Source organism: Methyloversatilis sp. XJ19-13, from assembly GCF_024580155.1.
In the GTDB taxonomy this organism is placed as follows: Bacteria; Pseudomonadota; Gammaproteobacteria; order Burkholderiales; family Rhodocyclaceae; genus Methyloversatilis.
Window position 1 is genome coordinate 193368 of sequence record NZ_JANINH010000004.1, and the last position, 57671, is coordinate 251038.

Below are 57671 nucleotides of genomic sequence, written 5' to 3' on the forward strand. Positions count from 1 at the left end.
GCGCCACAACGCCGAGCGGTCGGTCGAGCAGGAGCGTACCCATCTGCGTACGCTGTTTGCCACGCTGCCCGACCTGGTGTGGCTCAAATCTCCGGAAGGTGTCTACCTGTCGTGCAACAGGCAGTTCGAACGCCTGTGCGGCAGGACGGAAGCCGAACTGCTGGGCCGGACCGATTACGAGCTGTTCAGCAAGGAAGAAGCCGATCTGTTCCGCAGCCATGACGAGCTTGCAATGCGTACCGACCAGAACAGCGTCAACGAAGAATGGGTGACCATGCGGGAAACCGGTGAGCGGATGCGGCTGCAGACGATCAAGACGCCGATGCACGATGCCGGCGGCAAGCTGGTCGGCGTGCTCGGCATTGCACGCGACATCACCGAATTCCGTGAAACGCAGGACACCCTGCGCGAGCTCAACCGTGACCTCGAACAGCGCGTCGCCGAGCGCACGCAGGCGCTGTCCGATGCGATGAAGGAGCTGGAATCCTTCTCGTACGCCGTCTCGCATGACCTGAAGGCGCCCTTGCGCGGCATCGACGGCTACAGCAAGATCCTGCTGGAGGATTACGGCGACCGCCTGGACGAACAGGGGCAGCGCTTCCTCGCCAACATTCGCAACGGCACACGCCAGATGCATGCCCTGATCGAGGACCTGCTGGCCTACTCGCGCATGGAGCGTCGTTCGCTTGAAGCGAGCCGGGTCGACCTGGGCGAAGTCATGCGCAATGTGCTGCACCGTCGCAGCGACGAAATCACAGCGGCGTCAGTGCAGATCGTGGGTGAGGTACCGTCCATTACCGTATGTGCCGATCATCAGGGAGTCGAAATGGTGCTTCGCAACCTGCTGGACAATGCGCTGAAGTTCAGTCGTGATGCCAATCCGGCCATCGTTACGCTGCACGCGGCCGTGCGGGACGGGCGTGCCCATCTGAGCATTCGCGACAACGGTATCGGCTTCGACATGAAATACCACGAACGGATATTCGAGATCTTCCAGCGGCTGCACCGCAACGAAGACTTCTCGGGTACCGGCGTGGGGCTTGCGCTGGTGCGCAAGGCCATGCAGCGCATGGACGGCCGTGTCTGGGCAGAAAGCGCGCCGGGCGAGGGCGCCACCTTCCATCTGGAGTTTCCGGCATGAATCCCGCCACCCGCCAGCCGTCAGCGGCCCCGCCCATCCTGCTGGTCGAAGACAATCCGGTCGACATCGATCTGACCTGTCGCGCCTTCGCGCGCGACCCGCTGGCCGGTCCGGTCAGTGTGGCGCGCGACGGCGAAACGGCGCTCGATTTCATGCGACGCTGGGACACGGGCGAGCCGCCACCTGCGCTGATCCTGCTCGACATCAACTTGCCGGGCGTCAATGGTTTCGAGGTGCTGCGCCAGCTGAAGCGCCATCCGGTGCATCGGAGCATTCCGGTGGTGATGCTGAGTTCGTCGGCGGAACATCGTGACCTGCTCGATGCTTATTCGCTGGGCGTCAATTCCTTCATCGTCAAGCCGGTGGATTTTGATCGTTTCGTCGAAGCGACGGGCCAGATCGGACGATACTGGTTCGAACTGAACCAGCCGCCGATCTGATGCGAATCCTCTACGCAGAAGATTCAGAATTTGATGCCGATCTGACGCAGCGCGCACTTCGCCGCAGCGGCAGCGTACTCGACATCGAAATCGTGCCCACCCTCAAGGACGCGCGTCAACGCCTCGCCCGGGCTGGCGTCGACCTGCTGCTCACCGATCTGAAGCTGCCCGATGGCAGCGGACTGGAATTGCTGGCTCACGTCAGGGAACGCGCCCTGCCGGTCGCGGTGGTGGTGCTGACCGGGTCGGGCGACGGCAGTTCGGCCATTGCCGCGCTGAAGGCGGGTGCCGACGATTACCTCATCAAATCCGGCCCCTACCTCGAACGGTTGCCGCGCGTGCTTGACGCTGCCCTGCGGCGGCACCGTTCGATGTCGGCGCGGTGCGACCGGCCGATTCGCGTGCTGTGCGCCGAATCGAGCCTTGAAGATGTGGAACTGATGCGCGGTCACCTCCTCAAGCACGCGCCGCAGATCCGGCTGGAAAGCACCGGTGGCACCGATGCGGTGATCAACCGGCTGCAAGCCGGCCCGGAAGCCGAAGCGACTTTCGACGTATTGCTGATCGACGCGCTGCCCGATGAAACGACCGGGCTCGACCTCGTGAAGCTGATCCGCAGCGAGCGCCAGCTGTCCTTGCCCATCGTCATGCTGGCGGGTCAGGACAGCGAGCAACTGGCATCCAGCGCCTTGCATCTGGGTGTCGACGACTATCTGGTCAAGCATCCCGGCTATCTGTTCGAACTGCCGGCCACGCTGGAGAAAGTCCATCGCCGGGCCGAGCTGGTGCTTGAGAGCGAACGTCTCAACGCCACCAACCAGCGCATGTCGCAACTGCTCGCAGCCAGTCCGACCATCGTCTACAGCCTGCGCCTGCAGGACGGCGAGTACCAGTCGTCGTGGGTCAGCGAAAACGTGACGCGCATCCTTGGCTATACGGTGGCCGAAGTACTGACGCCCGGCTGGTGGCAGGCCGGCTTGCATGCGCAGGACCGCGATACCGCGCTGGCGCGCTCCGAAGGTCTCCTGCTGGACGGGCAGCTCAGCCTCGACTACCGCTTCAAACGGCGTGACGGCAGCGTAATCTGGGTGCGCGACGAACTGCGCCGGGTCGGCCAGAGCGGTGATCCGGGCGCTGAGTTCGTGGGTTCATGGACCGATGTCAGCGCCGACAAGCGCGCCGCACTGATCGGCGAGGCACGTGCCGAAGTGCTTGACCGCATCGTTGCCGCCGAACCGCTGTCCGTCATTCTCGAAGCGATCGCGCTGCGCATGCAGGCGATCGAACCGTCGACGCGCGTATCGATCCAGCTGCTGCATGAAGTGAACGGCCGTCTTGTGAACGGCGCTGCCCCTTCGCTGCCCGAGCGCTATCTGCAAGCGATCGAAGGCGTGCTGCCGGGTCCGGGCGTAGGCTCCTGCGGCACGTCTGCCTGGTCGGGCGAAACCGTTCTGGTCGAGAATGTGTTCGAGCACCCGTACTGGGCGTCTCATGTCGAACTGGCGCGCCTGGGCGGCTTCAGTGCCTGCTGGTCGGTGCCCTACAAGGACAAGGACGGGCGCGTGCTCGGCACCTTTGCGCTTTATCACGACACACCCTGTCTGCCGGATGCCGCCCAGCTGGAACTGATCAACGATTTCAGCCGCATCACCGGCCTGGCCGTGCAGAAAGTGCGCGCAGCCACCGCACTCAGGCAGGCTGGCGCGGTGTTCGAAAGCACGCGTGACGGTATTTTCATCACCGATCTCGACGCGCAGATCGTCGCCGTCAATCGCGCGTTCACCCACATCAGCGGCTACAGCGAATTCGAAGCCATCGGTCAGACACCGCGCATGCTGAAGTCCGGGCGCCACGACGCGCCGTTCTACCAGGCCATGTGGTCGGCGTTGCTGGACAGCGGCAACTGGCAGGGTGAGGTGTGGAACCGGCGCAAGAACGGCGAGCTTTACCAGCAGCTGCTCACCATCAGCACGGTGCGCAACGAAGCTGGCGCGCCCAGCCACTATGTTTCGGTCATGACCGATATCAGCCAGCTCAAGCGCTCCGAAGCCAAGCTCGACTACCTGGCGCACCACGATCCGCTGACCGATCTGCCGAATCGCCTGCTGATGCAGTCGCGCATCCAGCATGCGATCGAACGCGCCGCCCGCAGCCGCTGCCATCTCGCGCTGCTGTTCATCGATCTGGACCGTTTCAAGAACGTGAACGACAGCCTGGGTCATCCAGCTGGCGACGAACTCCTGGCCGCGATTGCGAAGCGGCTGCGCAGCCGGCTGCGCGAGGTCGACACGCTGGCCCGGCTCGGCGGCGATGAATTCGTGTTGCTGATCGAGGAAATGACGGTGCCGGAAGACGCCGCCATCGTCGCGCAGATGCTGATCGATCTGCTGACGGCGCCGTTCAGCCTGAGCCAGGGACGCGAAATCTACATCGGTGCGAGCATCGGCATTTCGGTGTTTCCGGACGATGGCCGCAACGTCACCGAGCTGATCCAGCATTCCGATGTGGCGATGTACCAGGCCAAGGAAGCGGGGCGCGGCGCGTTCCGCTTCTACACCGAAGCCATGAGCCGCGCCGCGCAGGACCGGCTGCATCTGGACACGCGGCTGCGCCGTGCGCTGGAGCGTGGAGAATTCACGCTGCATTTCCAGCCACAGGTCGACATGACCAGCGGCCGGCTGACCGGCGCCGAAGCGCTGGTACGCTGGATCGATCCGGAAGAGGGCGTCATTTCACCGGCGCGCTTCATACCGGTGGCGGAGGAAACCGGTCTGATCGTGCCGATCGGTGAGTGGGTACTGCGCACGGCCTGTGCCCAGGTGCGCGCCTGGCGCGACGCCGGCCACGCCCTGACGGTGGCGGTCAACCTGTCGGCGCGCCAACTGCAGCAGGCCGATCTCGCCCAGCGCGTGGCCGCGTTGATGGAAGAGTTCGGTGTCGGCCCGGACTGGCTCGAATTCGAACTGACCGAATCGATGCTGGCCGGCGAACAGGCCGCGACCGAAATGCGGCTGCGCGAACTCAAGGCGCTCGGCATTGCCTTGTCGATCGATGATTTCGGCACCGGCTATTCGTCACTGGCCTATCTGAAGCGCTTTCCGATCGACGTGCTGAAGATCGACCAGAGCTTCGTGCGCGACATCCCGCACGACCGCAATGACATGGAAATCGCTGCCACCATCATCGCCATGGCGCACACGCTGAAAATGCGCGTGGTGGCCGAAGGTGTCGAAACCCCCGAACAGCTGGCGTTCCTGAAGGAACGCGACTGCGATGCCTGGCAGGGTTATCTGTTCAGCAAACCGCTGCCCGGCGAAGAATTCGCCATGCGTTTCCTGCAGGGCTGATCGCACCGACCTCCAAGCGCAGGCGGCCCTGCCGGGTTGTCACCCGGCGATGTTCTTGTCCCTGAAGCGGCATAGGTCGGTGATGTTGCACTGGCCGCACAGCGGCTTGCGAGCGGTGCAGGTATAGCGGCCGTGCAGGATGAGCCAGTGGTGGGCGTGGTCCATGAATTCCTTCGGGACCACCTTGAGCAGTGCCTGTTCGACCGCGACGACGTCCTTGCCGGGCGCGAGGCCGATGCGGTTCGAAATGCGGAAGATGTGCGTATCGACTGCCATGGTCGGCTCGCCGAACACGATGTTCAGCACCACATTGGCCGTCTTGCGGCCGACGCCGGGCAGCGCTTCGAGCGCGGCGCGGTCGTTCGGTACTTCGCCGCCATGCTTCTCCAGAAGCTGGTGCGACAGTGACACGACGTTCTTCGCCTTGGCGCGGAACAGGCCGATGGTCTTGATGATGTCCTCGACCCCGGCGACACCCAGACTGACCATGGCTTCCGGCGTCGGCGCCAAGGGAAACAGCCGGCGTGTGGCCACATTCACGCCCTTGTCGGTCGCCTGCGCCGACAGCACCACGGCGACCAGCAGCTGGAATGGCGAGCCGTATTCGAGATCGCTTTCCGGATGCGGGTTGGCGGCGCGCCAGCGCTCGAACATCGTCTGGATGTCGGCGCGCGCAAGCTTGCTGGCCCGTGCCCCCATCAGGCAGACGCCGTGTCTGCCGGTGTGTGCGGTGCCGCCGGACGGGCGGCCGCGGCGCGCGCCACCCAGGTATTACGTGCGGCAATCAACAGCCCGAGCAGAATGAAGGCGCCGGGCGGCAGGATGGCGATCAGCAGACCGTGGTAGTCGTCACCCAGCAGCTTGAACGCCTGCGCGCCCGGAATGATCATGTCGATACCCGAAAACAGCGTGCCCGCGCCGATCAGTTCGCGTGCGCCGCCCAGAAGCGCCAGCACCCACAGCAGGCCGACACCCATCGCCGCGCCATCCCACGCGGCGGCCAGTGGCGAATTCTTTGCTGCGAAGGCTTCCACCCGTGCGAGCACGATGCAGTTGGTGACGATCAGCGGAATGAAGATGCCCAGCACCAGATACAGTTCGTGCAGCCAGGCATTGAAGGCGAGGTCGAGGCAGGTGACCAGCGCGGCGATGATCAGGATAAACACCGGGATGCGGATTTCGTAAGGAATCAGCGTGCGCAGCGCCGCCACGGCGCCGCTGGCCAGCGCCATCACCAGCACGGTAGCCAGCGCGAGGCTGACCGCATTGACCAGCGTGTTGCTGACGGCCAGCAGCGGACACAGGCCGAGCAGCTGCACCAGCGCGGTGTTGTTTTCCCACAGGCCCTTGCGACCGATGTCGCCGTAGGCCGTGCGTTCTTCAAGGTTCATCGTGAGCCCGTCCTGTAATTCACCGCGGATTGTCGCGGAAAGAGGGAATGAACGCTGACTGCCGTCGGGTAATGTTCCGGCCCTCACCCCCGGCCCCTCTCCCGCTGATGCGGGAGAGGGGAGTGGTGGCCTGATCCCGCATCAGCGAGCGAGGTGGAGTCGCGATCTGATCCCTCTCCCGCCTCAGCGGGAGAGGGTGGCGCGCAGCGCCGGGTGAGGGCAACGCGGGCGGCGCTGCACGCATCACTTGAACACCTCACCAGCCGATGCGCCGGTCGGCAGGCCGAACAGCGCCTCGCGCGCCGGGGCGATCGCCGCCACGGCGCGCCCCGTGGCACGGATCACGGCGCGCGGCGAAATCGTCGCACCCGTCATGTAAGCGAAGTCGCCACCGTCCTTGCGCACCGTCCAGTTGTGCGCCTGCGCGGTGTCGCGGCCGGCGAACTGGGCGATCCACTTCGGCGTGGCGCGGTCCTTGGCCGGGTCGATGTAGTCGCCCAGACCGGGTGTTTCCTTGTGCGCAACGACCCGCACGCCGCCCAGTGTGCCATCGGCGCGCAGCGCGATCAGCAGGCGGATCGCGCCGCTGTAGCCGTCGGGCGCTTGCGCCTCGAACACCAGCGCGACCGGATCGGCGCCGCGTCGCGCGCGGTGCAGCGTGACCGGCCCGGCAATGCCCAGCGCGGGCAGTGACGGCAACTGCACGATGTCAGTCAGCAGCGCGTTGTCGTAGTCGCCCTGCGGCAGCACCTGGGCGATCAGCTCGAGCCGGCGCGCTTCGACCGATGCGCGGATCGGCTCGCGCGTGGCTTCGAAGGTGAGCGCCATCAGCGCGGTGAAGATGAGCGTGAAGGTGCCGAGCAGCAAGGCCGATCGCGCGGCGGTGCCGGCTGCACTGGCGGGTGGTGTCAGTTCGTGCGCTGTCAGTGCGCTGGGCAACGCCTCGGCCGGTGCCGGATCGGCGGCCGGTGTCACCGCCGGGGTGTCACGCGCCGCGTCGCTCATCGTGCGCCTCCGTCCGGCGGTTCGACCTTGTGGCCGAACACGGGCGGCTGGGTCTTGATGTCGATCAGCGGCACGCAGATGTTCAGCAGCAGCACCGCGAAGGCGATGCCGTCCGGGTAGGCGCCGAAGGCGCGGATCAGCCAGGCGATGAGCGCGATGCCCGCCGCGAAGATCAGTTTCCCGCGCGGCGTCGTGGCGCCCGACACCGGATCGGTCGCAATGAAGAAGGCACCCAGCATGGTGCCGCCGGCCAGCAGGTGGAAGGCCGGGCTGGCGTAGTGCGACGGATCGATCAGCCAGGCCACGCCGGACACCAGCGCCATGGCGCCGAGGAAGGCGACCGGAATGTGCCAGGTGATGATGCGCAGCGCGAGCAGCAGCAGGCCGCCCGCGCCCCAGGCCAGTGCGACCCATTCCCAGCCGGCGCCGCCCACGTGACCGAAAGCCGCTGACTGCATCACGGCGGAGACATCGGCGTTGCCGAGCAGCCCGGTGCGCAGCGCATCCAGCGGTGTGGCGCCGGTGACCGCGTCGAGCGCGCGCTCGCCGCCGAGCACCCAGTGCAGTTGTGTGGCGGCGTCGCTGCCCTGCAGTCCCGGCCACTGTGACATCAGCGCCGGAAAGCTGATGATCAGCACGCAATAGGCCAGCATGGCCGGGTTGAACGGGTTCTGGCCGAGGCCGCCATACAGGTGCTTGCCGATGATGATCGCGAACGACGTGCCGATGACGATCATCCACCAGGGCAGCAGCGGCGGCAGACAGACGGCGATCAGCCAGGCGGTGACCAGTGCGCTGCCATCGCCGAGCGCGCGGGCCACCGGGCGGCGGCGCAGCGACAGCATGGCGGCTTCGCAGGCCAGCGCAGTGGCGCTGGCGATCGCGATCTGCAGCAGCAGGCCGATGCCGAACAGCCACACCTGCAGGGCGATGGCCGGCAGCATGGCGACGAGCACGGTCACCATGACGCGGCGCACGCTGGTGTTCTGGCGGAGATAGGGCGAGTTGTACATCGGAGTCCGTGGTGGTCGGCGGGGCCGTCGGGTGGGTACTGCCCGGGGCAGTCGCGGGTCAGCTCATGGGGTGGCTCGTTGGGGGGGCATGGCCTGGCTCACTCGGCGGGCGCGTCGCTCCCGCTCAGTTCCGACGCGCGCTTGCGGCGTTCCTCTGCCGCGTCGATCTGCGCCTGCTGGGCCGGCGTCAGCGCGTCGGTGTTCTTTGCTGCTACCGCCTCCTTCTGTGCCCTGGCACGCGCCATGGCCGCTTCGATCAGCGCCTTCTTCGGGTCATTGGCGGCCGGTGCGGTGTCGGCGGCCGGGGCTGTGCCGTCAGCCGGCTTGACCGCCGGCTTGGCGGCATTGCGTGCAGCCAGCTTGGCGGCCTTCTCTTCCTTTTCGCGGTCGGCGCGCCAGTTGCGGAATTCGAAACGCTCGCGTGCCGAATCGGCAGCGTCCTTGTCGCGTTCGCGCGCCCAGATTTCACTCTTGGCGTAGCGGTAGTAATCGACCAGCGGGATGTGCGACGGGCACACGTAAGCGCAGCAGCCGCATTCGATGCAGTCGAACAGCTTGTATTCCTGCGCGCGGCCGAAATTGCGCGCCCGCGAATGCCAGTACAGCTCGAACGGTTGCAGGTCGGCCGGACAGGCGCGCGCGCACTCGCCGCAGCGTATGCAGGGCAATTCAGGTTCCGGCGGCGCGAACAGCGTCGGCGACGAGGCGAGCAGGCAATTGGTGGCCTTGACCACCGGCGCGTCGATATCCGGCAGCGGGATGCCCATCATCGGGCCGCCCATGATGAGCTTGTCGGTGTCGGGCTTGAGGCCGGCTGCGGCGAACAGGTACGAAATCGGCGTGCCGATGGCGACGTCGAAATTGCGTGGGCGCTCGACATTTCCGGTCACCGTGACGATGCGCCGGGTCAGTGGTTCTCCGTGCTCCAGCGCGCGCCACACGGCCAGCGCGGTGGCGACGTTGAAGCACTGCACGCCGAAATCGGTCGAACGGCTGCCATGCGGCACCTCGATGCCGGTCAGCACGCGGATCAGCTGCTTGGCGCCGCCGGCCGGGTAGCGCGTCGGTACCACGACGACTTCGAGCGAGGCGTGGCCCAGCGACTGTGCGGCGGCCTTTAGTGCGACAGCGGCTTCCGGCTTGTTGTCCTCCAGCGCCACCAGCACCTGCTTCGCGGCCAGCATGCGCTGCATGATCAGCGCGCCGCGCAGGATGTTTTCGGGCTCGGCTCGCATGAGCATGTCGTCGCAGGTGATGAAGGGCTCGCACTCGGCACCGTTGATCACCAGCGTGTCGGTGTGACCTGATTTGCCGGGGTTGAGCTTCAGGTGGCTCGGAAACACCGCACCGCCCAGACCCACCACGCCCGCATCGCGCAGGAAATCGCGGGTTTCACCCGGCGCGGCGGCGTGCCAGTCGAACGGCTCGCGTTCGATGGCGGTGTCCTGCCCATCGGGTTCGATCACCACGGCCGGTGACGACAGCCCCGACGCGTGCGGCATCGGCCGTGGCTCAATGGCGACCACGAGGCCTGAGGTGGGCGCATGCACCGCGCTCGATACATTGCCGTCGGCCGCACCGATGCGCTGCCCGCGCAACACCGTGTCGCCCACGTTCACCAGCGGTCGCGGCGTGCCGCCGATGTGCTGGTGCAGCGGAATGACGAGCTGCGGCGGCAGCGCCAGGCGGGCGATCGGTTCGCGCGTCGACAGCGACTTGTTCGGGTCGGGCTTGACGCCGCCGTTGAACGAAAAGAGCTTGCTCAGCATGTCAGGCCGCTTCCTTCGCCGGCAGTGTTGCCGGCTGCACCTTCAGCTCGAACACCGGATAGCGCCACTTCCAGTTCTCGACCGTTTCGGCCACCGGCACCATGTCGATGCAGTCGGCCGGGCAGGGCGGCACGCACAGTTCGCAGCCGGTGCACAGGTCGGCGACGATGGTGTGCATCTGCTTGGCCGCGCCGACAATGGCGTCCACCGGGCAGGCCTGGATGCACAGGGTGCAGCCGATGCAGGTCGCCTCGTCGATGACCGCAACAGACTTCGGCTTTTCGATGCCGTGTTCGGCATTCAGCGGCTTGTACTCGCGGCCCAGCAGATCGGCCAGCTTGCGCACGCCCTCGTCGCCGCCCGGCGGGCACTGGTTGATGTCGGCGTCGCCGCCGGCGATCGCGGTGGCGTAAGGCTTGCAGCCGGGGTAGCCGCACTGGCCGCACTGCGTCTGCGGCAGGATGGCATCGATCTTGTCGACCAGCGGGTCGCCCTGTGTCTTGAACAGCACCGATGCTGCGCCCAGCGTCGCACCGAGCACCAGCGCCAGACCGGCCATGACGATCAGTGCCGTGATCACGAATCCAGCCCTGCAAAACCCATGAAGGCGAGGCTCATCAGGCCGGCCGTGATCATGGCGATGGCGTTGCCGCGGAACGGCGCGGGAATGTCGGCACCGTCGAGCCGCTCGCGGATGCTGGCGAACAGCACCAGCGCCAGCACGAAGCCGGCGGCCGACGCGAAGCCGAACAGCAGCGATTCGAGCAGGTCATGCGCCATCGAGGCATTGAGCAGCGGCACGCCGAGCACGGCGCAATTGGTGGTGATCAGCGGCAGGTAGATGCCCAGCACCTGATGCAGCAGCGGGCTGGTTTTCTGTATCACCAGTTCGGTCAGCTGCACGATGGCGGCGATCACCACGATGAAGCTCAACGTCGACAGATAGCCGAGGTCGAAGGGCTTCAGCAGGAAGGTGTCGATCAGATAGCTGGTGCCGCATGCCAGCGTCAGCACGAACATCGTCGCCAGACCCATGCCCACTGCGGTTTCGAGCTTCTTCGACACACCCATGAAGGGGCACAGGCCGAGAATGCGCACGAACACCACGTTATTGACCAGCGCGGCACCCAGCAGCAGATAGAGGTAACTCGTCATGACGGGGCGAAGGTTCGCCAGGGGTTTACTGCACGTCGCGGCACACGGTGCGCCGCGAAACCACTGAATTATCCGTTAGTGCAGCGCAGCACTCAAGCTGCAGGCGCCCTGCGTGGCCGGTTATGGCGGCAAAATCCGCCCCCGAACCGCTTCAGAGAAAGGTCATCAACCCGACGCTCAGCAGCCCGTAGATGGCGATCACGGTCAGGAAGTAATTTTCATCTTCCGCCCGCGTGACCTTGCGGCCCATCACGAAAGAGCGCGCATACACCTCGCCCTTCACGAAGGCATATACGGTGTAGATCGCAACTGCGACGCCGATCAGCTTGAACATGCGTGGCCGCCCGCCCTATTTGAGCAGCCCGCTCAGCATGCCGAGGGCGTTCTGCATGGCGTCGCCTTCCGGTATCCGACCATTCGGTGTGATGCCGTCGATCACCTGCGGCAGCAGCGCGCTCAGCTGGCCCGACACTTCCTGCGGCGACAGCCCGAGCTGCTGCGCAATCTGGCCGATCTGACCGCTGCCGAGTACCGACTGCAGCTGTTCGGGCGAAATCGGCAGGTTCTGTCCGGTACCCACCCAGGACGACACCAGGTCGCCCAGCCCCTTGTCCTGAAAGGCGGCGATCAGCCCCTGCAGGCCGCCAGCCTGCGGATTGTTGATCAGGCCCATCAACAGTTGCAGCAGGCCGGAACCCTGTGCGCCACTCTGGCCGGACAGCGCACCGGCCACCTGACCTGCGATCGAATCGAACAGACCCATGGTGTATCTCCAGAAACAATGTTGAGCATGCGGGTAGCAGTGTAACGCCCTGCGTCCGGACCGCCGATACGGGCGACCGTTCCCGCCGCTTTACCCCATCCGGGCGCCGGCATCGGCCAGCAGCGTGCGCAGCAGAGAGCGGTGGCAGTGCGCCTCGTCGGCGCAGTAGCAACCGACCGAAAAGTCGGTCCGGTGCGACAGCGCCGCCAGCAGCGCGATCGTGTGCCGCGCGTCCGGCGCCGCCATTTCCGCGAGATAGCGCTTCGAGAACGCCGGCCACTGCAGGGGCGACGGATCGGCCTTCCACCGCTTGAGCGTGTCCGCGGAGGGCGCCAGATTCGGAAACCAAAGGTCGTACCAGTCGCGTGCCGCGAGTTCGGTCTTCGGCACGCCGCGTGGCGGCCGCCGCACGGTGCCCAGCCGCAGCCCCTCGCCGGGCCGGCGCGGGCTGCCGAGTTTCACGCTGAACACTGTCATGCCGCTATCATCCGTCCCGTCCGAACTGCGGCTTGCGTCGTGCCACGAAGGCCTGGACGGCTTCGGCAAAGTCGGCGCTGGCGGCGCTGCGCCCGAAGGCTGCCGCCTCTGCCGACAGTTGATCGGCCAGCGGCTGACCGGCTGCGCCGTCGGCGGCGGCGCTCAAAAGGTGCTTGATCTCGGCGTACGCATGGCGCGGGCCGCGGGCGATGCGGGTCACTTCGTCGGCAAGGGCTGCCTCGAAATCGGCTACCGGCACGACGCGTTCGACCAGACCGAGCGCCTTCGCTTCGTGCGCGTCGAAGCGGCGCGCGCTCCACATCAACTCTCGCGCGCGTCGTTCGCCCAGCGCGCGGCTCAGGAAGGCGGACTGCCCGCCGGCCCCCGGCTGCGCCAGCGCGATGCCGGCGGTGCTGAACAGCGCGTCATCGGCGGCCAGGGCAAAGTCGGAGGCCAGCATCAGCGACAGGCCATAGCCGACACAGTCGCCGCGCACCGCCGCGATCACCGGCTGGTGCGCCGCGCGCAACGCAAGGATGACCGGATTGACCTGTTCGGCGACCAGCGCCTCGAACGACGCCTGCCGCGCTGCCGGTTCGAGCGTCAGACCTTGCGCGAATTCATGCACGTCGCCCCCGGCACTGAAACTGGCGCCGTCGCCGCGCAGCACGAGCAGTTCGCAGGCTGGATCGGACAGCACGGCGCCGACTGCCAGCCGCAGCGCGCGCATCATCGCCGTGCTGTAGGCGTTGCGCCGCGCCGGGCGCGACATCGTCACGATGGCAACGCCGCCGTCGAAGTGGTTCAGTATGCGGCCGTCGCCGCCGGATTCAATCTGTTCAGTCAAGTGTCAGGCCTTCGCGCCGGACGGGCCCGGCGGCTCGATGTTCAGGAAGTTGTCGTGGAACACTTCCAGGGTGGTTCGATGCGCCACGCTGACCACGGTACAGCCTGGCAGGCGTTCGACGATCAGCTGGTACATCTGCGCTTCGGTCGCATTGTCGAGCGCGCTCGACGACTCGTCCATGAACAGGATGTCCGGCTGGTACAGCAGCGCCCGGGCAAACGCCAGCCGTTGCTGCTCGCCGGGTGAAAGCTGGTGGCTCCAGCGCGCCGACTCATCGAGACGCGCCACCAGATGAGGCAGGCGACAGTCGATCAGTGCCTGAGCCATGGCCGCGGGGTCAACGCTGTCGGTCGATGCCGGATAGGCCAGTGTGTCTTTCAGCGGACCGTCGGCCAGATAGTTCTTCTGCGGCATGAACATCATGCGAGCCGCGTCCGGCAGCGTGATGCGACCGCTGCCGAAGGGCCACAGCCCGGCGATGGCACGCAGCAGCGTGCTCTTGCCGACGCCGGAAGGTCCGCGAACCAGCCAGCGCTCGCCGGGCGCGAAGGCGAACGCGCGGATGGCCGACAGAAGGCGTCCCGACGGCAGGCCGAGCTCGACCGACTCGCCAGTGATTGTCCGGCTTGCCGGCTCGCGTTCGAGTGCGATGCCCCCGGCAGGTCGTTGCGCCATGACCGCCTCCATGGTGGTCAGGCGACGCACCCGCGCCGACAACTGGAACAGGTCGCGGTAGGACAGCGCGAACCAGGCCACCGCCGAGGTCGTGGCGGCGAATGCGGCGATGTCCTGCATCAGCGTGCCCAGCGACAGCTCACCGGTGAGCACCTTGGGCGATACGGCGATGATGGGCACCAGCACCGCGATGACTGAAAACGTCGTGGTGGTCAGGTTCAGATAGACGTTGTGCCGCATCAGCAGTGCCCAGTTGCGGCGGATTTCGCCGAACAGCTGCTGCAGCCGCGTCTGCTCGACCGCCTGGCCGCGGTACAGCGCGATCTGCTCTGCCGCATCGCGCACCCTGCCCAGCGCAAAGCGGAAATCGGCCTCGCAGGTCTGTTGCGCCACGGTGAGGCCGGCCAGGCGGTGGCCTGCAACATGTGTCACCACGGTCTGCAATATGCCCCAGCCGATGGCCAGCCAGAACAGGTAACCGGGAATGGTCACCGCCGCGCCGCCGACATCGAAAGTCATCGGTCCGGCGCTCTGCCACAGGATCCAGCCCATCGACCCGAGCGTGCCCAGATTGGCGATGAAACCGAGGCCGAGACTGATCATCAGCTTCACATATTCGCTGATGTCCTGCGACAGCCGCTGGTCCGGGTTGTCGCACTGCGCGTCGCGCTCCATGCGATAAAAGGTGTCGTCCCGCAGCCAGCGCCGCATCATGGAATCGGTCAGGCTGCGCCGCCAGCGGATTTCCAGCGCCTGCTCGAGGTAGCCGAGCAGCGTTGTGACCGCCACCAGAATGGCGACGGCGCCGAAAAAAAGCGTGATGCTGCGGTTGAAGCCCGGTGCATCGAGCTTCTGCAGCGCATCGTAGAAGTCCTTCTGCAGCTCGTTCAGCCACACGTTGAGCCCCGTGCTGGCGGCCACCAGTACGATCAGGATCAGCGCGAGCAGCCAGTACCGGTGACGCCCGGGCGAAGCGCGCCAGAAGGGTGCTGCGAGACGGAAGGTGTGTTTCAGGATATCGATCATGAGGACATGACCCAGGGCAATGAATGGAGGCGCGGCGCGCGCGCGATTGTGCGACTCAGCCGGTTGGTGCAGCCGGGTCTCCGGTTTCGATGGCGGGCTGCTCCAGCGTGAATTCGAATACCGCACCGACGCCGACACTGCCGCGTGCCCGGATGTCACCGCCATGGTGGCGAACGATGCGCTGCACGATGCTCAGCCCGACGCCGGAACCGGCGTATTCGCTTGCCAGATGCAGACGGCGGAAGGGCTCGAAAAGATGCCCGGCGTAAGCCATGTCGAATCCGGCGCCGTTGTCGGTCACCCGGTACCACTGACGTCCGTCCTCGACGAAGGCGTCGATGGCCACGCGCGGATCCTCCGCCTTTGCCGAGTATTTGCAGGCGTTGCCGAGCAGGTTCTGCCACACCTGGGCCAGCATTGCTTCGTCGCCGGTCGCGAATGGCAGTTCGCCGATGCGCAGTGTGGTGCTTCCGGTCTCGCCCATATCGGTCAGCAGCGCCCACGCGCGGGCAGCGCTGGCCGCCATGTCTATGCGTACCGGTTCGAGCGGGTGCCGGGCGGCGCCAGCGAGCCGGGTCAGCGCCTCGACGATGTCGTCCATGCGACGCGCGACATTCTCGATGCGTTCGGCATGCTGCAGCACCTTGTCGAAGTTGCCGGCCTGCAGATCGTCACGCAGCATGCGGGAGAAACCGCGGATGATGCGCAGCGGCCCGCGCAGGTCGTGCGAGATCGAGGCGGTCAGCGCTTGCATTTCACTTTGCGTGCCGGCCAGCGCCACCCGGGCCTGGCCCAGCGCTTCGGCCTGACGGTGCGCCGATTCGGTCAGCGCATCGTAGGCAGCACGCAGCGCATCGCTGTCGCGCAGCAGGTCGGTGACGTCGCGGATGATGGAAAACACCGCGCGTACGCCGTCCGACTGAAATTCTTCGGATGACACCAGACAGGCGCGCAGATCGCCGTCGGCGCTGCGCAGGCGCACCGGCGTGCTGCTCACTTCGCCGTCGGCACGCATCAGTTCGCGCAGGGCGCGCAGTCCATCCGGATCGACGAGCGCCGGCAGCGCGTCGATCGGCTGGCCGATGAGCGTGTCCGCCTCGGCGCCCGCCAGCCGGCACAGTGCGTCATTGACATCGAGCACGCGGCCGCTGTGGTACTCGCTGATCAGCATGGCGTCGGGATGATGGGTGAAGGCACATGCCAGCCGGTCTTCGGCCCGCTGCAGCGCCTGTTCCGCTTCGGCGCGACGGATGCGTTCGCGCGCGATCTGCGCCACACGGCGACGCAGCCGCAGCGCCAGCCAGCCCAGTACGACAGCCGCCCCTGCGCCGAGCAGCATCAGCTCCATTCGCTGAGTGACCACACGCCCCTCGAGCACGCTTAGATCGGCTGCTACGCGATGGCTGCTGAGCCACTTCATGCGCATTGCGTCGAGCTGGCCGGAGCGCTCGAGCACCTTCAGCGCATCATTCAACACCTCGCGCAGCGCCTCATTCTCCGGCGCCACCGCGAAGCCGTAGTCCTGCAGCCGCAGCATGAAGTTGCTCGCCATCACCACGTCGTACTGACCGCTCTCGAGCAGCTTGTCGCCATAGGCGCGCGGCATCAGTGCGAACTCGGCCGCGCCGTCGCGCAGTGCCGCGAACGCGGCCGCGTGATCGGAAACGGTCAGGAAGCGGTACTGCTCGCCGGGGAAGAAGTTGGCCCGGGTATCGCGCATCGGTTCGCTGTCGGGCACCGCAATCGTGCCGCGTGCCAGGTCGGCCATCGAAACCGGCGCATCGGTGTCGCGACGGTGATAGATGGACATGGCGGGCGTGGCATGCGCGGTGGAAAACGCCGCCCACTGCTCGCGGCTGCGCGTGCGCGACATTGCAATCAGATCCAGCCGGCCGGCCCGGAAATCGGCCTCGATGGCTGACCAGTCGTCCAGCCGCGGGACGATATGTAGCCCGGTAACGCGCGACAGTTCGGCGAGCAGTTCGATCTGGAAACCTTGCGGCTGGCCGTTCTCGTCGATGAACTCGAAGGGCTGGAAGTTGCGGTCGCCACCGTAGCGCAGCATCTCGGCGAATGCAGCACTGCAGGTGCCGAGACATAGAGTCACGACAAGCAGCGGGCGAAGTGCGAAATGGAAAAGGCCGCTATTGCGCAAACTTGAAGCCGGCAGGCAAATCTTCATCGAGTGCTTTGGGCGGAACCGGTGCGTCATCGCTTGAATCAAGTGGGCTGCAGCGGCTGCGGACTTGTTCGCTTTGTGGTCCGGACACCCTGCGGGGTGCAAGATTACAAGAAATTTACCCAGCGGCGTCGCGCGGTGCGCGTCCGTCACTGCGGGCTGCGGCAGCGACGACCTTTGAATTACATACGAATCGTAAAGTTTTATGCGGGCGCTGGCAGAGCTGCGCGGTGCGCGCACCCTGCCCGCAGCACGCATGAGCCGGATGCGCTCGCTGGTCAAGGTGGGGCAGTAGGTCATGACGGTTCGGGCGGATCCGCTTCGCACGAAAATGGTATTCAAGGCCATGACGGGTGCAAAGACATCATGCTGATGTCAGACATGTCCCGATGCAGAGCTTGAGAGCCAGTCGGTACCCGAACCTTCCGGCATGGTGTTCATCGGGATGGCGCAGATGCGTCATCGCCACCGGCGTGGCGCTGGCGGCCGTGTGTCTCTGCGTTCCGACGCGCCGATCAACACCTGCTTGAACGGCCCCGGGCCGCGCGCTGCTAAAGTGAGCCGACCGTGTTGCCGATACTGATGCACGTCCCGATCAGCACATGAGGACATCGAGGAGACCACACCCAATGCAGGACACCTCCGCAACATGACGGATCACGAGCAATCGGACGCTTCCGCGAACAAGGTCGCCCTGCGCGCGCTGATCGTCGAAGACAACCCTGTTGACCTGTGCGTGCTGCTGGTCCGCCTGAGGGCCGGTGGCTACGACGTCACGTCGGTGTGCGTCGAAACACCGGGCGCGTTGCGCGATGCGCTGGTGCAAGGGGGGTGGGACATCGTCATCAGCGACTACCTGCTGCCGACCTTCAATGGCCTGGACGCGCTGAATATCGTCAAGCGCTTTGACCCCGACCTGCCGTTGATCATCGTGTCGGGCGGCATCGGCGAAGACATCGCAGTCGAGGCAATGCGGGCTGGCGCGCAGGATTACCTGCTGAAGAGGAACCTGCAGCGCCTGCCGCCCGTCATCGATCGGGAGCTGAAGAAGGCGGCAGCGCGACGCGAGCAGCTGGCGGCGACTGCCGTGCTGCGCGAGAGCGAACTGCGCCTGCAGAGCATCCTCGCCACGCTGGAAGACATCATCTGGTCGATCGAGCTCAGAACGCAGCGACTGGTCTATCTCAACCCGGCCGCAGTCAATATCTACGGCGTACCGGCGGAGGCATTCCTTGACGGCCGCATCGACTGGCTCGACATGGTGCACCCGGACGACCGCGAGCGCATGCGCCATTCGTTGAAAGAAGTGTCGAAGGTCGGCAGTCTGGCGAGCGAGTACCGCATCGTGCGACCCGATGGCGAGGTGCGCTGGATACACGACCGCGCGCGCGTGGTGTGCAACGAATCGGGCGCACGCGTGCGCGTCGACGGCATCGCCCGCGACGTGACCGAACACAAGTTCAGCGAAGCCAAGCTCTACCAGGCGGCGAATTTCGACGCCCTGACCGGTCTGCCCAACCGCGCCATGCTGAGCGACCGCCTCAACCGCGCGCTGGTCCGCCAGTCCGACGGCAAATCCATGCTGGCGGTGCTGTTCGTCGACATCGACCGTTTCAAGGTCATCAACGACAGCATGGGCCACGACGCTGGCGACGAACTGCTGCGCCAGATCACCGAGCGCCTGTCGCATGCCCTGCGCGCGAGCGACACGCTGGCCCGCCAGGGCGGCGATGAGTTCGTCATCGTGCTGCCCGACCTGCACTGCGCTGCCGACGCCGAAATGGTATGCCGCAACCTGATGCGCGCCATCGAGCCGCCGGTCGAACTGCTCGGTCATCCGATCTACTGCACCGCCAGCATGGGCGTGGCGCTGTATCCGACCGATGGCGACGACGCGGGTACGTTGCTGAAGCACGCCGACCTCGCGATGTACCGGGCGAAGAAGGAAGGGCGCAATACGCTGCGCTTCTACAACCCGGAAGAGGGGGGCGCGGCCAACAACCGGCTCGAACTGGAGCGCGAGCTGCGCGCCGCGCTGGCCAATGACGAATTTGAACTGCACTACCAGCCGAAAGTCGATCTGACGCAAGATGGACGCATCGCCGGCTTCGAGGCGCTGGTGCGCTGGCGCCACCCGAGCCGCGGCCTGCTGTCGCCGCTGGAATTCATACCGCTGGCCGAAGAGACCGGCCTCATCGTGCCGATCGGTACCTGGGTATTGCGCCAAGCCTGTACCCAGGCGCGCACCTGGGTCAACGAATTCGGCCCGCACCTGCGCATGGCGGTAAACCTGTCAGCCCGCCAGTTTGCCGGCAGCGACCTGGTGGAGACGGTCACGACTGCGCTGCGGGACAGCGGCCTCGATGCGGGCAATCTGGAAGTCGAAATCACCGAATCACTGCTCATGCAGGACGCTGGAAAGTCGGTGCGCGTGCTGCGCCAGATCAAGGATATGGGCGTGTCGATCGCGGTCGACGACTTCGGTACCGGTTATTCCAGCCTTGCCTACCTGAAGCGCTTTCCGCTGGACGTGATCAAGATCGATCGCTCATTCGTGCGCGACATTTCCGACGACCCGGACGATGCCGCCATCTGCGCGTCCATCCTCGCCATGGCCCACGCCCTGCGCATGGAAGTCGTCGCCGAAGGCGTCGAGACGATGCCGCAGCTTGCCTTCCTGCAGGAGCATCGCTGCCAGGTCATGCAGGGCTACCTGTTCAGCCGTCCGCTGCCTGCCCGCGACGCGACCGCACTGCTCACCAGCCGGCGCCGCCAGCCGCTCAGCAGCTCAACCGCTGCGCATTAGCGATCGACTGCCCGGGCGACCCGTAGCCCGCTTCACCGCGACGCCATACGGGAAACTGGCATCGTCGTGCAGCGGCTTCCCCGAGACCAACGGTCGGCTCTTGCTCTCGTTCAATCGCCGCGATCTGTACGACTTCGCACGCCCGTGAAGGAACATCAGCGTGGCCCGCGGGCGGTAGCGCCGGACATGCCGCACTGCGAACTGGCGCCCTGGTCTGCATGGCTCGATAAGTGCTTTGTCGGTGTTGAGGGAGTTCCGCACATGGCGACGGCAGGTCCGGGCAATCTCGTCCGCATCACGTCGATCAACCACTGATTCCATCGCGTCTTGCGTAATGCAGGACCAGCCACGCTCCTTTGCCTGGAGACCTGCTCGAACACGTTTGTCGGGGCAGGCTCTTTTGTCCTTCCACCGCTTTCGCCCGCGAAAGAACTTCCTCGCCATGGCAATCCAGCCAGCTGACGGGATCAACAGGACACGCCATGACTGCCACCACCGAATCTCCCGCGTTTCAGCGTCTTGAAGCTGAAAGTCGCCTGCAGAAGCCTGCACTCAAAGGGCCCACGCACCTTCCCCGCCGTTTCGGCTTCCGCGGTGAAATCACCCTGACGACCGAACCGCTCGTATCGCTCAAGGAGACCATTGCCGTAGCGGACAACGGCGAAGCAACCCTTTCGTTTCTCGCCGGTTCGCTGCCATCCTTCAAAGCACTGCCTGCATTGATCGCGGCTCTGGGCCACACCATCAAGGCGGGCGGGAAGTACTTCATCTATGTGTCCGACCTCGATCGCGCATCGCGCTACCAGATCGAGTTCGACGGCGTATCGGTCTATGTGCTGCCGATCGACGACACTTCGGTCTACAACGAGCTGATCGATTTCCTCTATCTCGACAAGACGAGAATGAAGAAGATGGATACGGCCGAAAAGGTCGACACCATCGCCGACGCCGCGCTCAAGTACGCCCAGGTCTACGAAGTCATTACTTACGGAGAAGGGCTGAAACGACTCTGAACAGTCCGCGCCCGTGTCGGGTTGGCGACGCACGCAATGGCGCCAATCACGACAATCCGGCCTGACCGGGTCCGGCGTTGGCGCCGTGGACGACCCTGCTGCCGATTTCGATATTGGGGCACCGTCGCCCATCGCCTGATCATCGAGTCGAGTGGTACCTGAATATACCAAAGAGATTTTCCGGATGAGAAATGTGGCCCGCCATGCAGGTCAGCGCCGGGGCGTGCTGTACACTTCGGCCACTCTTCTTCCGATCACCTCTTCGTGTCCGACATTCCCACCACCTTTGCTGTCGACGGCCCGCTAGCCCGGGTGATCGAAGGTTTCACTCCGCGCGCGCAGCAGACGGAAATGGCCGAGCGGGTGGCGGCTGCGATCGAACAGCGCGGGGTGCTGGTGGTCGAGGCGGGCACCGGGACGGGCAAGACCTACGCCTATCTCGTGCCGGCGCTGCTGTCCGGCACCAAGGTGATCGTGTCGACCGGCACCAAGACGCTGCAGGACCAGTTGTTCCAGCGCGACCTGCCAACGGTGCGCGGCGCGCTGGGCGTGCCGGTGTCCATTGCGCTGCTGAAGGGGCGCGCCAATTATCTGTGTCATTACCACCTCGAACGTGCCCTGCACGACGGCCGGCTCGGCTCGCGCGAAGAGGCCGGGCATCTGCAGGCCATCGCGCGCTGGGCCAAGGTGACGAGCAGCGGCGACAAGGCGCAGTGCACCGAGGTGCCGGAAGAGTCGGGCGCCTGGCAAATGGCCACTTCGACGCGCGACAACTGTCTGGGCCAGGACTGCCCGAACGCGAAGGAATGCTTCGTCACCGCGGCGCGGCGCGAGGCGATGGAGGCGGACGTGGTGGTGGTGAATCACCATCTGTTCTTCGCCGATCTGATGCTGCGTGACGAGGGCGTGGCCGAACTGCTGCCGGCCTGCAATGCGGTGGTGTTCGACGAAGCGCATCAGCTTGCCGAGACCGCCAGCCTGTTCTTCGGCGAGTCGGTATCGACTTCGCAGATGCTGGAGCTGGCGCGCGACACGCGCGCCGAGGCGGTCATCAACGCCAAGGATTTCAAGCAGTTGCCTGAAACCGCCGAGCGCATGGCCAAGACGGCGCGCGACCTGCGGCTGGTGTTCCGCGAAGAGAACGTGCGGCTGTCGGCGGTGCAGATCGACGAGCGCACCGCGTTCGCGCCAGCGCTGGCCACCGTGCTGGACGCCTTGCACGAGCTGGCCGGCGTGCTCGAAACCCAGGCCGGGCGCAGCGAGGGGCTGGAAAAGTGCTGGCAGCGCTCGCTCGATCTGGTGGCGCGCATCGAACGCTGGCAGAAGCCTGACCAGCCCGACCGCGTGCGCTGGGCCGAGGTGTATACGCAGGCGCTCGCGCTGAACGCCACGCCGCTGTCGGTGGCCGACATTTTCCGGCGCCAGATGGAAGACAACCCGCGGGCGTGGATATTCACGTCGGCCACGCTGGCGGTCGGCGGCGATTTCGGGCATTACTGCGGCGAACTGGGCCTCGCCGGCGCCGAGACGGCGCAATGGGGCAGCCCCTTCAACTACGGCGAGCAGGCGCTGCTGTATGCGCCCGAAAACATGCCGGAGCCGTCGGCGCCCACCTACGCCGAAGCAGTGGCGCGTACCGCGTGGCCGCTGATCAAGGCCTGCCGCGGCGGCGTGTTCGTGTTGTGCACCTCGCTGCGCGCAATGAAGCGCATCCACGAACTGATCGAGGACAAGCTGTCTGCCTACGATCCTGAGCGCCCGCTGCTGATGCAGGGCCAGGCCACGCGCAGCGAGCTGCTCGAGCGGCACCGCGCCGCCGGCAACGCGGTACTGGTCGCCAGCCAGAGCTTCTGGGAAGGTGTGGATGTGCGCGGCGACGCGCTGCAGCTGGTCATCATCGACAAGCTGCCCTTCGCACCGCCGGACGACCCGGTGCTGTCGGCGCGCATCGAACACATGAAGCGCGAAGGCCGCAACGCCTTCATGGATTACCAGCTGCCGCATGCCGTGATCAGCATGAAGCAGGGCGCCGGCCGGTTGATCCGGGACGAGCACGACCACGGTGTGCTTGTGGTGTGCGACCCGCGCCTGATCGACAAGCACTACGGCAAGACCATCTGGCGCAGCCTGCCGCCGATGCGCCGCACGCGCAGCGAAGACGTGGCGGTGCAGTTTCTGGAAAGCCTGGGCGGCTGAGCGCTTCGCGATATTCCTGAGGCGCGGTTGCGCGGATTTCCTGATCCGCGCCGCGCCCCGCGCGCTAGTCTGGACCTGGTCTAAACTCATTGTTCCGAAGTCCGGGAGGTGTCGCCATGTTGCGCGAAGCACTTTTCAGGGGGCCGCCGCAGGACGACGCCCATTCGTCGAAATTCCGCGTGCTGTCCGGGCTGCTCGCCCAGGCCGGCATCGAAGTGGACGGACCGGAACCGTGGGACATGCGCATTCATTCGCCGGACCTGCCGGCGCGCCTGCTCGCGCAGGGCAGCCTAGGGCTGGGCGAAAGCTATATGGATGGCGAATGGGACGCCGACCGTCTCGACGAATTCTTCGCCCGGCTGCTGCGGGCACGTCTGGGCGAGCGCGTGCAGCCGGCGCGCATCGTCATGCACGCGCTCAGCGCGCACCTGTTCAACCGCCAGACGCGGCGCCGTGCCTGGCAGGTCGGCGAGCGTCACTACGATCTGGGCAACGATTTCTACGCGGCCATGCTCGACCCGCGCATGACCTATACCTGCGCCTACTGGAAGGACGCCGATGACCTCGCGGCTGCGCAGGATGCCAAACTCGATCTGGTGTGCCGCAAGCTCAAGCTCCAATCAGGCATGCGTCTGCTCGATATCGGCTGCGGCTGGGGCAGTCTGATCGGCTACGCGGCCGAGCACTACGGGGTGGAATGTGTCGGCGTGACCGTGTCGCGCGAACAAGTAGAGTGGGCGCGCGCACGCTACGCCGGCCTGCCGGTGGAATTCCGGCTGCAGGACTACCGCGAGGTCGATGAAGCGTTCGACCGGGTGGCCAGCATCGGCATGTTCGAGCACGTCGGGCGCAAGAACTTCCGTACCTTCATGCAGGTGGCGCGGCGCTGCCTGCATCCGGACGGCCTGCTGCTGTTGCACACGATAGGCAAGAACACGCAGCGTGGCGCCACCGATCCCTGGATAGACCGCTACATCTTCCCCAACGGCGACCTGCCGGCGGTCGGCCAGATCGGCCATGCACTTGATGATCTGTTCGTGGTGGAAGATCTGCACAACTTCGGCGCCGACTACGACCGCACGCTGATGGCCTGGCATGCCAATTTCGAAGCCGCCTGGCCGCAATGGGCCCACCAGCTCGGCGAGCGCGTTCGCCGCATGTGGCGCTATTACTTGCTGTCGTGCGCCGGTGCGTTCCGCGCACGCGACATCCAGCTCTGGCAGTGGGTGTTGTCGCCGGCCGGCGTGCCCGGCGGCTATCGCCGCATCAGCTGATGCGGCGCTTCGACCTGAAAACCTCGGTTGATCGCTGGAAATGCTGATGGGGGAGCGTGCGCTTGCGAGTTTCGTGCTTCGCCCCGCCGTCACCCTCCGTGTGAGGGCGCTTTGCCGCACACCCTGCCAACCCTGCCCATGGCGTCGATCAACTGAGCTTCTGAGGTTCAACCTGCATTGAAGTACTGGCGGATCGCTTCGTCCGAGGTGTGGGTGTTCAACTCGCTGACGTTGATCGACATGCTGCCGGTAGCCCACAGGTAGTGCTTGCGGAACCACGCATAGAGCTCGTCCGATGCCTTGTCGATCGCGCCCAGGCGGCCCGACTCGATCAGGTATTGCAGCGCGCGGTCCGCCCCCGGGGTCTGCTCGGTCACGGCGCGATGCTTTTCGAGCGGCTGGAACAGGCGGCCCACATCGAGTGCGGTGACCGATTGCGGGCGCTCGGCCAGACGGCGCTCCAGCCTGTCGATTGCGGCCGTCCACGACGGGCTGAGCTTGAAGCGCTTGCGCAGACTTGCGATCCAGTTTTGCAGAAGCGCAACATAGGTTTGTTCGGTGGCCTTTTCGCTCATCATGTTGGCGTTATCCTTGTACGCAGTCGCGGAACCAGTCAGCCGGTGACGCAGACTTGCAGCCGACGTCCTCCAGTCCGCTTTTACGACTGCGCAACGATCCGGCTTGAGCAGCCGGTGAGCAGGTTGGCACGGCGAAACGAATATTTTTTCGCGTGGGGTGCTCCGCCCGCGCTGCATCACGGTCGAGGCCCGATTTCTCGTGAATGATGGCGCCACGAGAAGCGCTTTCTGGTCTGCAGGCACGCATCCGGTCCTCCCCGGACGGGGTATCCGGATTTTCAGGCGTCAATCTACGGGTTACGCACATGGTTTTCGAAGTCTACGGACGATTCGAGGTCGAGGTTTGCGAGGAGTCGGGGGCGTGGGTCGCCTATCGGCTGGGCCCCGGCATGCGTCATCGTGACTATGACGTGTCCCTCCCGCGCGGGCTGGCCGAAGACCGGCTGGCCGAGGTGCTGACCACCAGTTTCCAGGACCTTGCCTCGCCGGGTCTGAACGTGCGGCGCGTCCGCTGAAGGCTGTCGCACCGAGCACACGTCATGTTCGCCTCCCTCGCGCGCCTCCCCGCTACGCTCGGTACCTTCGGTCTGATTTTCTGGGGCGGCGTGCTGCTGGCGCTGCTGATCGCCGTCGGCGTACTGATCGTGATCGAACTGCGCATGTTCCGGGCGCGTGGCAAGGGCGGCGGTGCGCTGTTCGTGCGCCTGTGTTCCTTGCCCATCCTCGCCCTGACCGTGGCCGCCGTACTGTTCGCCGCGCGCGCGGTGTCGGGCATGGAAGGCCTGGCGGTGTTCTACGTCGCGCTGTTCACGCTGGCGCCACTGCTGTGGTTCGGTCTGCACGGGCTGGCCGGGTGGCTCGCCTCGCCTCGGCTGGGTCGGGGTGAAAGTGCATGGCTGGCGGCCAGCGGTCTGCTGATGCTGTTGCTGCCGGTCGGCATCGTCAGCGCGCTGCAGATGCCTTACTTCCATCTGGTGCGCCTGATCGATGGCGCCCGCGTGGCCGCAACCGATCACCGGCCGCTGCCGCATGACGTGCGGCCGGTGCTGCGTTTCCGGCTGGCCGCCGTCGGCGGAGGCGCCGGTGACCTCCTCGTTCAGTCGCTGCGCGCGCCGGCGGGTGTGACGGTCGAGCGCGTCGAAGCGATGTCGGGCGGTCACTGGGCGGACACCGCGACACAGATGCATCCGTACATGTGCCGCAACGGCGCAGATCTGCATTTCGCATGGCGGCCAGGCACCGCGCTGCCGCGGCTCAGGCTGCACTGGCGTGACGCCTCCGGCGCTGCACTGACCGAGTTCCAGCCCGCCGATCCGGTCGCGCTGCCGCCGGCGGCGGACTTCGTGCCGCGCTGGCGTAGCAGCGGCGGTGTCGATCTGCCGGCGCCATTGCCTCGCGACCTCGTCACAGTCAGCAATCAGGCGGGCGCCAGCGGCTATTTCCGCGCGCTGCCGGCAAGCATCGATCGCACACATGACTGCCTGCCCGGCGGAGAACACCTGACGTGGACGACTTCGGGAGACGCAGTGAGCGCGTTGCGGATTTCGATCGACCTCGCCGCGACCGACCGCGGCTTGAGCGCTCAGTATGTGAGGCCGGATACTCGATAACCGTTCTGCGGACACGCTGTGAGCGCTGCAACATGATCTGCCCGCGGTGGTGATGTACCCTTCATTTCATTCATCCTCTGCGCACCGATCACGATGAAAACCCTTTACGAAGCGGCCAGCCTCGTGGAAGCCCATCTGCTGAAGGATCTGCTGGCACAGGAAGGCGTGCCCGCGGTGATCCACGGTGAGTTCCTGCAGGGCGGCATGGGAGAATTGCCGGCTGCGGGCCTGATCCGGTTGATGGTGGATGATCACCACTATGGCGCCGGGCGCGCGGTCATCGAACGCTGGGAAGCCAGCCCGGTCAGCGACATCCCGGACGTGCCACGTCCTCCTGCCCGGGGCGAGGCGTCACCCGCTGGCGGGCAGTCCGTGCATCGGCAGCCACACCCCCCTCCGCAGCGGCGGCGCGACGGCCGCAACCCTTTCGGCATGTGGATCGCCGTGGCCGTGGTCGCCACCGCCTGCTGGCTGTATGCGCGCGCGGTCGAGGCGATTGAAGTGGTCGACGTTGTCGATATCGATGGTCGCATCGACGGACGTGCTAAGAACGCCGACAGGCAGCACCCGGCACCGCCGCCCACGCCTGGAGACGGCGCCGCGCTGCGCTTGCGCTGAGTGTCCGTGCCGGCTGTCACCGATCCGGCGGCGCAACGCGGCGGGCGCCTGCTCACCCGTGTGTTTCTCGCGGCACTGCTTTTGTTTTTTGCGCTGTGGCTGCTGGATCGCTTGTTTCCGCCGTCGCTGCCCGGGCCGGACGACGGTTTCATCGTGCTCGCGCGCGACGGCAGCCCGCTGCGTGCCTGGCCGGGTGCGGATGGCGCATGGCGCTATCCGGTGACACTGGCCGACGTGTCGCCGCGCTATGTCGAGGCGCTGCTGGGCTATGAAGACCGCTGGTTCCGCTGGCATCCGGGCGTCAATCCGGCTGCACTGGCTCGCGCTGCGTGGCAGTGGGCGGGCAGCGGTCGCATCGTGTCCGGCGGCTCCACGCTCACCATGCAGGTCGCACGCATCCTCGAACCGGTGCCGCGCACGCCGCGCGGCAAGCTGCGCCAGATGGCGCGCGCGCTGCAACTCGAATGGCGGCTGTCGAAGGACGACATCCTCACGCTGTATCTGAATCACGCGCCGATGGGTGGCATCGTCGAAGGCGTAGAGATGGCCAGTCGCGCCTACCTGGGCAAGCCGTCGCGCGACCTCAGCCATGCCGAAGCGGCGCTGCTCGCCACCCTGCCGCGTGCGCCCAGCCGTCTGCGTCCGGACCGCGCGCCGCAGGCGGCGCAGGTCGCGCGAGATCGCGTGCTGGCGCGTCTGGCCAACTTCGGCATCTGGACGCCCGAAGTGGTGGCCGACGCGCGCATCGAGCCGGTCATCGCGCAGCGCCTGCAGGGCGGCTGGCTGGCACCGCTGGCGGCCGAACGTCTGCGCGGGCAGGTGCGCCGCTCGGACCGGCGCGGCCTGACCCGCGTTGCCAGCACGCTGGACCGCGAACTGCAGAGCACGGTCGAGCGGCTGCTGGCCGACCGTGCCTCGGTGCTGCCGCCGAAAGTGTCGATCGCCGCGCTGGTGATGGATGTCGACACACTTGAGGTGCGCGCCTATGCCGGTTCGGCCGATTTCACCGACGCCGGACGCAGCGCCCATGTCGACATGGTGCGCGGCGTTCGCTCGCCCGGCTCCACACTGAAGCCCTTTCTTTATGCGATGGCGCTGGACGACGGCCTCATCCATTCCGAAAGCCTGCTGATCGACGCGCCGCAGGCCTTTGGCGGCTATCAGCCGGGTAATTTCCAGGCTGACTTTTCGGGGCCGGTCAGCGCCGCCGAAGCGCTGCAGCGCTCTCTCAACGTGCCGGCCGTCGACCTGCTGGACCAGATCACGCCGTCGCGCTTCGCCGCCCGGCTCGCCACGGGCGGCCTCAAGCTGCGCATCGCGACCGGAGAGCAGCCCAACCTGAGCCTCATCCTGGGCGGCGCCGGGGTCACGCTGGAAGAGCTGGTCGGCGCCTACCGCGCGCTGGCTGCCGGCGGCCTGGCCGGCACGCCGCGCCTCACACCGGATGCACCGCGCGTCGAATCGCGTCTGATGAGTGCGGGCGCGGCGTGGATCGTGCGTGACATTCTGGAAGGCGGCGGTCACCCGGATCGCCCCTTCATCGAAGGCGGTGGCCATGCGCCGCTGGCCTGGAAAACCGGCACCAGCTTCGGCTTTCGCGATGCCTGGGCGGTCGGCGTGTCCGGTCGCCATGCCCTCGGCGTCTGGATAGGCCGGCCGGACGGCACGCCCAATCCCGGGTTCTTCGGCGCCAACGCGGCAGCGCCGCTGCTGAAGGACATCGCCGCGGCGCTGCCGCGCGCAGCGCCCGCGCCGCGTGACCGGCCGATGTCGGTGCAGGCGGTCGACATCTGCTGGCCACTCGGCACCGCGATGGCTGATACACCTGCGCCACTGTGCCATCGCCGTCGCAGCGCCTGGTCACTCGCCGGTGCCGTACCGCCGACGCGACCCGATCGTATCGACGGCAGCAGCCTGCGGCAGACAGCGTGGATCGATCCGACCAGCGGTCTGCGCACGGTGTCGGGCTGTGGCAATGGGCAAATGCAGGAGTTCGCCCGCTGGCCGGTGCTGTTGCAACCGTGGCTCGCAGGCTGGCAGCCGGCCGACCAGCGCCTGCCCGACTGGCAACCGGGCTGCGCGCCGGTCGACACTGCACCGGCCGCCACGCTGCGTATCGTCGGCCTCACCGATGGCTTGCGCCTGCGTCCCGCGCCACATCAGCGCCATGTGTCGCTTCAACTCGCAGCGCGCGGCGCGCATGGCACGGTGTATTGGCTGCTCGATGGCCGGCGGGTGACGCCGGATGGCGGCGGCAAGCTTCTGCTCGACGACCCCGGCGAACACCGGCTAACTGTGATGGACGGCGAGGGACGCCATCACAGCGTGAGGTTCGTGCTCGATCCGGCGCCCGATGCCCGAGCCCTGCGCTGACCCCCGGTGCCGCGATCGGCACCGGCCCTGTGGGAGCGGCTCCCACAGGAACAGCTCCCACCGCCGGCTCCGCTGGCGAACGTCGTCCGCGCCAGGCAGGTCGATTGTCATTGCGCTGCGCGATCGGCGGAATGAAATCCCGACCTGTTCCGTTCGCGGGAATTCGCGCATGGGATGCCCTGTTGCGCCGTAGCGATGTGGTTCGTTTCTGCGATCCGGCCCGGGGCTGCCTTGACACGTGCGGCAGCGGTGGTGACGATGCGTCGCGTACCGATCACGCGGCGTCCGGCTATATCCATTCAGGCGGGCCGCGGATTGTCCGGAAAATTCAGGTTCCCAGAATTTCGATCGAGTGCTTTTTTGCTTTTATTTCAATCACCAACCCGGGAATGACCATGTCTCAAATCATCGTTGAACACAATCCGTCGGAAGACAAGCTCAAGCAACTGGGCGTATCGAGCTGGGAAATCTGGGAGAAGGAAGTGTCGAAGTTTCCGCTCGATTTCGGCATGACCGAAAGCGCCTATCTGCTGGAAGGCGAAATCCATGTCACGCCGCAGGGCGGTGAAAAGGTGGTGATCAAGGCTGGCGATTTCGTGGTGTTCCCGAAAGGCATGAAGTCGATGTGGGAAGTGGTGAAGCCCTTGCGCAAGCACTACAAGCACAGCTGATCCAGGGCTTTGACCCGACAGCGGGTTGAACAGAAAAAAGCCCCGGATTTCCGGGGCTTTTTTCTGTCGCTCGATGCAGGGGCGGCGACATCGAGCCGGGTGTCGGCGGGGCTGCCAACCTGACCGCGATGCCGCCCCTGCACGGGCATCAGGGTGCGCGGTACTCGACGCCGTGGCGCTTGAAGATCTCCTTCAGTTCGCCCTTTTCGGCAATGCTGTTCATCGCGGCCTGCAGCGACTGGGCCAGCTTTTCGTTGCCTGCCTTCACCGCGAGGCCGATGACCCACTGACGGCGATTGACCAGCGGCAGCGGCACGTCGCCAATCGCGTAGCCGCTGGTACCGGCAATGCCTGCTTCCATCTCGCTCTGCATGCCCATCACGGCACTGACTTCGCCGTTCTTCATCGCTGCCAGCGCTTCGCCGGCAGATTTGTAGTGGCCGACGTTGTTGCGGTAGGCGCCGCCGTCCGCCGACAGCAGCACCGTGTCAGGGTAGGTTTCAACTTCGACGCCGATGCGCTGGGTGCGGAAGACATCGAGCGATTCGAGCTTGTCGATCTTCTCGACATTGCGGGCGATGGCAAATTTTTCGCGGTAGTACGGTGCGAAGAACATGGCCTTGTCGTTGCGTGCCGTGTAGGTCGCATCGATGGGCACATGCAGCATGACGTCGGCCGGACCATAGCCGAGCACGGTGCCGCGCCACACCATGTTGCGCAGGTCATCGTCCATGTTTTCATCGGCCGAGAACCACAGTATTTCGAGCTTCACGCCAAGCCGGTCAGCCAGCAGCCTGGCGAGGTCAACGTCGATGCCGCCTGTGCTTACGTCGGAGAACGGGGCGAATTCCTTGTACAACGCAACTTTGATCTGGCCGCTCTTGATAACTTCGTCAAGGTCGCGGCCCTGCGCCCATGCGCCGCCAGCGAAGCCGCCCAGCCACATGACGGCGCACAGCATCAGCGCGGTGAATCTGTTCTTCATTCCTGGTCTCCAGAGGTATTGTGTGTGCGGGGATGTTTTCCCGCGAGCCCGCATTTTTGCACGGCTCACCGAAATCGGTTGCAACAACCGGTCTGCCGCCCGGAGGCGTCAGCGGACTTTGCACAGGGTGCTCTGCCGGGCAACCCGGTCAGCAGGCGCGCCAACAAACCGGACAGGAAAGAAAAAACCGGCGCCAGAAGGCGCCGGTTACGGTCGCCCCAACAACGGGGCGCAAGGAGGAGTCTTCAGATCTTCCTGATCAATCCTTACTTCAACAGCTTGAATACCCACATGGAGCCACCCTGGTTCAGGTACGCAACCTTCTTGGCCACGTCACCACCCCACAGCGGCACTGCGCCGCCCCAGCCGGCCGTCACGGCAACGTACTGTTCGCCGTCCTGATCCCAGGTGATCGGGGGCGCGACGATGCCGGTGCCGACCTGGAAGGACCACACTTCCTTGCCGGTCTTGGCGTCGGCCGCCTTCAGGTAACCCTCGGGCGTGCCCCAGAACACCAGACCGCCGCGGGTCACCATCGCGCCGCCCCACAGCGGAGCGTTGTTGCGCACTTCCCACACGATCTTGCCGGTCTTCGGATCGACGGCACGCAGCGCGCCGATGTAGTCGCCGCCGATATCCTTGGCGTCCAGCGTCTTGATCGTGAAGCCGGCACCCAGGTAGGCCGCACCCTTCTTGTAGGTGATCGGCTCGTTCCAGATTTCCATGCCCCATTCATTGGACGGCACGTAGAACAGGCCGGTGTCCGGGCTGTAGGCCATCGGCATCTGGTTCTTGCCGCCGAGGAAGGACGGTGTCGCGAATACGGCGTTGCCCTTCTTGCCATCGGAACTGGCGGTCGGGTCACCCGGACGGTTTGCCGGGTCGTAGATCGGCCGACCGTTCTCGTCCAGGCCCTTGGCCCAGTTCAGCGCCTTGACGAACGGGAAGCCACGCTCGAACTTGCCGGTGTTGGCGTCCAGTACATAGAAGAAGCCGTTGCGGTCGGCCTTGCCGCCCATGCGCTTGCCGTTCATGTCGAAGGTGACGAATTCGTTCACGCCGTCGTAGTCCCAGCCGTCATTCGGTGTGCCCTGGAAATGCCACTTGATTTCGCCGGTCTTGACGTCGATCGCAACGGTGGAGCACGAGTACAGATTGTCGCCGGGACGCAGGTGGCTGTTCCACGGCGCCGGGTTGCCGGTACCGAAGTAGGCGAGGCCGGTCTTCGCGTCATAGGTGCCGCCGAGCCACGTCGCCGCGCCGCCGACCTTCCACAGGTCGCCCGGCCAGGTTGCATTGGTGGTGCCGCTGATGCCGGCTTCCGTCTTGTTGCCGTCGGCGTCGTACCTGTAACCCATGTGACCTTCGATGGTCGGACGCATCCACACCATCTTGCCGGTCTTCGGGTCACGTGCCTCGACGCGGCCGATGATGCCGAACTCGCCACCCGATACGCCGGTCAGCAGCAGTCCGCCGGCGATGATGGGCGCTGCCGACGACGAATAGCCGGCCTGGTAGTCGTCGATCTTCTCCTTCCACACCACCTTGCCGGTGGCCTGATCCAGCGCGATGAGCTGGGCGTCGAGCGTGGCGTAGATGATCAGGTTGTCGAATGCTGCAGCGCCGCGGTTGATCACGTCGCAGCAGGGCATGATGCCCTCGGGCAGGCGGTGTTCGTAGATCCACAGGCGCTTGCCGGTCTTGGCATCAAGCGCGAACACGCGCGAGTATGAAGCGGTGATGAACATCTTGCCGTCGACGATAAGCGGCTGGGCTTCCTGACCCCGCTGCTTTTCGCCGCCGTACGAGTACGACCACGCGGGCACCAGTCGCTTCACGTTCTTCGGAGTGATCTGCTTGAGCGGGCTGAAACGCTGGCCTTCGGTCCCCATGCCCCACGAAAGAACGTTTCCGGTGGTTTTGGCGTCGTTCACGATGTCGGCGTCCGTTACACCGGCATACGCGATGGTGCTGTGCGCGCAGGCAGTGAGGGCGAGCGCTGCAAGAGCAGTTCTTTTCATCGATGGTCTCCTCGAATTTGGATCAGTCGTCTGACTGTCGGATTTCTCGTCGCAACGAGCGACGCACTGGTGTTGCAAAACGCATGCCATTTATCGGGTTTGCGCCAAAAGCCCGGCTCGGATTCCCTTGGCGGGCGGTCTTTCCGACGGGCGTGGCAAGGCGCTGGAGAAGTGATGTCTTCCCGGAGCCGCGCGGATAAAGGCCCTGCGGAAGGCAGGTCTTCTGTCGGGGTGCAGATGCGGCGTGGGTAACGAAACGAGGTGCGCAGTCGCGATCGCGCCGAACAACCTCCGGTCATGGTTGCACAAGCGGCTGACCCGTCCGGATTTCAACCGATTTCTGCAAATCGTTCGTACAGTTATCGAACGTCCGCCAGAGACTATGTCCCGGGGTGGGCAGGGTGGCGCCCCGCTTTTTTCCGGGATTCCGTCACTGCTGCCACCGGCGCGTCAGCGCGTTCGGGCCGTGTGCGGCGCGAGCGCAATCCCGACGAAGTACTCGTCGGATGATGTCTTCCGGTTCGTGTACTCGTTGGTCTGCCGGGGCATGGCCGCCCCGGTGGTCAGCGCTTGCCGTTGCCGCCCAGCAATGCGGCAACCTGCCGCTTGCCACGCCGGGCGCCGCCTGCGGTGCCGTCAGCCGTTGCGGCCGGGCCATCGCCTGAGGGCAGTGATTCGTAAGGCTTGCTGAAGTCGAAACCGTCCGCCGCAACCTGGCTGGCCGATGAACGCGGACTGCGCGGCGCACGCACGGTGTCGCCGGGCGACGACCGGCCGCGGCGTGCTGCGCCTTCGGGCCGTTCCAGCCGCTCACCGTTGCTGACGGTGCGTTCCCGCGGACGCTCGCTACCACGCCCTTCGCGCGGACTTGATTCGCGCGCTTCGCGCTGTCGGGCGCGGCCGGGGTCGAAGCCTTCCGGCATTGCCGGTTCGATTTCCTTGCGGATCAACTTTTCGATATCGGCCACGCGGCCGCGCTCTTCCGGCGCCATCAGGGAAATGGCCTCGCCACTGCGCCCGGCACGGCCGGTGCGGCCGATCCGGTGTACATAATCTTCCGCGTTATGCGGCAATTCGAAATTGATGACGAAGGGCAGATCCTCGATGTCGAGGCCGCGCGCCGCGACGTCGGTCGCGACCAGTACGCGCACGGCACCGCTCTTGAACGCTTCCAGCGCTTCGGTGCGCTGCTGCTGGCTCTTGTCGCCGTGGATGGCGTCCGCCGCCACACCCTGACGGATCAGGTGTACGGCCAGCCGGCTGGCGCCGAATTTCGTATTGACGAACACCAGCGCCTGACGCGACACGTAGTCGGGCTGCGTCAGCAGGTGCGTCAGCAGCGCACGCTTGTCGTCGGTCGCGCAGGCATGCACCTTGTGCGTGACGGTTTCGGCCGTGGCATTGCGGCGAGCGACTTCGATCAGCTGCGGGTCGCGCAACATGGCCTGCGCAAGCTTCTTGATTTCTTCCGAGAAGGTGGCCGAAAACAGCAGGCTCTGCCGCTGTGCGGGCAGCAGCGCGAGGATGCGCTTGATGTCCGGGATGAAACCCATGTCCAGCATGCGGTCGGCTTCGTCCAGCACCAACATCTGCACCTGGCCGAGCGCGATGCTCTTGCCTTCGACATGATCGAGCAGGCGACCGGGCGTGGCGACGACGATTTCGCGGCCTTCGCGCAATTCCTTCACCTGCGCCTTCATGTCGACGCCGCCATAGATGCAGACGGATCGCAGCGGCAGGTGCTTCGAATAGGTACGCACGCTTTCGTGCACCTGCATCGCCAGTTCGCGCGTCGGGCAGACGATGAGCGCGCGTACCGGGTGACGGGCCGGCGATGGCGAGCTGCTGGCGTGCGGCGCGAGGCGCTGCAGCAGCGGCAGCGTGAAACTGGCGGTCTTGCCCGTGCCCGTCTGGGCGCCACCCATGACGTCGCGGCCCGCCAGCACGATGGGGATGGCCTGGGCCTGAATGGGGGTCGGCACGGTGTAGCCGGTGTCTGCGACAGCGCGCAGCAATTCGGGGATGAGCCCGAGTTCTTCAAACGACATGTATGCGAAGCTCTTTGTGTAAGGACTTCCGCCTGGCATGCCGGTTCAGGCTGGGGAAATCGGTTCCGGAAAACCCGGCGCGAGTGCGCGCCAACTTGAGTTTGGCGCGGGTATCGAGCCCGGGGCGCAGGCGCCTGGGCGGGAGAAGTGGAGAATCGGGCCGGGTAATCCGGCCGGATTGGAAACTCCGGGCCGCGCCATAACCGGCGAGGCGACTGCGCGTGCATTATTGCACAGTGCACGGTCTCGCCTTCGCGTGGCGCGGATTCGAAGTTCAGGAACCCGAACGCGACCTCGTGCGGGCTTTCTGTAAGCGACCCCCTGTGGCAGTGGATCGCCACTCCCACAGCAGGCGCTCCGCTCAGCCGTGCCGGCGACGGGCGGATGCGGACTTGCCCGGTACGCCCAGGTAACCGGTGACTTCCTCGCGGTCGTGATAGAGCTGGCGGAAACGCAGTTCGTGCTTCTTGTCGACCGACTCCAGCGCTTCGGCGATCAGGTCGGAACACAGTTGCAGTTCTTCATAGCGCCGCTTCATCGGCAGCTTGAGATTGAAGATGGCATGCTGGCACAGACCCTGCGCGACCCAGCGCGCGACCAGTGCAGCGACGCGGCGTGGCTGTTCGACCATGTCGCATACCAGCCAGTCGACCGGCTTGCGCGGCACAAAGCGGAAACCGTCTTCCTTCTTGTGCCGTACCTGGCCGGTTTCGAGCAATTCCGGCTTCATCGGCCCATTGTCGACTGCAGTCACTTCGAAATGGCGCGACACGAGGTGCCAGGTCCAGCCTCCCGGTGCGGCACCGAGGTCGACGGCGCTCATGCCGGGCTTGATCAGCCTTTCCTGTTCGTCTTCGGTCAGCAGGCTGTGAAACGCCTCGGCCAGCTTGAGCGTCGAGCGCGACGGCGCCTCGCGCGGCATGCGCAGGCGCGGAATGCCGCCTGGCCACTCGCTGCGCCGGCCGGGCCAGGACAGCGCCACGGTGGCGCGATCGGCTGCAGTGAAGAAGATGTGCAGGCGTGGTGCTTCCCGGTCGTCGCTGAAGGCGTTGGCCGTTTCAAGCGCCTGACTCATGAAGCCTTCCAGCTTGCGGCTGAGGCCGGACAGCGCTTTTACGTTGTCGGAGTCCGGTGTTTCAATCAGGAAGTCGCTGAACTCCGGTGCCAGTTCGAGAGCGGCTTCGACCACCGGCGTGACACGGTCGCGCGGTGTCATGCCTTCGACGGTACGGCCCGCCCACACCAGTTGGCGGGCAAATGTGAGGTCCTGCCAGCTCAGCTTGCGCATCAGGGCGCTCAGCGCGCGCGCATCGGCAAATGCCTCCACGTAGCCACTGCCAGCCTGGGCCTGCGGTTCGATCATCTGGCCGGCGTCGCCGCAGCGGTCCATGATCTCCTGCGCGCATTCGCGCTCGAAGCCGGCACGGCAATACAGCAGCAGGCCGAGGGGATTTGTTTTCAAGGTGTGTCCGTTCAGGGTGAATCCGTGCCGGGCCGACCGGTCTGTGATACATGTCGCGCTTTTGGGAATGCAATCTGGTCCGCCGCATGAATCTTACGAAAGTTACCGGAATGAAGGCTGTCGGCACGAAGGATATCGCGCGCCGGCTTCTCGGCCGCTCTACGCTTGAAGTCCCGGCCATCGGGCTGGGCACGATGACCTTCGGTCAGCAGGTCGACGAGCGCACGGCCCACGCCATCATGGACGAAGCCTTCGAGGCCGGCGTCGACTTTCTCGATGCGGCCGAAATGTACCCGGTCCCGGCGCGCGCGGAAACCTTCGGCGACACCGAACGCATCGTCGGCAACTGGCTTGCGCGCCGGCCGCGCGAATCGGTCATCGTCGCGACCAAAGTGGCCGGCCCGGCACGCGGTATCGAATGGATACGCGGCGGACCGCTGGCGCTCGATGAAAGCAACATCCGTCAGGCGGTCGAAGGATCACTCGCGCGACTGCGCACCGACTACATCGATCTGTACCAGATCCACTGGCCGGCGCGCAATGTGCCGATGTTCGGCCAGTATGAATATGACCCGGGCGGCGAGCGCGAGGCGGAATCGCTGCGCAGCCAGCTCGAGGCGCTCGGCCGGCTGATCGAGGAAGGCAAGATCCGCCATGTCGGTGTGTCGAACGAAACGCCGTGGGGCCTGATGACCTGCCTGCGCCTGGCCGACGAAGGGCTGCCGCGCGTGGTGAGCATCCAGAACGCCTACCACCTGATGAACCGAACCTTCGATGTCGGCCTGTCCGAGGTGTGTACGCGCGAGCAGGTGTCGTTGCTGGCGTACTCGCCGCTCGGCTTCGGCCACCTGACCGGCAAGTACGCCGAACGCGCCGACGCGGCGGGTCGAATCAATGAATTTCCGCAGTTCGGCCAGCGCTACTTCAAGGAAAATGTGGCGCCGGCGTCGCGCGCCTACGCCCTGCTGGCGCACGAACACGGACTTACGCCGACCCAGCTGGCGCTCGCGTTCTGCTATCGGCGCCATGCCGTGGCGAGTACCCTGATCGGTGTGACCACGCGCACCCAGTTGCGGGAAAATATCGATGCGTGGGCCGTGATGCTGTCGAACGCGCTGAACGAAGCCATCGACGCGCTGCACCTGCGCTACACCAACCCGGCGCCTTGACCGGGCGCCCTGCCATGTTGCACAGAGGAGATTTCCGGATGTTCATCAAGCCGTTAGCCGCGTTGATCGCGGCCAGCGTCATGCTCGCGCCGATGTCGGCGGGCGCCAATACGGCCGCCCCGAAGCCGGCGGCCAGCGCCAAGGCAAGCAAACCGGCCGCAAAGGCCAGCGCGAAAGCCGGCGGCAAGGTCGCCGCGTCGAAGGAAGCCACCGAACTTGAACTGGCTCACGGTCTGGACGAAGGCGCGGCAATGGCCCTGCAGGCGCTGGTGGATGACTTCAACGCCAGCGGCAAGGCCAAGCAGAAGATCGTGCTCAGCACGCGCAACTGGGAAGATGCAGACGCTGCTGTGCCCACGCTACCGGCCATGCTGGTGCTCGACGATGGCGCGCGTCAGCGCTTCCTCGATGGCAAGCCGCGCTACATCCCGCTTCATCAGGTGATGACGACCGCGAAGGAGAAATTCACTCACGCAGCCATCCCTGCGCCGATGCCCCCTTACCTGAATGGCGCAAAAGGCCGTTTGAATGCGCTGCCGATCGGGCTCGCGACGCCGGTCATGTTCTACAACCGCGACGCGTTCAGCCGGGTCGGGCTTGACCCGAACGTGCCGCCGACCCACTGGTTCTCGCTGCAGGAAGCGCTCGGCGCGCTGCGCGATGGCGGCTACGCCTGCCCCTACACCAGTGCTCGCCCGACGCAGATCCATGTGGACAACATCAGCGCCTGGCACAACGAGCCGTTCGCGCGCAAGCAGGGCAAGACCGGCGAAGCGCTCGCCATCAATGGTCTCGTGCAGGTGAAGCATCTGGCCATGATGTCTTCCTGGTACAAGAGCCGCTACCTGCACATTTTCGGGCGTGCAGACGAAGCGGTCCCGATGTTCGCCGGCGGCCAGTGTCAGGTGCTGACGGCACGCTCCTCGGCCTGGCCGCAGATCAAGCGTGACGCCAAGTTCGACGTCGGTGTCGCGGCACTGCCCTTCCACGAAGACATCCGCAACGCGCCGCGCCACACGCTGGCCGATGGTGCCAGCCTGTGGGTGAGCGCCGGTCGCGGCGCCGAGGAAACGCGCACCATCGCGCGCTTTGTCACCTTCCTGCTCGATCCGGACCGCCAGGCCCGGTGGTCGCTGGCCACCGGCTTCATTCCGCTGAACCGCGCCGGCATGGTTGCAATCAGTCCGGCCGAAGCGCCGAGTGCCGACAGCGTGGCCCGCGTGGCGCTGCGCCAGCTGGCCGGGCGCGCCGGTGTCAAGGAAGAACAGACCAGCCATGCCGCGAGCAACCCGCGCGTGCGGGCGGTGCTCGACGAGGAACTGGAAGAGCTGTGGGCCGACCGCAAGCCGGCCAAGGCCGTGCTCGACACGGCAGTCCTGAGGGCAGGTCCATGTGTGACGTCGATCAACTCGTCCTGCTGATCCGCTCGGCGCGTGAAGACGCGTCGGTCGGCGAACCGTTGCGCCGGCTGCTCGCGCTCGACGACGCGGCGCGCGTCAAGGCGATCGAGAATTGGGTGCGCGAAGGCGTTGCCGCCGGCACGTCGGTGGACATGCTGACCGCCATCGCCTGGCTGACCGACGACGACATCGCGCGTCAGGCGCGCGAGTTGCTCGATCCCGCCTGAAGCCGACCCGATGACGTCCAGGCGGTCGCCCTGGCCTTATCCGCTGTGGATCGCCCATCGCGGCGGTGGCTCGGCGGCACCGGAAAACACGCTCGCCGCGATCCGTACCGGCGCGGCAGCCGGCTTCGGCATGGTCGAGTTCGACGTCATGCTGAGCCGCGACGGCGTGCCGCTGCTGATTCATGACGAAACGCTGGAGCGCACGACGGACGGCGCCGGCAATGTCAGCGCACACAGCGCCCACGCGCTGCGGCAACTCGATGCCGGGCGCTGGCACGGCCCGACCTTCGCCGGAGAACGCATTCCGACGCTGGATCAGGCGCTCGATTGCCTGCTGGCGCTGGACATCACCGCCAACATCGAAATCAAGCCGGCCATCGGCTTCGAGCGTCGCACCGGCGAAGTCGTCGCGCTCGCGGTCGCGGCGCGCTGGCCGGTCGGCCTGCGGCCGCCGCTGCTGTCCTCGTTCTCGATGGACGCCCTTGAGGCGGCGCGCGAGGCGGCGCCCGATTTGCCGCGCGGTCTGCTGTTCGACGACATTCCTGATGACTGGCCGGCTCGTTTGCACCAACACGCCGCGGTGTCCATCCATTGCAACGAGGCGGCCCTTGACGACGCCCGCTTGCGCCAGGTGTGCGGCGCAGGCACACCACTGCTCTGCTACACGGTCAACAACATGGCGCGCGCGCGCGACCTGATCGCGGCCGGTGTGCGCGGGTTGTTCACCGACTGTATGGCGTTCGGCCGGCCGGGCTGAGCAGCACCGGCATGTGGACGATGTTGGGCACCGCTGCGCTCACCCCAACCTGCGGAACGCGATCTGGCGGCGGCTTGCCGGAGCAGGTTGGGGTGAGCGCAGCGATGCCCAACAACAGCCCCAACCCCATGAACACCCGCCGCCCCATCTGCGGCGGCGGATTCGAGTTCGTTTTCGCTGTCGCGCGGGGCAGGCGGGCGAAGTGCCGGAGCGCTACAGGGGCGCCATCCGTGTCACCGCGTATTTGCCGAATATGCGGTCCAGTGTGCCGTCGCGCGCCATCTCCGCGATGGCGTCCTGCAGCGCTTGCGCCAGTTCCACGTTATCTGCCTCGACCGCGAGGCCGAGCGCCCAGCCGGCCTGCGGCAGGCCGGGCAGCGGCGGTGGCGTGCTGACGACGAATTTCCCGCCGGTCGCCGCCTTGATCGGTTCGACCTGGCTGCGCATGCCGAAGAATCCGGCGATGCGGCCTTCTTCCAGTGCGCGCTGCGCCTCGTACGGCGAATGGAAATGATGGATCTGCTCGCGCAGGCGGCCGGCGTCCGACGACAGCAGGGCGATAGACATGATCGATTCGGTTTCGACCCCCAGTGCCTGGTCGGTGACGTCGGTGATGGCGTCGAGCTTCGGCAACAGTTCGGTGGTGCGGATCACCGCCATCGTTTCGCGGTGGTAGGGCGCGAAAATCTTCACCTGCGGGTTGCGGAAACCCATGCCCGGGTCGACCGGCACATGCACCATGACGTCGGACGGACCCGGCCCGAGACCGAGAAAATTGCCTTTCCAGACGATGTTGCGCAGATCGTCGTCCATGTTTTCGCCGGCGTCGTACGAGCGCACGTCGACCTTGACGCCGAGCCTTTCGGCGAGTGCGCGCCCGAGGTCGACGTCGATGCCGGCACCCTGGTCGGAATAGGGCGGGAAGTCCTTGTAGACACCGACGCGCAGCGTGCCGCTGCTGCGGATCTGCGCCAGGTCGCGGGCCTGGGCGCTATTGTAGGAAAGGGTGCACACGGCGGCGAATGCCGCTGCCAGGAGGCAGGTGAGCGAAATCGGACGCATGAAGTTTTCTCCTGTGGATACGCCGGTTCAGCATAAGGGCCGCCGTGGCGCCGGGGGCCGGTAATATGCCGATCGTCGGGCAGTCAATTTGCCTGCCGCCCCGTGGTTGCGTCCGTCCTATCATGCGGCCCTTGCCGACACCGACCGGCAGGACTGTCCGGGTACGCCCACATGAAACGCGTCGATCTCAAGCGCAGCCTGCTGATGCGCATTACGCTTTTTGCCTTCGCGCTGCTGCTGTGCGCGATCGCAGCCACGCTGCACGAGGCGCGCAGCCGTATCCGCGCCGATCTGCAGCGCACCGGCAGCACCATTCCGCAACTGGTGCAGAACGAGGTGACGGCTGCCACGCAAGGCTTTGATCGCGACCTGCGCGGGCTCGATCTGTCGGGGCTGGCCGGCATCGGCCGCCTCATCCCGTTCTGTGTGCGACTTGACGACCTGTATTCGCGAACGGTGGCGCAGCGCTGCTTCGGTGACGCGTCAGAGCCGCTGTTGCTGCCGGCCTCGCTGATGCGGCGGCTGGTCGGCGACGACGCGGTGTTCGCGGGCTATGTGCGCAAGTTCCCCGGCATCAAGGTGGGTGACCTGACGATCACGCCCAACTACGCCAGCGAGGCGACCGCCGTGTGGCGCGACGTGCGCAACCTGCTCTTCATCACCGGCGGCGTGCTGCTGCTCAACATACTGGTCTATCTGCCGGTGCGCCGCGCGCTGCAGCCGACCGCAGACATCCTGAACCGCCTCGCGCGCATGGAACGCGGCGATCTGGCGGTACGTCTGCCGTCCTTCGAGCTGGTTGAGTTGCAGCGCATCAGCGAAGTGTTCAATCACCTGGCCGAGCGTCTGGAACTGACTGTCGCCGAGCAACGGCAACTGGCCCTGCGATTGCTCGACATCCGCGAGGAAGAGCGTCGTCATCTGGCGCGCGAACTGCACGACGAACTGGGGCAGTGCCTGACGTCCATCCAGGCCGAGGCGGCGTACGTGCATGAGCTGGCCGGCGACCGGCTGCCGGGGCTGCGTCCCAGTGCAGAGGCGATTTCGCGCATCACCGCACACATGATGGAAGTGCTGCAGCTGATCCTGCGCGAACTGCGCCCGGTGGGGCTGGAGGAATTCGGTCTCGCCGCCAGCCTCGAACAGCTCGTTGCCAGCCGCAATCGCAGCAGCCACGGCCGCTGCCTGCATGTGCTGGCGATCGACGGCGCGGTCGACACGCTGGCCGACAACCTGAATGTGAGCCTGTACCGCATCGTCCAGGAAAGCCTGACCAACGCGGTCAGGCACGGCGACGCGCGCCACGTCGAGGTATCGCTGCGACGCGACGGCCCGGAACTGCTGTTGCGCATCGATGACGACGGCCTGTCCGACCCCGGCACGAGTTTCAGCGGCGGGCTGGGAATGCTCGGCATGAGCGAGCGCGTGCACGCGCTCGGCGGCACGCTGGTGCTGGCGCCGCTCGCGGGTCGCGGCTTGCGCGTCGAAGTCAGGCTGCGCGTGCCGGACGGGCGGGCACCGGCACGCCCACCGTCGATGCCGCCGCATCCGGCATTCCCGTCGGCCGCCAGCGGAGCGCCAGCGTGATCCGCCTGCTGCTGGTCGATGATCACGCGGTGGTGCGCGAAGGCTACCGCCGCCTGCTCGAACAGCGCGGCGACCTGCGCATTGACGCCGAAGCGGCGACCGCGGGCGAAGCGCTGGTGGCTTTCCGCAACGTCGGGCCGGATGTCGTCATACTTGATCTGTCGCTGCCCGACATGGGGGGCGTCGAACTGATCCGCCGGCTGCTGCAGCGCGAATCGCGCGCCCGCATCCTGGTGTTCAGCATGCATCGCGATCCGCTGTTCGCGACCCAGGCACTGCGTGCCGGGGCGCTGGGCTACGTGACCAAGAGCTGCGCCCCGGAGGTACTGATCAAGGCGGTGTACCAGGTTGCTGCCCGCCAGCGCGTGTTCAGCCCCGACATCGCGCCCGATATCGCGCTGGCGTTGCTGAGCGACATCGACAACCCTCTTGATGCGCTGTCGCCGCGTGAATTCGAGGTGCTGCGCCTGTTGCTCGATGGCCGTTCGGCCGAAGAGATCGGCCAGTCGCTGCATATCAGCCCGAAGACCGCGCAGAACACGCACTACCAGATCAAGGCGAAGCTCGGCGTGAAGAGCGACATCGACCTGATGCGCCTGGCGATCAAGTGGAAACTGGTGCGCGACGACAACGCCGAAGCTTGAGCGGCCGCGCGCGGCCGGGCTTCATTGCCTGGCGGCGGTGACTGCGGCGGCCCGCACGCGCAAGAGGTAGTCGTCGGCCGCCGGATCGGCCGCGGTGCCGCGCCCTTCGAACAGCGCGACGCCATAGTGGTAGCGCGTCAGGCTGTGGTAGCCGTCGCCATCGGCGCTTTCGGCGCCGCGCCGCAGCAGCTCCGTGGCGCGTGGCAGATCCTGCGGTACGCCGACGCCGGTTTCGAGTATCTGCGACAGCCAGATGATCGAGAAACCGTCGTTCCAGCGATCGATGCAGTCCTGGAAGATGCGGATCGCCGCGGCATGGTCGCCGGTCTTGTCGGCGGCGTAGCCGTACAGGCATTTGAAGCGCCGCGGGCTGTCGATCCACGCCTCGTAGCTCAGTTCGTTGCCCGAACCTTCTGCCGAGGCCGGGGCCGGAAGCGCGAGCAGGGCGGCGGCGCACATCGCGCCGGCAAGAATTCGTACGGTGTGGGTAGCGGCGCGCAGGGCGCTGCCGGCGCCGCAGGTGTGGATGCGCATGGAATGCTCCGTACTGTAGGGACGAACGTATGCTAGGCGAAGCCACGGAGGCCGGCACGCGGTGAAGCGGGCGCGGGCAGTGCCCGGCGTGCGGTCGTGGAAAATGCCTGCCTGGGTGACTGCTTGGGTGTCTGCCCGAGTGCATGCCACGGCGCTTTTCTTGCGGTGTTGCCGCATCCCCTCAGGCCGATGCGGCGTGCAGCAAGGTCGAGCGCAGCGCTGCCTGCCAGTGGTGGATCAGCGCGTCGGGCGCGGCATCGCTGCGCGGTTCGTGCCGCTGCGCGCCTTCGTCCGCCGGCTGCAGGGCGACGCCGGCGCCGCGGGCGGCGAGCAGGGCTGCGCCGAGCGCGGTGGTTTCGGCGGTGGGCGCCACGCGCACCGTGCTGCCCAGCAGGTCGGCCTGCATCTGCATCAGCAGCGCGTTGGCGGTGCCACCGCCATCGACCCGCAGTTCGCGCAGGCGCACGCCGGCGTCGGCTTCCATCGCCCGCATCACATCCAGCGTCTGCAGCGCGATGGATTCGAGCGCGGCGCGGGCGAGGTGAGCGCGCGTGGTGCCACGGGTCAGGCCGTAGATCGCTCCGCGCGCCTCGGCGCACCAGTGCGGCGCCCCCAAGCCGGTGAAGGCCGGCACGATGGTGACGCCGGCACTGTCCGGCACGCTGGCCGCCAGCGCCTCGATGTCGCCCGCGCGGGCGATCAGCCCCAGTCCGTCGCGCAGCCACTGCACCAGCGCGCCGGTCACGAACACGCTGCCTTCCAGCGCGTATTCGATGCGCGCCGACGTCTGCGCCGCACAGGTGGTCAGCAGACCGTGGCGCGACGTGATGGCCTGTTCGCCGGTATGCATGAGCATGAAACAGCCGGTGCCGTAGGTATTCTTGGCCAATCCCGGCGCCGTGCAGCCCTGCCCGTAAAGCGCCGCCTGCTGGTCGCCGGCGATGCCGGTGATCGGCAGCGCGCGGCCGAACAGCGCGGCCCCGGTTGCCGCCAGGGCGCCACTGGACGGCACCACACGCGGCAGCAGCGCACGCGGAATCGCGAACAGTTCGAGCAGGTCGTCGTCCCACTGGCCGGTGTGGATGTCCAGCAGCTGGGTGCGGCTGGCGTTGGTCAGGTCGGTGAGGTGCTCGCGCCCGCCGGTAAGCTGCCACACCAGCCAGCTGTCCATCGTGCCGCAGGCCAGTTCGCCGCGCTGCGCGCGTTCGCGGGCGCCCGGCAGATGGTCGAGCAGCCACGCGATCTTGCTGGCCGAGAAGTAGGGATCCAGCACCAGACCGGTCTTCGCGCGCACCGCGTCCTCGTGGCCGTCGGCCTTGAGGCGGGCGCAGAAGCTGGCGGTGCGCCGGTCCTGCCAGACGATGACCGGGCCCAGCGGCTCGCCGGTCGTGCGGTCCCAGAGCACGACGGTTTCGCGCTGATTGGTGATGCCGATTGCGGCGATGTCGGTCGGCGCAAGCGCGGCGCGCATCAGCGCCTCCTTCACGCAGTCGACCGTATCGGTCCAGATGCGCAGGGCGTCGTGCTCCACCCAGCCGGGCTGCGGGTAGTGCTGCGGCAGTTCGCGCTGCGCCATGGCAACGATGCCGCCCGCGGTGTCGAACAGCAGCGCGCGCGAGCTGGTCGTGCCCTGATCGAGTGCGAGAATGTGACGCATGCCTCCCCCTTGTCTGCCTGTCGATTCCGTGGCATCGCTGTCATCGGGCGCTGCGGGCGGAATGCTAGAATCCGCGGCTGTTTCGCGCAGTTTAGCGCTCTCCTGATTCCCCATTGCCGACCATGACCAGCGCCGACATCCGCTCCGCCTTCCTGAATTTCTTCGCGTCCAAGGGCCACCAGATCGTGGCGTCCAGTTCGCTCGTGCCGCACGAAGACCCGACGCTGCTGTTCACCAACGCCGGCATGAACCAGTTCAAGGACGTGTTCCTCGGCTTCGACAAGCGCAGCTACAACCGCGCGACCACGTCGCAGAAATGCGTACGCGCCGGCGGCAAGCACAACGACCTGGAAAACGTCGGCTATACCGCGCGCCACCACACCTTCTTCGAAATGCTGGGCAACTTCAGCTTCGGCGACTATTTCAAGCAGGACGCCATCGATTACGCGTGGGAACTGCTGACCGGAGTGTTCAAGCTGCCGGCGGACAAGCTGTGGGTCACGGTGTACGCCGAGGACGACGAAGCCTATGCGATCTGGCGCGACCGGATCGGCGTGCCGGTCGAGCGCATCGTACGCATCGGCGACAACAAGGGCGCGCGCTACGCGTCCGACAACTTCTGGATGATGGGCGACACCGGCCCGTGCGGCCCGTGCACGGAAATCTTCTACGACCACGGTGAAGACATTCCGGGCGGCCCGCCGGGGTCCCCCGATGAAGACGGCGACCGCTACATCGAAATCTGGAACAACGTGTTCATGCAGTACAACCGCGATGAAGCCGGCGTGCTGCATCCGCTGCCCAAGCCCAGTGTCGACACCGGCATGGGGCTGGAGCGCATCGCTGCCGTGCTGCAGCATGTGCACAGCAATTACGAAATCGACCTGTTCGTCGCTCTGATCGCCGCCGCCGCGCGCGAAACGCACACCGCCGATCTCGACAATCCGTCGTTGAAGGTGCTGGCCGACCACATCCGCGCCTGTTCCTTCCTGGTCGCCGATGGCGTCATCCCGGGCAACGAGGGGCGCGGCTACGTCCTTCGCCGCATCATCCGCCGCGCCATCCGTCACGGCTACAAGCTCGGCGCGCGCGCCGCGTTTTTCCACCGCATGGTGCCGGACCTGGTGGCGCAGATGGGCGGCGCGTATCCGGATCTGGCGGCGGCGCGGCAGAAGGTGATGGACGTGCTCCGGCAGGAGGAGGAGCGCTTCTTCGCCACTATTGAGAGTGGAATGTCGATCCTGGAACGCGAGTTGAATTGGAAGAAATTCGCCCGCGCATGGTTGCGTGAGCAATCAGGAACGAATTGGTCCGGAGGATTTTCGTCGTCGGAGTTAAAGCAGAATTTTGATGGTCATGTCAGTAAAGGTGATCAAGAAAATGTCTTGTTGATATTCGCGTCCTCAGAGGGCAATGAGCGAATTGATCACACCTTGACCCTAGCCGTCAGCGAACTGATCGATAAGAGGGAGAACGCCTTATTTTTCTCGATTTCGGGTCTGGTCGTCTTGCTGGTCGAGGACGATGACGAGCCGGGTATGCGTACAAGGCTCGCAGAGGTCGCCTATACGAATCGCGATAACTTTGACATAAAAATTGTTTCGGTCGAGTGGGGTGAATTGCGCCGCTACATGACATTGGGCGGCGACACTGCATTCTTGTTACACGACACGTATGGTTTTCCGTTGGATTTAACCGCTGATGTATGCCGGGAACGAGGCGTTGCCGTCGATACTGCTGGTTTCGATGCTGCGATGGCTCGTCAGAAGGAGCAGGCGCGCGCTGCGGGCAAGTTCAAGATGGCGAGCGCGCTGGAGTATGACGACACGGCGACCGTGTTCCGTGGATATGACACGCTTGCCGTCGACGATGCGCGGGTGGTGGCGCTCTACAAGGACGGAACGCCGGTCGCTTCATTGACCGAGGGCGAGCAGGGCGTTGTGGTGCTCGACCGGACGCCGTTCTACGCCGAATCCGGCGGCCAGGTCGGTGATCGCGGTGTGCTGCTTTCTCCCTCTCCCGCATCAGCGGGAGAGGGCCGGGGTGAGGGCGTTTTTTGAGCGGATCAAACGCGACCGGCCCTCACCCCCAACCCCTCTCCCGCTGATGCTGCCCTCACCCCCAACCCCTCTCCCGCTGATGCGGGAGAGGGGAGTGTCTGTTTCACCGTCGAGGACACGCTGAAGATACAGGCGGCGGTGTTTGGTCACCACGGCGTGGTCGGCACCGGCCGGCTGGCGGTCGGCGACACGGTCAGCGCGCGCGTCGATGCGCGCGCCCGCGCCGCCACCGCGCGCAACCACTCGGTCACGCACCTGATGCACAAGGCGTTGCGCGAGGTGCTGGGCGAGCATGTGGCGCAGAAGGGTTCGCTGGTCGATGCCGACAAGACGCGCTTCGACTTCGTGCATCACGCGCCGATGACCGACGACGAAATCGCCCGCGTCGAGCGCATCGTCAACACGGAAATCCTCGCCAATGCGGCGACGCGAGCGCGTGTGATGTCGATCGAGGACGCGCAGAAGACCGGCGCCATGATGCTGTTCGGCGAAAAGTATGGCGACGAGGTGCGCGTGCTCGACATCGGTTCATCGCGCGAACTGTGCGGTGGCACCCACGTGGCGCGCACCGGCGACATCGGGCTGTTCAAGATCACGGTCGAAGCCGGCGTCGCGGCAGGCGTGCGCCGGGTCGAAGCGATCACCGGCGAAAACGCGGTCGGGTTCGTGCAGGGACAGGACCGGCTGGTCGCACAGGCGGCTGCGGCCTTCAAGGCGCCGCCGACGGAACTGCCGGCCAAGATTGCGCAGACGCTGGATCACGTGCGCGCGCTCGAAAAGGAACTGGCCCGGCTGAAGAGCAAGCTGGCATCGAGCCAGGGCGACGATCTGGCCGCGCAGGCCGTGACCATCGGCACCGCAAAGGTGCTGGCGGCGGTGATGGAAGGCGCCGATGTACCGGCGCTGCGCGAAACGCTGGACAAGCTGCGCGACAAGCTCGGTTCGGCTGCCATCGTGCTGGCCGCGGTCAACGATGGCAAGGTGAGCCTGATCGCCGGCGTCACGCCGGATCTGACGGCGAAGGTGAAGGCCGGCGAACTGGTCAATTTCGTTGCGGCACAGGTTGGCGGCAAGGGCGGCGGCAAGGCCGACATGGCGCAGGCCGGCGGCACGCAGCCGGAAAATCTGCCGGCGGCGCTGTCCGGTGTCACCGCATGGGTGGAGGGCAGGCTGTGATGAAACAGGCGATGGTCATGCTGCTGGCGTTCGTCGCCGGCGGGCTGGTGCAGGCCGGCGAGGGCACGGTGATCGAGGCGACGACGGCAGCCGGCGAAAAGGTGCAGTTGCTCCCCGACGGACGCTGGAAGTTCATCGATCAGGTCAAACAGGCCGAAGCGAAGAAGATTGCCGATACCTACCCGGAAAATCACTTGCGACCCGAAGGCGCTCAGGGCGGCTGGTTCGGTACCCGCGTGCTGATGCCGGGCGACAAGGACTACAACCGCGGCACGCTGAATCCGAAGATGCGCTGACCCGGCACGCCGGCGTTGCGCTGGCCGCAGCGGGTCACAGCGCCAGTTCTGCTTCCGCCGCGTGTTCCGCGCAGTACTCAATGTCGGGCAGGATGGCCGTGCGGTCGAGGCCGCACAGGTCGGTGATGCTGCGGTTCAGGTGCTCGGCGATGTCTTCCGGCTTCACGTCTTCATCGATCTCCATCGCGATCTGGGCGGCCACATTGGTCAGCCGCGCGAGGCGCGTGGCGCTGTCGTGATGCGGCTGGCAGTAGTACTGCATGGCCAGGGCGACGTCATCCGGAAAGTTCCAGCGTGCTGCCAGCTCGGCGCCCACTTCGCAGTGGTTGGTATGCAGCTTCAGGTGTTCCACGGCCGCGCGCTCGCTGACGCTGAGTCCATGGCAATCGCGTGCAATCTCTTCGGCGATACGCGGAAAAGCGATGTGGATCATCAGCTGGCCCAGCCGGTGCATCAGGCCGGCGACATAGGCGTTGTCGGCGCTCTCGCCGGCGTGGCGCGCCAGCAGTGCGTTGGCGCTGGCGGTCATCAATGCGTGGCGCCAGAAGTCCTTCAGGTCAACACCCGGTACTTTCGGAAATGCGCTGCTGACCCCGGCCGAAATGACCAGCGTGCGCAGCACGCGCGTACCGACCAGGCGGACTGCATCGTCGATCGAGCCTACCGTGCGGCGGCTGCCGTAGAAGCCCGAATTGGCGATGCGCAGCACGCGCGCGCTGATGACCGGGTCGAGCCGGATGTCGGCAATCAGCGGCTGCAGGTCGGCATCTTCATGCTTGAGGGTGTCGATCATCTTCTGCACTACCCGCGGAATGACCGGGAGCTGGGCGGTGGCACTGAAGATGCGTTCCATTGCGTTCATGGAGTCTTCCTTTTGAGCATTCTGGTTATTGGCCTAGCGTTGCCGCCCAGCTCATGGATTCGGAGGTCGCGTTCGTGAAATCGCTCAGACCGAGCGCCGGCAATCGACTGAGCGTAAGCCCGAACTCGTGCAGCGCGTTGTCCTCCCAGTTGCGCATCAGTGTAAGCAGCGCGCCGAGGTTGCCCGAGCCATCATTCAGGGCATCCTGTATTGAGGAGGTCACCGTCAGGGTCTTCAGGATTTCGTCCATCCGCACGCCTAGCAGCGCCGGCAGCAGCGAAAGGATGCCGGTCAGAAAGGCGCACTCTGGGTCGCAATCACGGCTGTCGCACCTTTCCGCCAGCAGCTCCATGGTGCGGGCGCGGGTGGCCACCATGGCAAGCAGCGGGCCGCCGGCCTGCTCGCTGCCTTGCGGGCAGAACAGCAACAATTGCAGCCAGCGCTGCAGCTGCGTGCGCCCGAGCAGTGTGATGGCCTCGCGCGCGGACGAAATCTGGCGGCCGCCATTGCCGATCGAGTTCGAAACCCGCATCAGGTTCACCAGCAGTGCCGGCTCCTGCTTGATCAGCGGCTCCATCGCGACCGTTTCTGCGTCGCCCATCACGAGGCCAAGCAGTCGCAGCAGCGTCGTTTCACTCGATTTCAGCGCGCGTGTGCTCAGCACGCTGGGGCGGGCGAAAAAGTAACCCTGGAAATAGGCAAAGCCGAGTTCGTTGCAGCGCTGGGCCTGTTCGGCGCTATCGACCTTTTCGGCCAGAAGTTTCGCCTTGTAGGGTTTGAAACTGTTGACGATGCCCGGCAGCGTATCCGGATCGATGCCCAGCAGGTCGATCTTGACGAAGGATGCGATTTCGATGAGCGGCCGAAAGTCGTCTTCCAGGCTGAGTACGTCGTCGAGTGCCAGTCGGAAGCCCTTGGCCACCAGGTCGCGCGCGCGCTCGATGACCATTGGCGTCGGCGGGATCGTTTCCAGCAGTTCGATGACGATCTTGTCCGGCGGCAGCAATTCGATCGCTTCGGACATCAGCATTTCTTCGCTGACGTTGATGAAGCCGAAGGCGTTGCCGAGCGAGTTTTCCAGACCCAGTTCGTTGAACACCGTGGTGATCACGCGGGCGGTTGCACTCATGTCGCTGCTGAATTCCGCATGATCCATCTGGCCGGAGCGGAACAGCAGTTCGTAGGCGTACAAGGCGCCCTTCCTGTCGAGGATCGGCTGGCGCCCGACGAAGATGGAAGTGGAGGTGGTGTCGTGATTCGGCATGCACCGGTTTCGGCATGCCGGACTCAAGATTGAGGGTCTTGAGCTCTTATTTTGCACACGACACGAAATGTGTCACCGGTTGCATCCGGTTGCAGCACCGTCGACCGATCCGCAGGACCGGCCGACGGTGCTGCAACCGACTCAGAACGGCAGCTTCAGATCCGGCCGTGCGCGCAGCAACACGCCCCGGAAATCGGCCTGGATGCGGGCCAGCGCGGCGTCGGTGTCGGCTTCGAAGCGCAGCACGACGACCGGCGTGGTGTTCGAGGCGCGCATCAGGCCGAAACCGTCGGCGTACTCGACGCGCAGGCCGTCGATCTTGATGATTTCGCGCGCGCCGTCGAACACCGCCGACTGCTGCATCTCGGCGATCAGCGCATGCGGCTCGCCCTCGTTCATCTTGAGGTTGAGCTCGGGCGTCGAAATCGCGGTCGGCAGTGCCTTCAGCACGGCGTTGCCGTCGGGCGAGGCGGACAGGATTTCCAGCAGTCGGGCGGCCGCGTACAGGCCGTCGTCGAAGCCGAACCAGCGTTCCTTGAAGAACATGTGGCCGCTCATTTCGCCGGCCAGCGCGGCGCCGCTCTGCTTGAGCTTGGCCTTGATCAGCGCGTGGCCGGTGTTCCACATGATTGGCTCGCCGCCGTGTTCGCGCACCCAGGGTGCGAGCAGACGCGTGCATTTCACGTCATAAACGATCTGCGCGCCGGGCTGGCGCGACAGCACGTCGGCGGCGAACAGCATCAGCTGACGATCGGGGTAGATGATTTCGCCGTCGCGCGTGACCACGCCCAGACGGTCGCCGTCGCCGTCGAAGGCGAGACCGATTTCGGCGTCACCCGCGGCCAGCACACGGATCAGGTCTTCCAGGTTTTCCGGCTTTGAAGGATCCGGATGGTGGTTCGGGAAGTGGCCATCGACCTCGCAGAACAGCGGCGTCACCTGGCAGCCCAGGGCTTCGAACAGCTTCGGGCCGATGTCACCGGCTACGCCGTTGCCGCAGTCGATGACGATCTTCATTGGCCGCTTGAGCTTCACGTCGGACGTCACGCGGGCGATGTAGGCATCGCGCACGTCGGCATGGCGGGTGGTGCCCACGCCATGCACCAGATCGTTTTCGATGATGCGCCGGCGCAGGTCCTGGATCATGTCGCCATACAGCGTCTGGCCGCCGAGCACCATTTTCAGCCCGTTGTAGTCGGGCGGGTTGTGACTGCCGGTCACGCTGACCGCGCTGTCGGTGCCCAGATCGAAGGCGGCAAAGTACGAGAGCGGTGTGGGCACGCAGCCGATGTCCAGCACGTCGACGCCGGCGGCATTGATGCCGGCGGCCAGTGCGCCCGCCAGTTCGGGCCCGGACAGCCGGCCGTCACGGCCGACCGCGATGGTGCGCTGGCCGCGCTTGACGGCTTCGGAGCCAAGCGCGTGGCCGATTGCGCGAACCGCCTCCGCGGTCAGCGTCTTGTCGACGATGCCGCGGATGTCGTAGGCCTTGAAGATTTCGGGTGCGGGGAAGGACATCTGTTTTCCTTTCTGTGGATTCGGGCGGCACGGTTCAACAGGTGCCATGCGGCAGCGCGGGATTATCCGTCGCCAGCCATGACAGTGGCGCGAATCAGTGCGCACTTCGGTGCGCAAACACTCATCCGCCGGTGATCAGGCGTGTGATGAAGGCGCGCGAGGCGGCAGGACGCAGCGCCTCGCGTTCGCCGTCCATCATGCCGAGGCCGAACACGTATGCGTACAGCAGCAGGCTGCGGCTGGCGGCTTCGTCGACGCCGTGGCCGGCGGCGACGAACAGCGCGGCGGCGCAGTCGAGTCGCACCGCATCGACGGCGTCGATCACGGTCTGAGCCGCTGCGTCGTGGCGCGCCCAGTCCCTGATCGCCAGTTCCACGCGCATGCCGCGCTGGTTGCGGGCCAGACTGTAGGTGTCGATCACGTGGTGAAGTTGCGCGATCTCGTGACCGGGCGCACATTGCGTGCGCTGCGTGATGTCGTCGATGCGGCCGGCCCGCCAATGCTCGAGCAGGGCGTCGAGCAGCGCGCGCCGGTCCTTGAAGTGCCAGTAGAAGCTGCCCTTGGTCAGCCCGAGCTGACGCGCGAGGCTTTCGACCTTGACGCCGTCGACGCCGCTGTCCGCCAGGGTCTGGGTGGCTGCGTGAAGCCAGGTGTCGCGGTCTGTCTGCGGCCGCGGCACGAGCGTTTCGGATTCCGGCATGAGGCTATTCCGCATTCGGGTATTGACCATGGATTCAGGCATACGGTAGCGTATGGCACTGGACATACGCATCCGTATGGACGTGGCAGCACCTATCGGCGCAGGAGGCGCGAACGATGAAAGCACTGGTTCCGGTCAAGCGGGTGATCGATTACAACGTGAAGATCCGCGTGGCGGCCGACGGCAGCGGCGTGGAAACCGCCAATGTGAAGATGTCGATGAATCCGTTCGACGAAATCGCGGTGGAAGAGGCGGTGCGGCTGCGCGAGGCCGGCACGGTGAGCGAGGTGGTTGTCGTGTCCTGCGGGACTTCGGCTTGCCAGGACACCTTGCGTGCCGCGATGGCGATCGGCGCCGACCGCGCCATCCTGGTCGGTACCGAGGTCGAACTGCAGCCGCTCGCGGTGGCCAAGCTGCTCGCCGCGGTGGCGAAGCGCGAAGCGCCGCAGTTGATCGTCTGCGGCAAGCAGGCCATCGACGACGATGCGAACCAGACCGGGCAGATGCTGGCCGCGCTGCTCGGCTGGGGACAGGCGACCTTCGCGTCGAAGGTGCGGTTGGCGGACGGTCGCGCCGTGGTGACGCGCGAGATCGATGGCGGGCTGGAGACGGTCAGCGTTGCGCTGCCGGCGCTGATCAGCACCGATCTGCGCCTGAACGAGCCGCGCTACGCCAGCCTGCCCAACATCATGAAGGCGAAGAAGAAGCCGCTCGACACGCTGTCGCCCGACGAACTCGGCGTGGACGTGACGCCGCGCCTGACGACGCTGCGCGTTGCCGAACCGCCGAAGCGGCAGGCCGGCGTGAAGGTGGCCGACGTCGCCGAACTGGTCGCGAAGCTTCGCAACGAAGCCAAAGTGCTGCGCTGAGGAACCCCTGACATGAACATTCTGGTCATTGCCGAACACGACAACGCCGCGCTGCGCCCGGCGACGCTGAACACGATTGCCGCCGCCTCGAAGATCGGCGGCGACATCACCGTACTGGTCGCCGGCCACGGCTGCGCCGGTGCGGCGAGCGCAGCGGCGGCGGTCGCCGGCGTTGCGAAGGTGCTGAACACCGACGCGCCGCACTTCGAACACGTACTGGCGGAAGACGTCGCCGCGCTCGTGCTGTCGCTGGCTGCCGGCTACACCCACCTGCTGGCGCCGGCCAGCAGCTTCGGCAAAAACTTCATGCCACGCGTCGCCGCGCTGCTCGACGTCGCGCAGGTGTCGGACATCGTCGCGGTGGAGTCGGCCGACACCTTCGTGCGCCCGATCTACGCCGGCAATGCGCTGGCCACGGTGCACAGCCGCGACGCGATCAAGGTCATCACGGTGCGCGCGACCGCGTTCGACCCGGCGCAGGCTGCCGGCGGCAGCGCTGCGATCGAAGCCATCCAGCCACCGGCGGCGACCGGGCTGGCCACTTTCGTGTCGCAGGAACTGTCGCAGTCGGCGCGCCCCGAACTGGGCTCGGCACGGGTCGTCGTGTCCGGCGGACGCGGGCTGGGCAGTGCCGAGGCTTACCACAGCGTGCTCGAACCGCTGGCCGACAAGCTCGGTGCCGCGCTCGGCGCCAGCCGCGCCGCGGTCGATTCGGGCTACGCGCCGAACGATTCCCAGGTCGGTCAGACCGGCAAGATCGTCGCACCCGATCTTTATATTGCAGTCGGTCTTTCGGGTGCCATCCAGCATCTGGCCGGCATGAAGGAATCGAAAGTCATCGTCGCCATCAACAAGGACGCCGACGCACCGATCTTCCAGGTCGCCGACTACGGCCTGGTCGGCGACCTGTTCGAACTGGTCCCCAAGCTGGTTGCGGAGCTGGGGTAGCCGGAGCTGGGAGCAGGTGGGAAGTCGCAGGTAAGTCTTTCGCCGCCGCGTTCGGCGGCACGGCATCAACGGGCCGCCAGAGCCCCGGAGGAGTGAGCCATGAGTGAATACATTGCCCCGCTGCGCGACATGCGTTTCGCGCTGGAACTGGCCGGGCTGGCCGAAGTGGTGGCGCTGCCCGGGCTGGAGGATTCGAGCCCGGACGTGGTCGATGCCGTGCTCGACGAGGCCGCGCGCTTCACCTCCGAAGTGCTGTCGCCGCTGAACTGGATCGGCGATCGCGCCGGCGCCACGCTGGGCGCCGATGGCCGTGTGACGCTGCCGGAGGGCTTCAGCGACGCCTACCGGCAGTACGCGGAGAACGGGTGGAACGGCATGGGCTGCGACCCGGCACATGGCGGAGCGGGCATGCCGCATGTGGTGGTCGCGATGATCCAGGAAATGGTGATGGGCGCGAACATGGCATTTTCGCTGTGCCCGCTGCTGACCGCTGGCGCCATTGAAGCGCTGTCGCTGTGTGGTTCGGATGAACAGAAGCACCTGTACCTGGACAGGATGGTGAGCGGCGAATGGACCGGCACCATGAACCTGACCGAGCCGCAGGCCGGCTCCGACCTCGCCGCCGTGCGCACCCGCGCCGAGCCGCAGGCAGACGGCAGCTGGCGTGTGTTCGGCCAGAAGATCTACATCACCTTCGGCGAGCACGAACTGGCCGACAACATCGTGCATCTGGTGCTGGCACGTACGCCGGGCGCACCCGAGGGCATGAAGGGTATTTCGCTGTTCATCGTGCCCAAGTTCGTTCCGGACGCCGACGGAAGGCCGGGCGCGCGCAACGACGTGCGCTGCGTGTCGCTGGAACACAAGCTGGGCATCCATGCCAGTCCGACCTGTGTCATGGCCTACGGCGACGACGGTGGCGCGATCGGCTGGCTGTGCGGCGAGGAGAATCGCGGCATCGAGTACATGTTCATCATGATGAATGCCGCGCGTTACGCGGTCGGCCTGCAGGGCATCGCGGTCGCCGAGCGCGCGCTGCAGCGCGCGATGGACTACGCGCGCGAGCGGGTGCAGGGTAGCGAAGCGGGCATGAAGTCGGGCGAGCGCGTCGCCATCATCCGCCACCCGGATGTGCGCCGCATGCTCATGCTGATGAAGTCGCAGGTCGAGGCGATGCGCGCGCTGGCCGCCGTGACGGCGGCGTCGCTGGACCGCGCCGAACATGACCCCGACCAGGAGGCGCGTTCGCGCGCACAGGGTTTCGTCGAACTGATGATTCCGCTGGTCAAGGGCTGGAGCACCGAAACCGCCAACGACATCGCTTCACTGGGCGTGCAGGTGCATGGCGGCATGGGCTACGTCGAGGAAACCGGTGCGGCGCAGTACCTGCGCGACGCACGCATCACCACGATCTACGAAGGCACGACGGCCATCCAGGGCAACGATCTGGTTGGCCGCAAGATCGCGCGTGACGGCGGTGCCGCCGCGCGCGCAGTGATCGCCGACATGCATGCGCAGTGCGCTGCGCTTGAGGCGACCGGTGATGCGGCTCTGGTCGTGATCGCCGCCGGCCTGCGCGACGCGGCGCAGGCACTGGAGCGCGGCGTGGACTTCGTGGTCGGACATTTCCGCAGCGATGTGCGTGCCGTGCTGGCCGGGGCGGTGCCGCTGCTCGGCCTGTTCGGTCGCGCCGCCGGCGGCTGGCAGATGGCGCGTGCGGCGCTGCTGTCGCACCGTCACCTGGCCGGCGGCAGCACCGACGCAGGCTTCCATCGCGCCAAGATCGCCAGCGCCCGTTTCTACGCCGACCATGTGCTGAGCCAGTGTGCCGGACTGGCGCATGTCGTGTGTCAGGGGGCGGCCGCGACGCTGGACGAGTCGCTCGACTGACACAGCCACCTTCTGGCGCGCGCTCGCGGCAGCCTTCCGGCTGCTGCGACCACAGTCAATGCAGTGCGCCCTGTTGGAGCGGCCCCTTTGAGAGCGGCGGCCTGTGGGAGCGGCTGTGGGAGCGGCGGCCTCGCCGCGATCAGTGCCGCGATGGTCGTTGTGCAGCGT

At 66.0% G+C, this 57671-nt stretch carries 47 protein-coding genes and 2 pseudogenes (1 of these 49 only partly in view); 24 read left to right on the forward strand and 25 right to left on the reverse strand.

The genetic code is table 11. From position 1 onward, the window contains the following. The 3 genes in view from NMQ14_RS07370 to NMQ14_RS07380 are tightly spaced (each overlapping or abutting the next) and all read left to right on the forward strand, a layout consistent with a single transcriptional unit that may run on beyond the window. Positions 1-1141, forward strand: partial view of a PAS domain S-box protein gene (locus NMQ14_RS07370; protein ID WP_257094812.1) — the 3' portion only. Its footprint begins 1880 nt before the window's first position; the window shows 1141 of its 3021 coding nt (coding positions 1881-3021); the start codon falls outside the window, past its left edge; its stop codon occupies positions 1139-1141. Continuing rightward, on the forward strand, positions 1138-1581 hold the full coding sequence (locus NMQ14_RS07375; RefSeq protein ID WP_257094814.1) for a response regulator: 444 nt from the start codon (positions 1138-1140) through the stop codon (positions 1579-1581). The genes NMQ14_RS07370 and NMQ14_RS07375 overlap by 4 nt, the downstream gene beginning before the upstream one ends. Beyond that, positions 1581-4928 carry an EAL domain-containing protein gene (locus NMQ14_RS07380; protein WP_257094816.1) on the forward strand — a complete coding sequence of 1116 codons (3348 nt, stop codon included), beginning with the start codon at positions 1581-1583 and terminating at the stop codon, positions 4926-4928. The genes NMQ14_RS07375 and NMQ14_RS07380 overlap by 1 nt, the downstream gene beginning before the upstream one ends. A gap of 39 nt (positions 4929-4967) precedes the next feature. Here NMQ14_RS07380 and nth read toward each other — a convergent pair whose 3' ends face one another. The 13 genes from nth to NMQ14_RS07445 form a co-directional block, all read right to left on the reverse strand. Then, on the reverse strand, positions 4968-5627 hold the full coding sequence (nth, locus tag NMQ14_RS07385; RefSeq protein ID WP_257094818.1) for an endonuclease III: 660 nt from the start codon (positions 5625-5627) through the stop codon (positions 4968-4970). Next, positions 5627-6319, reverse strand: a complete 693-nt coding sequence (rsxE, locus tag NMQ14_RS07390; RefSeq protein ID WP_257094820.1) for an electron transport complex subunit RsxE — start codon at positions 6317-6319, stop codon at positions 5627-5629. The genes nth and rsxE overlap by 1 nt, the downstream gene beginning before the upstream one ends. 243 nt (positions 6320-6562) lie before the next feature. Further along, on the reverse strand, positions 6563-7324 hold the full coding sequence (gene rsxG, locus NMQ14_RS07395) for an electron transport complex subunit RsxG (RefSeq protein WP_257094822.1): 762 nt from the start codon (positions 7322-7324) through the stop codon (positions 6563-6565). Next, complete coding sequence (locus NMQ14_RS07400; RefSeq protein WP_257094824.1) at positions 7321-8337, reverse strand: RnfABCDGE type electron transport complex subunit D; 1017 nt, start codon at positions 8335-8337, stop codon at positions 7321-7323. Before NMQ14_RS07400 ends, rsxG begins: the two co-directional genes overlap by 4 nt. A 98-nt stretch (positions 8338-8435) precedes the next feature. After that, entirely contained in the window at positions 8436-10106 is a 1671-nt protein-coding gene (gene rsxC / locus NMQ14_RS07405) for an electron transport complex subunit RsxC (protein WP_257094826.1), read from the reverse strand. Position 10107: 1 nt separating this feature from the next. After that, positions 10108-10686: an electron transport complex subunit RsxB gene (rsxB, locus tag NMQ14_RS07410; RefSeq protein ID WP_257094828.1), complete on the reverse strand. Its 579-nt coding sequence runs from the start codon at positions 10684-10686 to the stop codon at positions 10108-10110. After that, a complete protein-coding gene (gene rsxA, locus NMQ14_RS07415; RefSeq protein WP_069040029.1) occupies positions 10683-11261 on the reverse strand; it encodes an electron transport complex subunit RsxA in 579 nt (192 codons plus the stop codon). The genes rsxB and rsxA overlap by 4 nt, the downstream gene beginning before the upstream one ends. A 151-nt stretch (positions 11262-11412) precedes the next feature. After that, a complete protein-coding gene (locus tag NMQ14_RS07420; RefSeq protein ID WP_257094830.1) occupies positions 11413-11595 on the reverse strand; it encodes a hypothetical protein in 183 nt (60 codons plus the stop codon). Between the two features lie 15 nt (positions 11596-11610). Further along, entirely contained in the window at positions 11611-12024 is a 414-nt protein-coding gene (locus tag NMQ14_RS07425; protein ID WP_257094832.1) for a YidB family protein, read from the reverse strand. Between the two features lie 90 nt (positions 12025-12114). Next, the gene (locus tag NMQ14_RS07430) at positions 12115-12501 is read right to left on the reverse strand and encodes a DUF488 domain-containing protein (protein ID WP_257094835.1); all 387 of its coding nucleotides are present in this window, start codon (positions 12499-12501) and stop codon (positions 12115-12117) included. A 7-nt stretch (positions 12502-12508) separates the two neighbouring features. Continuing rightward, positions 12509-13348, reverse strand: a complete 840-nt coding sequence (locus NMQ14_RS07435; protein ID WP_257094837.1) for an enoyl-CoA hydratase/isomerase family protein — start codon at positions 13346-13348, stop codon at positions 12509-12511. A gap of 3 nt (positions 13349-13351) precedes the next feature. Continuing rightward, positions 13352-15049, reverse strand: a complete 1698-nt coding sequence (locus tag NMQ14_RS07440) for an ABC transporter ATP-binding protein/permease (RefSeq protein ID WP_257094839.1) — start codon at positions 15047-15049, stop codon at positions 13352-13354. Between the two features lie 55 nt (positions 15050-15104). After that, positions 15105-17156 carry a transporter substrate-binding domain-containing protein gene (locus tag NMQ14_RS07445; RefSeq protein ID WP_257094842.1) on the reverse strand — a complete coding sequence of 684 codons (2052 nt, stop codon included), beginning with the start codon at positions 17154-17156 and terminating at the stop codon, positions 15105-15107. Positions 17157-17877: 721 nt separating this feature from the next. Here NMQ14_RS07445 and NMQ14_RS07450 point away from each other — a divergent pair. The 4 genes from NMQ14_RS07450 (at position 17878) to cfa (ending at position 24517) form a co-directional block, all read left to right on the forward strand. Next, the gene (locus NMQ14_RS07450) at positions 17878-20034 is read left to right on the forward strand and encodes a bifunctional diguanylate cyclase/phosphodiesterase (RefSeq protein WP_257094843.1); all 2157 of its coding nucleotides are present in this window, start codon (positions 17878-17880) and stop codon (positions 20032-20034) included. A 482-nt stretch (positions 20035-20516) separates the two neighbouring features. Next, positions 20517-21047, forward strand: coding sequence for a hypothetical protein (locus NMQ14_RS07455; protein ID WP_257094845.1), 531 nt, complete (start codon positions 20517-20519; stop codon positions 21045-21047). A gap of 264 nt (positions 21048-21311) precedes the next feature. After that, complete coding sequence (locus tag NMQ14_RS07460; protein WP_257094847.1) at positions 21312-23243, forward strand: ATP-dependent DNA helicase; 1932 nt, start codon at positions 21312-21314, stop codon at positions 23241-23243. A 116-nt stretch (positions 23244-23359) separates the two neighbouring features. After that, positions 23360-24517, forward strand: coding sequence for a cyclopropane fatty acyl phospholipid synthase (gene cfa / locus NMQ14_RS07465; protein ID WP_257094849.1), 1158 nt, complete (start codon positions 23360-23362; stop codon positions 24515-24517). A gap of 167 nt (positions 24518-24684) precedes the next feature. Here cfa and NMQ14_RS07470 read toward each other — a convergent pair whose 3' ends face one another. Then, the gene (locus tag NMQ14_RS07470; RefSeq protein ID WP_257094851.1) at positions 24685-25338 is read right to left on the reverse strand and encodes a hypothetical protein; all 654 of its coding nucleotides are present in this window, start codon (positions 25336-25338) and stop codon (positions 24685-24687) included. A 62-nt stretch (positions 25339-25400) separates the two neighbouring features. Between NMQ14_RS07470 and NMQ14_RS07475 the strand changes: the two genes are divergently transcribed. From NMQ14_RS07475 to NMQ14_RS07495, 5 genes are all read left to right on the forward strand, one after another. Beyond that, positions 25401-25610, forward strand: a complete 210-nt coding sequence (locus tag NMQ14_RS07475) for a hypothetical protein (protein ID WP_257094853.1) — start codon at positions 25401-25403, stop codon at positions 25608-25610. Between the two features lie 24 nt (positions 25611-25634). Further along, on the forward strand, positions 25635-26705 hold the full coding sequence (locus tag NMQ14_RS07480; RefSeq protein ID WP_257094855.1) for a hypothetical protein: 1071 nt from the start codon (positions 25635-25637) through the stop codon (positions 26703-26705). A gap of 93 nt (positions 26706-26798) precedes the next feature. Then, positions 26799-27323, forward strand: a complete 525-nt coding sequence (locus NMQ14_RS07485; protein ID WP_257094857.1) for a DUF2007 domain-containing protein — start codon at positions 26799-26801, stop codon at positions 27321-27323. A gap of 6 nt (positions 27324-27329) precedes the next feature. Continuing rightward, on the forward strand, positions 27330-29696 hold the full coding sequence (gene pbpC, locus NMQ14_RS07490; RefSeq protein WP_257094858.1) for a penicillin-binding protein 1C: 2367 nt from the start codon (positions 27330-27332) through the stop codon (positions 29694-29696). 395 nt (positions 29697-30091) lie between these two features. Next, on the forward strand, positions 30092-30367 hold the full coding sequence (locus tag NMQ14_RS07495; RefSeq protein ID WP_069040748.1) for a cupin domain-containing protein: 276 nt from the start codon (positions 30092-30094) through the stop codon (positions 30365-30367). A 148-nt stretch (positions 30368-30515) separates the two neighbouring features. Here NMQ14_RS07495 and NMQ14_RS07500 read toward each other — a convergent pair whose 3' ends face one another. From NMQ14_RS07500 to rlmM, 4 genes are all read right to left on the reverse strand, one after another. After that, a complete protein-coding gene (locus tag NMQ14_RS07500; protein ID WP_257094860.1) occupies positions 30516-31352 on the reverse strand; it encodes an ABC transporter substrate-binding protein in 837 nt (278 codons plus the stop codon). A gap of 266 nt (positions 31353-31618) precedes the next feature. Next, positions 31619-33373 (reverse strand): PQQ-dependent methanol/ethanol family dehydrogenase, encoded by a 1755-nt coding sequence (locus tag NMQ14_RS07505; protein ID WP_257094862.1) that lies wholly within the window; start codon positions 33371-33373, stop codon positions 31619-31621. A gap of 563 nt (positions 33374-33936) precedes the next feature. Continuing rightward, on the reverse strand, positions 33937-35421 hold the full coding sequence (locus NMQ14_RS07510; protein ID WP_257094864.1) for a DEAD/DEAH box helicase: 1485 nt from the start codon (positions 35419-35421) through the stop codon (positions 33937-33939). Positions 35422-35782: 361 nt separating this feature from the next. Further along, positions 35783-36883, reverse strand: a complete 1101-nt coding sequence (rlmM, locus tag NMQ14_RS07515) for a 23S rRNA (cytidine(2498)-2'-O)-methyltransferase RlmM (protein WP_257094866.1) — start codon at positions 36881-36883, stop codon at positions 35783-35785. A gap of 86 nt (positions 36884-36969) precedes the next feature. On the opposite strand from rlmM, the gene NMQ14_RS07520 reads away from it, so the two are divergent. From NMQ14_RS07520 to ugpQ, 4 genes are read left to right on the forward strand one after another with little or no spacing between them, the layout of a single operon-like run. Then, entirely contained in the window at positions 36970-38052 is a 1083-nt protein-coding gene (locus NMQ14_RS07520; RefSeq protein ID WP_257094869.1) for an aldo/keto reductase, read from the forward strand. Positions 38053-38090: 38 nt separating this feature from the next. Further along, positions 38091-39473, forward strand: coding sequence for an extracellular solute-binding protein (locus NMQ14_RS07525; RefSeq protein ID WP_257094870.1), 1383 nt, complete (start codon positions 38091-38093; stop codon positions 39471-39473). Further along, entirely contained in the window at positions 39443-39679 is a 237-nt protein-coding gene (locus NMQ14_RS07530; protein WP_257094871.1) for a hypothetical protein, read from the forward strand. The genes NMQ14_RS07525 and NMQ14_RS07530 overlap by 31 nt, the downstream gene beginning before the upstream one ends. Before the next feature lie 10 nt (positions 39680-39689). Continuing rightward, positions 39690-40436 carry a glycerophosphodiester phosphodiesterase gene (gene ugpQ / locus NMQ14_RS07535; RefSeq protein ID WP_257094872.1) on the forward strand — a complete coding sequence of 249 codons (747 nt, stop codon included), beginning with the start codon at positions 39690-39692 and terminating at the stop codon, positions 40434-40436. 213 nt (positions 40437-40649) lie between these two features. On the opposite strand, the gene NMQ14_RS07540 is transcribed toward ugpQ, so the two are convergent. Continuing rightward, positions 40650-41498: an ABC transporter substrate-binding protein gene (locus tag NMQ14_RS07540; protein ID WP_257094873.1), complete on the reverse strand. Its 849-nt coding sequence runs from the start codon at positions 41496-41498 to the stop codon at positions 40650-40652. 171 nt (positions 41499-41669) lie between these two features. Between NMQ14_RS07540 and NMQ14_RS07545 the strand changes: the two genes are divergently transcribed. Both NMQ14_RS07545 and NMQ14_RS07550 read left to right on the forward strand, forming a co-directional pair. Next, entirely contained in the window at positions 41670-43085 is a 1416-nt protein-coding gene (locus NMQ14_RS07545; RefSeq protein WP_257094874.1) for a histidine kinase, read from the forward strand. Beyond that, the gene (locus NMQ14_RS07550; RefSeq protein WP_257094875.1) at positions 43082-43729 is read left to right on the forward strand and encodes a response regulator transcription factor; all 648 of its coding nucleotides are present in this window, start codon (positions 43082-43084) and stop codon (positions 43727-43729) included. The genes NMQ14_RS07545 and NMQ14_RS07550 overlap by 4 nt, the downstream gene beginning before the upstream one ends. A gap of 21 nt (positions 43730-43750) precedes the next feature. On the opposite strand, the gene NMQ14_RS07555 is transcribed toward NMQ14_RS07550, so the two are convergent. Further along, positions 43751-44263, reverse strand: a complete 513-nt coding sequence (locus NMQ14_RS07555) for a hypothetical protein (protein WP_257094877.1) — start codon at positions 44261-44263, stop codon at positions 43751-43753. Positions 44264-44444: 181 nt separating this feature from the next. Further along, positions 44445-45920, reverse strand: a complete 1476-nt coding sequence (glpK, locus tag NMQ14_RS07560) for a glycerol kinase GlpK (RefSeq protein ID WP_257094879.1) — start codon at positions 45918-45920, stop codon at positions 44445-44447. Positions 45921-46042: 122 nt separating this feature from the next. On the opposite strand from glpK, the pseudogene alaS reads away from it, so the two are divergent. The 3 genes and pseudogenes from alaS to NMQ14_RS07575 form a co-directional block, all read left to right on the forward strand. After that, positions 46043-47926, forward strand: a pseudogene (gene alaS, locus NMQ14_RS07565) (alanine--tRNA ligase); the annotation flags it as partial. Positions 47927-48079: 153 nt separating this feature from the next. Further along, positions 48080-49156: pseudogene (locus NMQ14_RS07570) on the forward strand (DHHA1 domain-containing protein); the annotation flags it as partial. Then, entirely contained in the window at positions 49156-49452 is a 297-nt protein-coding gene (locus NMQ14_RS07575) for a hypothetical protein (protein WP_257094881.1), read from the forward strand. The pseudogene NMQ14_RS07570 and the gene NMQ14_RS07575, both read left to right, overlap by 1 nt. 34 nt (positions 49453-49486) lie before the next feature. On the opposite strand, the gene NMQ14_RS07580 is transcribed toward NMQ14_RS07575, so the two are convergent. The 4 genes from NMQ14_RS07580 to NMQ14_RS07595 all read right to left on the reverse strand — a co-directional run bounded on the left by NMQ14_RS07580 (position 49487) and on the right by NMQ14_RS07595 (position 53796). After that, on the reverse strand, positions 49487-50314 hold the full coding sequence (locus NMQ14_RS07580; RefSeq protein WP_257094883.1) for an HDOD domain-containing protein: 828 nt from the start codon (positions 50312-50314) through the stop codon (positions 49487-49489). A gap of 25 nt (positions 50315-50339) precedes the next feature. Beyond that, the gene (locus tag NMQ14_RS07585) at positions 50340-51578 is read right to left on the reverse strand and encodes an EAL and HDOD domain-containing protein (protein ID WP_257094885.1); all 1239 of its coding nucleotides are present in this window, start codon (positions 51576-51578) and stop codon (positions 50340-50342) included. A gap of 141 nt (positions 51579-51719) precedes the next feature. Then, positions 51720-53096, reverse strand: coding sequence for a phosphomannomutase/phosphoglucomutase (locus tag NMQ14_RS07590; RefSeq protein WP_257094887.1), 1377 nt, complete (start codon positions 53094-53096; stop codon positions 51720-51722). 121 nt (positions 53097-53217) lie between these two features. Then, a complete protein-coding gene (locus NMQ14_RS07595; RefSeq protein ID WP_257094889.1) occupies positions 53218-53796 on the reverse strand; it encodes a TetR/AcrR family transcriptional regulator in 579 nt (192 codons plus the stop codon). A 116-nt stretch (positions 53797-53912) separates the two neighbouring features. On the opposite strand from NMQ14_RS07595, the gene NMQ14_RS07600 reads away from it, so the two are divergent. The 3 genes from NMQ14_RS07600 (at position 53913) to NMQ14_RS07610 (ending at position 57503) form a co-directional block, all read left to right on the forward strand. After that, positions 53913-54665 (forward strand): electron transfer flavoprotein subunit beta/FixA family protein, encoded by a 753-nt coding sequence (locus NMQ14_RS07600; protein ID WP_257094891.1) that lies wholly within the window; start codon positions 53913-53915, stop codon positions 54663-54665. Positions 54666-54677: 12 nt separating this feature from the next. Continuing rightward, a complete protein-coding gene (locus tag NMQ14_RS07605; protein WP_257094893.1) occupies positions 54678-55613 on the forward strand; it encodes an electron transfer flavoprotein subunit alpha/FixB family protein in 936 nt (311 codons plus the stop codon). A 99-nt stretch (positions 55614-55712) separates the two neighbouring features. Further along, complete coding sequence (locus NMQ14_RS07610; protein WP_257094894.1) at positions 55713-57503, forward strand: acyl-CoA dehydrogenase; 1791 nt, start codon at positions 55713-55715, stop codon at positions 57501-57503. Positions 57504-57671: the final 168 nt, after the last annotated feature.

Coding starts and splice junctions, on each gene's coding strand:
- NMQ14_RS07375 (WP_257094814.1), top strand. CDS start 1,138: ATGAATCCCGCCACCCGCCAGCCGTCAGCGGCCCCGCCCATCCTGCTG.
- NMQ14_RS07380 (WP_257094816.1), top strand. CDS start 1,581: ATGCGAATCCTCTACGCAGAAGATTCAGAATTTGATGCCGATCTGACG.
- nth (WP_257094818.1), bottom strand. CDS start 5,627: ATGGGGGCACGGGCCAGCAAGCTTGCGCGCGCCGACATCCAGACGATG.
- rsxE (WP_257094820.1), bottom strand. CDS start 6,319: ATGAACCTTGAAGAACGCACGGCCTACGGCGACATCGGTCGCAAGGGC.
- rsxG (WP_257094822.1), bottom strand. CDS start 7,324: ATGAGCGACGCGGCGCGTGACACCCCGGCGGTGACACCGGCCGCCGAT.
- NMQ14_RS07400 (WP_257094824.1), bottom strand. CDS start 8,337: ATGTACAACTCGCCCTATCTCCGCCAGAACACCAGCGTGCGCCGCGTC.
- rsxC (WP_257094826.1), bottom strand. CDS start 10,106: ATGCTGAGCAAGCTCTTTTCGTTCAACGGCGGCGTCAAGCCCGACCCG.
- rsxA (WP_069040029.1), bottom strand. CDS start 11,261: ATGACGAGTTACCTCTATCTGCTGCTGGGTGCCGCGCTGGTCAATAAC.
- NMQ14_RS07420 (WP_257094830.1), bottom strand. CDS start 11,595: ATGTTCAAGCTGATCGGCGTCGCAGTTGCGATCTACACCGTATATGCC.
- NMQ14_RS07425 (WP_257094832.1), bottom strand. CDS start 12,024: ATGGGTCTGTTCGATTCGATCGCAGGTCAGGTGGCCGGTGCGCTGTCC.
- NMQ14_RS07430 (WP_257094835.1), bottom strand. CDS start 12,501: ATGACAGTGTTCAGCGTGAAACTCGGCAGCCCGCGCCGGCCCGGCGAG.
- NMQ14_RS07440 (WP_257094839.1), bottom strand. CDS start 15,049: ATGATCGATATCCTGAAACACACCTTCCGTCTCGCAGCACCCTTCTGG.
- NMQ14_RS07450 (WP_257094843.1), top strand. CDS start 17,878: ATGACGGATCACGAGCAATCGGACGCTTCCGCGAACAAGGTCGCCCTG.
- NMQ14_RS07455 (WP_257094845.1), top strand. CDS start 20,517: ATGACTGCCACCACCGAATCTCCCGCGTTTCAGCGTCTTGAAGCTGAA.
- cfa (WP_257094849.1), top strand. CDS start 23,360: ATGTTGCGCGAAGCACTTTTCAGGGGGCCGCCGCAGGACGACGCCCAT.
- NMQ14_RS07475 (WP_257094853.1), top strand. CDS start 25,401: ATGGTTTTCGAAGTCTACGGACGATTCGAGGTCGAGGTTTGCGAGGAG.
- NMQ14_RS07480 (WP_257094855.1), top strand. CDS start 25,635: ATGTTCGCCTCCCTCGCGCGCCTCCCCGCTACGCTCGGTACCTTCGGT.
- NMQ14_RS07485 (WP_257094857.1), top strand. CDS start 26,799: ATGAAAACCCTTTACGAAGCGGCCAGCCTCGTGGAAGCCCATCTGCTG.
- NMQ14_RS07495 (WP_069040748.1), top strand. CDS start 30,092: ATGTCTCAAATCATCGTTGAACACAATCCGTCGGAAGACAAGCTCAAG.
- NMQ14_RS07500 (WP_257094860.1), bottom strand. CDS start 31,352: ATGAAGAACAGATTCACCGCGCTGATGCTGTGCGCCGTCATGTGGCTG.
- NMQ14_RS07505 (WP_257094862.1), bottom strand. CDS start 33,373: ATGAAAAGAACTGCTCTTGCAGCGCTCGCCCTCACTGCCTGCGCGCAC.
- NMQ14_RS07510 (WP_257094864.1), bottom strand. CDS start 35,421: ATGTCGTTTGAAGAACTCGGGCTCATCCCCGAATTGCTGCGCGCTGTC.
- NMQ14_RS07520 (WP_257094869.1), top strand. CDS start 36,970: ATGAATCTTACGAAAGTTACCGGAATGAAGGCTGTCGGCACGAAGGAT.
- NMQ14_RS07525 (WP_257094870.1), top strand. CDS start 38,091: ATGTTCATCAAGCCGTTAGCCGCGTTGATCGCGGCCAGCGTCATGCTC.
- NMQ14_RS07530 (WP_257094871.1), top strand. CDS start 39,443: ATGTGTGACGTCGATCAACTCGTCCTGCTGATCCGCTCGGCGCGTGAA.
- ugpQ (WP_257094872.1), top strand. CDS start 39,690: ATGACGTCCAGGCGGTCGCCCTGGCCTTATCCGCTGTGGATCGCCCAT.
- NMQ14_RS07540 (WP_257094873.1), bottom strand. CDS start 41,498: ATGCGTCCGATTTCGCTCACCTGCCTCCTGGCAGCGGCATTCGCCGCC.
- NMQ14_RS07545 (WP_257094874.1), top strand. CDS start 41,670: ATGAAACGCGTCGATCTCAAGCGCAGCCTGCTGATGCGCATTACGCTT.
- NMQ14_RS07555 (WP_257094877.1), bottom strand. CDS start 44,263: ATGCGCATCCACACCTGCGGCGCCGGCAGCGCCCTGCGCGCCGCTACC.
- glpK (WP_257094879.1), bottom strand. CDS start 45,920: ATGCGTCACATTCTCGCACTCGATCAGGGCACGACCAGCTCGCGCGCG.
- NMQ14_RS07575 (WP_257094881.1), top strand. CDS start 49,156: ATGAAACAGGCGATGGTCATGCTGCTGGCGTTCGTCGCCGGCGGGCTG.
- NMQ14_RS07580 (WP_257094883.1), bottom strand. CDS start 50,314: ATGAACGCAATGGAACGCATCTTCAGTGCCACCGCCCAGCTCCCGGTC.
- NMQ14_RS07585 (WP_257094885.1), bottom strand. CDS start 51,578: ATGCCGAATCACGACACCACCTCCACTTCCATCTTCGTCGGGCGCCAG.
- NMQ14_RS07590 (WP_257094887.1), bottom strand. CDS start 53,096: ATGTCCTTCCCCGCACCCGAAATCTTCAAGGCCTACGACATCCGCGGC.
- NMQ14_RS07595 (WP_257094889.1), bottom strand. CDS start 53,796: ATGCCGGAATCCGAAACGCTCGTGCCGCGGCCGCAGACAGACCGCGAC.
- NMQ14_RS07600 (WP_257094891.1), top strand. CDS start 53,913: ATGAAAGCACTGGTTCCGGTCAAGCGGGTGATCGATTACAACGTGAAG.
- NMQ14_RS07605 (WP_257094893.1), top strand. CDS start 54,678: ATGAACATTCTGGTCATTGCCGAACACGACAACGCCGCGCTGCGCCCG.
- NMQ14_RS07610 (WP_257094894.1), top strand. CDS start 55,713: ATGAGTGAATACATTGCCCCGCTGCGCGACATGCGTTTCGCGCTGGAA.